Genomic DNA, 57,671 nt, shown 5'->3' with positions numbered 1-57,671 from the left:
ACTGATCTGTATATTTGGGAAGGAATTGTTTTAGCTGGTCATCTATATTCTTTCCATTAAATAAACTTACTTCCATTCCTGCTTTTAATCCTGATTTCTCTGCACCGGACCCTTTTCTCACATCAGCTATTATATATTTATTTTGTTCTTTTTCAACATATAGATCTTGCCCGGAAGGGACTAGCTTATTTGAAATATCAAGGTTAGTATTCAGAGACGAATGACCATTGTGAAGTTCATTAAGAACCTTTTCCAATAACTGAACAAAAGCATAGGTATTATTGATTTCCGCTACTTTCGGGCTGTAGATTTCTTTTACCTTCTGCCAATTAATTTGTTGTTCATTCAGATAAGCGTATTTCTGATCTATATCATTCCAAAATTCGTTAAAATCTTTCTGATACTTAGTTTGCGACCATATTGTATTTAAAGAAAATAAAAATCCAAAAAGTAAAATTCGTTTAATCATTCTATACTATTATACATTATTTTTCAAAAACCATATATTCAAAAGGCTGCATTACAAAAGCTTTTTGATTGGTAAAATCATGCTCCGCATCAGAAAACAAACTTCTGAAATTACCCGAAACATAAGAATCCGTAAGGTTGAATTTAAGTTCTGTTTCTCCGGACATATTAAGAATTACCAGAACCTCATTATCTCCATTTTTGCGCAGATAAGAAAATACTTTATCCGGTGCTGTATTCTGAAGCAGAATTGTTACAACATTGTCATCAGCACCTCTTAAAGCCGGATTATTAGATTTTAAAGTCAGCAGTTTTTTATAAAATGCTGCCATCTCATAAGTTCCGTTCCATGTAATAGGATCTTTCTCAAAAAATTCCAGTCTTTTAGTTCTCAAAGGTAATTCCTGACCACTATAAATTAAAGGAATTCCGTCCCATGTAACGCTGAACACAGCTAATGCTTTGGCCATTTTACCATATTTCTCATACTCGGTACCATTCCAGCTATTTTCATCGTGGTTAGACGTAAACCAAGCACGCATACTGGAATATGGAATAGCTGAATATTGCTTTAACAGATCTATAAGATTCGAAAGTGGCAAATTATTTTTATAAAAATCTTCCGTAAGGTGCATCCATTTCCATGAATAGCTGGCATCAAATGTCTTTCCATATTCAGAATTTTCCAGTTCATCGTATTCACCAATAAAGAATAAAGGCTTTATTTTTTCTGTTTCGGGGCGTGCCTGCTCCCAGAAATCAGCTCCTACCCAGGATGCCAAATCACATCTGAAACCATCTATATCGGCTTCTCTTACCCAGAATTTCATTGCTTCAATCATTTCCCTACGCATTTCCTGATTGGTATAGTCAAGCTCTATAATGTCGTCCATACCAGACGCTTTGTGAAAGTTTCCGTCTGCATCATGCAGATAATATTCAGGGTGTGTTTTAGTCCAAATATGATCCCAACCTGTATGGTTGGCTACCCAGTCTATAATTACTTTAAAACCCTGCTCATGTGCAGTATTCACAAGATCTTTAAAATCCTGTAATGTTCCGAATTCCGGATTAACAGATATATAATCCTGTGCAGCATAAGGGCTTCCCATACTCCCTTTCTTCTGTTCCTGAGCAATGGGCGTAATAGGCATAAACCATAATACTTTTATCCCCATATCCTTTAGCCGCGGTAATTCTTTTTCAAAAGCTTTGAAAGTTCCTTCTTCTGTATATTGTCTTACATTAACCTCATAAATATTGGCTGTATGCTTCCAATCCGTTGGTAATTGTCCAATCATAGTTTTTCAGGAATTATATTTACATGAAATTATAGCGATATCAACAAAGCCGTTTTTTTCATATTCAGTTGTCCGGTTGAAACTTCAAGATAATAAAAAAACCGGTTAAAAACCGGTTTAATATTTTTTAGATTTTGTCTAAATCTTCTTCGTCGTAAAGGTCATCTCCATATCCTCCTTCTTCTTCCTCATCATCATCGTCAAAGTCATCAAAATCATCTCCTTTAAAATCCGAAGAGATATCTCCAAACTCATCATCGACCATAGGCATTACAATTTTACCATTTCCGTTACCAGATTTAGATGGAGCCTTTAATGGCATATTTCCAAATCTAAATGCTGTGATAGGGTAATTAACGGCAGGCTTTTCTTCAGTTATTTCCTGTAATTCGCAGAAGAATTCCCATAAATCCAGAAGGCCATACTTGAAAAGCATTTTTGCTCCTTTCTCAGGAAATGCTTCATTTAAATAAATATCCGACATGGTTTCCCCATCTCCTTCATCTGACATATCTTCTAATGGGATTGCATTTCCTTCTGTCCATTCTTCATCTGAAAAATAAAAAGAAGAAAGTTCTTCTCCCTGCAGGCTGAAAGCACTTTTAATTCCTAAGTGCAAATTCCATAGAGTTTGTTTGTCCTTGATTTCTATATCACGGAAAACACTGTCTTTAGCATCTAAAATTACTCTTACTTTGTAAATCATTTTGGATTACTTGTCTATTTTACTTTACTGTTTAAATTAAGGTCTAAATTCAGCTACAAATATAAAACAGCGTTTGTATAAAAGAAGACTTTTTTTCAAAAATAATTTTGCCTATTTTCCAGCCCGGTTATTTCACTAAATCGAGTCTGAAACTAAAGCTGGTTCCTTCCAAATAGACACTTTTTACATCTATATTCTTCTTATGAGCCTCCAGAATATGCTTTACAATAGCAAGTCCCAGTCCGGATCCACCATCTTTACGGCTACGGCTGGACTCCACACGATAAAAACGTTCAAAAATACGCGGAAGGCTTTCTGGTTTTATTCCCATCCCGTTGTCCTTTACCTCAACAAGTACTTCGTTACCGGCAATAATAGTGTTTACAACAATCTGTGCTTTTTCACGGTTTGCATAATGTATAGCATTGGCCAATAGATTTATAAGTACCTGTGAAATTTTATTACGGTCCGCATTTACCATCATAACACTTTGTGATGTTGTAAGTAAAAACTTAGCTCCTGTTTTGTGGGCTTCCAAATCCAAAAGATCGAAGATATCGCGGACAAGAATATTAATATCAAATTTGGATAAAGAAAGGCTTATCTGTCCGGATTCTAGTCGGCTGATCATATCAAGATCCTGAACAATGTTCAGGATTCTCTCAACAGATTTATCAATCCGCTCCAGATATTTATCACGGATATTCATATCGTCCACACCACCATCCATTAGTGTTTCTACATATCCCTGAATGGAAAACAATGGTGTTTTTAGTTCATGAGCCACATTACCCAGATATTCTTTACGGTAGTTTTCCATTTCTTTCATAGTTACCATTCTGGCATCCGCCTCTTCCCTCATCCCGGTAATTTTCTCTCCGAGCTCGGTAAAGGTGGTAGGATTTTCTTCCTGAATAAAGTACTCCGGAAATGTCTGGGATATTTTACGTATCTGTCTCTGATCGTAGTTTCTGAAAAGGAAAACCAGAACCACATAATTGATTCCGGTAATTATAAGTAAAGCTATTATTACAAGTAATAGTGTAATATTTCTGCTGTCGTAAAGGTGATGAAATTTCTCATACAGCATGGCTATTGCCGCCATACAGAGCGTGAGAAATATTGCAGAAATAATTTTAACGGGGCTTACATTCATAGTGACAAATTACACTACCAATTTATATCCGATACCTTTAAGCGTCTGAATGGTATCTATCCCCAATTTTTCTCTGAGTCTACGAATATGTACGTCGATGGTTCTTTCTCCGACAATAACATCATTACCCCAAACTTTTTCTAATATTTCGTCTCTTTTAAAAACTTTCTGAGTGTTGGATGCTAACAGATAAAGCAAATCGAACTCTTTTTTTGGTAATAAAAACTGTTGGGTTCCTTTTGTTACTCTGAAATTATCCTTGTCTATTGTAAGACTTCCGATTTTCAATTGTTGTGCCTGTGTTGCTACACGTGTAGTAAGCTCCATCAATGCATTAACTTTCGAAATAAGTACTTTTGGCTTTATTACCTTTGTAATATAATCATTAGCACCAGCCTGGAAACCTGCTAGTTGAGAAAATTCTTCACCACGTGCTGAAAGGAAAATAATTAAAGTTTTTTCAAGCTCTTTAATGTTACGGAGATCCTGACATGTCTCTATTCCGTCTTTCTCAGGCATCATTACATCCAGAAGTATCATATCCGGAATAATCTCTTTTGCTTTCTCAATTCCTTCTACACCGTTTTTAGCGGTTTCAACCAAATATCCTTCTTTGGTTAGATTATAGGATAATAATTCTAAAATATCCGGTTCATCATCAATTAAAAGGATTTTTTTAGTGCTCATGTTTACTTTTTTAAAACCCAAAATTAACAAATTTTAATACATCAATCCTTCATTAACGATAATTTAATATTAACAATATTCTGTTAACACAAACTTAAAAATTACTTAAATATGGCTTAAAAAAAACTTAAGTTATTCTTGGTTTCTTTGCCCCAATAAAATAAATGAAAAGTAAAATGAGAATAACTAAACTCTCAATTGGTGTTTTATTCGCTTTTATTTCTACCACTTCTTTAATGGCTCAGGCTACGCAGGATACCATTAAAAAGAATGAGGCTAAAAATATTGAAGGCGTAAAATTACAGGGCCAAAGGAACAAAAAAACCGAAACGGCTATTTTACAGGATCAAAAAAAAGCGGTTATCCAAAAACAAGCCATGGGAGCTGAAGAAATTTCCAGGAAAGGGATTTCTAATATAGAGCAGGGCTTGACCAAAATAACAGGGATAAATACCGTTGAGGGAAGAGGGCTTTTCGTACGGGGGCTGGAGGAACGTTATAACTATCTTTTAATTAACGGCCTTGGCTCTCCTTCTAATAATCCTTTCCAGAAGATTATTGCATTAAAGCAATTTCCGACAGACGTCGTTGGTAAGCTTAATATCTACAAAACCTTCAACTCTAATCTTTACGCAGATTTTGCAGGAGCTACATTTGATGTAGAAACATTAAATTTTGAAAAAGCATTTACAAAAATAGAGTTTAGTGTCGGATTCAATACTTTAAGCAGCTTTAGGAATAACTTCAAAATTAGCGAAAACGCTAATACAATGAATGGCTACATTGGTCTGAATTCTAGAGATCGACAATTACCTGATGAAGTAAATGGTAAGCGTCCTAGTGGATATAAATTTACAGCAAAAGAATCTATAGCCTCTTTTAAAGACAGCTGGAATGTAGACAATGTAAAGTCTATGCCAAATACTTCTATTGGATTCACAACTGCACAAAAAATAAAATTATCAGATAAGGGTGACGATTTAGGATTCTTATTTTCCTTGAATCATGGCCAGAGATATGAGTATAAAGATGGTAAAAAGAATCAGTTCCTGAACATTGGAAACAATGCTGTTTTAAATAATAATTTGAACAAAACTTCTTATGATTATGAACTTGAATCTTCTGCTTTATTAGGACTAGGCTATAAAAATAAAAAAGGGACAAATATTTCTTTTAATGCTTTCTTCCTTCAAAACTCAACAAATTCTATTGACGACTTTTTAGGGTATAGAAATCAGGCCGTACAAGGTACCCAATTCTTCAGAGTCAATCAACAGGATATATCAAGATTTACAGACCTGCAATTATTGGCCTCTCAAAAAATAAATGAAAGACATCAGTTAAGTGGTGGAATCAGCTGGGTAAATAATTCATATCAGCAACCTGACAGAAAAATATATTATGGTACCCCAACCGGAAATAATGAGGTTCTTTTAAACTTTGGAGGTAATAATCTTATACGTCAGTATTTGGATATTAGTGGTAAAAATTATCTTTCAGCTTTTGCAGAATATAAAGCTTTTCTTGGTGAAAAGTTTGACAATAATGAATATCCTTTTACCTTAAATGTAGGCTATAATGGTTACTTTGACAAAAGAAGTACTTCTTATCGATTTATATTCGGTGGATTAGGTCAGAACACAGGAAATAATTCTGCAGTTGTTAATATCGATAAACCACAGGCTATTTTTAATCAAAAGATTGAACAAGGTATATATTCATATTATGAAGGTTCTACCAGCCAATACAAAAATAATATCTATCAGTTTGTCAATGCAGGTTTCATTAGTATAGATTATAAACCAGACCAATCATGGAATATCTTATTAGGAGGTCGTGTTGAAAATAACATGAATGTTATAAGATATAAACAATTATCTACTGGTATTAATGATAAATTCATCAATATTACACAAAACAAATACTATATACTTCCTTCATTATCTGTAAAAAAGACACTGGATAACAAATCTAACATCAGATTTGCGGCAAGTAAAACGATAACCAGACCAATACTTATCGAGTATATGCCGATTGAATATATCAATCCTGATAATGAAACCATTCTGGGAAATCCTTATGCAATATTAGGAGAAATAGGGGGCAGAGAAAGTCTTGAAAACAGTGAGAATTACAATTTTGACTTAAAATATGAGATCTTCCCTACCTCAAAAGAAATGTTTGCTATAAATCTTTTTGCAAAAAGGATTAACAATGCCATCGAGAGATCATTTATTGCATCTGGGAATTCAAACGGGCAAACAATAACCTTTTATAATTCAAAATACGCAACAGTCGCAGGAGCTGAGATAGAAGGTATACTCAATCTTGGAAGAATAAATGATGGGTTAAATAAATGGACGCTTGGTGCAAATGCAACAGTAATGTATTCTAACGTAGAACGAAGTGTAGAGCAAAAAGGAGAAACAGATTATGAAGCTGGTAGAAAAAGACCTTTGCAAGGAGCTGCTCCATGGACTGTGAATGCTGATTTAAAATATGAAACTAAAACAATGTCCAATCTTACACATGGTATCTCACTTATATATAATGTATCTGGAAAGAAAATTTATGGTGTAGGATTTGCCAAGCTGGATAATATCTACGAAAAACCATTTCATCAATTAGACCTTGTATATAATGGCCAGTTAACCAAGAACTGGAATTTAAAATTTGCTATCCAAAATATATTAAACTCTACATACAAACTTGAGCTAGGTAAAGACAATCTTGTACCTGTAAGTGCTAATACTTACACAATGGAAAATTATAAAAGAGGAACTTCATTCAATTTAACACTTGGTTACACATTCTAATAAAAAAAATAAAAATCTATAAAAATGAAAAAAAACATTTTCACCTTACTTTCATTAATCACAATATTTTCTGTTACATCTTGTACTGTAGAAATACGTGAAGACAATGATGCTCCTGTTGTAGATGGAGGAACAGGTACCACAGGTACTGTTCTTGAAGGTTCAGGAACGCTTACTGGTACAATTACTAAAAACACTGTTGTAAAAAAAGGAAATTATAGTCTTAAAGGAATTGTAAAAGTTGTTTCTGGTGTAACACTAACAATAGAGCCTGGGGCAAACTTCACAGCATCTTCCAGCGAAGTATCAGGTCTGGTAATTCTTCAGGGAGGTTTAATTAAGGCTGAGGGAACCGCAGATCAACCAATCGTATTTACATCTGATAGAAAAACACCTGGTGACTGGAATGGTATTACATTATACGGAGACGCTCCTATTCTTGCATTAAACGGGGCCGACACAGCTATCTCTGAAGATGGAAATGCTATAAGATATGGTGGTAAGAACAGCAATTCAAACTCTGGAGTAATGAGGTATATAAGAGTTGAGTATGCAGGAAGGAAAATCGGTGATGGAAATAAAGAATCCAATACATTTACCTTTTACTCTGTTGGTGACGGAACGATTCTTGAAAATCTTGTTGCTTATAAAGGGACTGATGATGGTTTTGAATTCTTCGGAGGGACAGCAAGTGCTAAAAATCTTGTTTCTTATGGTAACTACGATGATTCCTTCGACTGGCAGGATGCATGGTCCGGACAAAGCAATTCCAACTGGTATGCTTTCCAAACTGGTATAGCAAACTTTGGTATGGAAATAGAATCGTCAGGTAATATCAACAACACTGCACCTGTAATTGATGGAATTACATTAATTAGAGACAAAAACGTACAAACAGAAGATCCTTCTGCTCCTGAAATCTCAGCAATACAATTTAAAAAACAAGGTTCAGGATTATTTAAAAATGTATATATAGAAGGTTATAAAGATGGATATAATACAAAGGCTTATTCAGTTCTTATTCAAGATGCAGCTACTGAGAAAGAGCAATTAGATAAAAATAAAATTAAGGTTACTCCGATAAATTACTTAAACTCCGATAATCCAGGTGTTTATGGTTATGCATTTGCTACAACCAAACCTGTATCATTTACAAACGGAGATGTTAAAAAATCTCAATTTGTATCAGGGGCATGGGCTACTGTAGATGGTGTAGACTTATTAGCACCTCTAAAAAAATAATCAATTTTTTATTCATAAGTTCAAATTCAAAAAATCCCGAAGTTATATGACTTCGGGATTTTATATTATTTAATTTGGAGATTTATTTTTTGAATCTCATAAAACTACAATAGTTTAATCTTCATCTTCGAATTGCTCCAGAAAATAAGAGAAAGTAAAACCTTCAACATTTTCTTCAGCATCTTCCATCGTCTCCAACAAATCTTCAAAAGTCTCCAGCTGGTCTACACTAAGATTAACGAACTCTATATGCAAAGGCATTTCCAGATCACCTGTTAATACATCGTACAGACCATCTAAATTATCTCCGAAATAATCAGGTAACGGAAGTTTTTCCTTTAGCTGTTCGTAAAATTCTTCATAGTCACCTATCTGACTAAAATCTATGAATACTTCTTTCATTTGTTTCTATTCGTTATTTCTGTTCAAAACTTTTATAATGATCTTTACTTATAAACACCAATCCGTCGTTACTAAATACCATACGTTCAGCATCTCTTCTTCCGCAATCGTAGTTTACATCGGCTTCAAAGTATTTTCTGCCATTTTCTTTGGGCAACTTTCCCTCTCTGTTCCCAAAATAATCTCCACCAATTGCCTTACCTGGTAAAGCATCGCAAAGATTTCCTTTGGATGGTTCCCAGCCTTTTTCTCTGGCTTCTTTTTTAGTGATATAATAATCAGGCAGTCTTTTATTTTTTTTCACATAATCTACTACAACTTTTTCATTTGTTAGCGTAGCTATATCTGTCTGCGTATTTTTGGAAGTTACAGGATCATAGTTTACTACCTCATCGGTAGTAGGCATTCTCTTCCCTGTATTTTTGTTGATCAGAGACATTACTCCTATTCCTGCTGTAAAAGCAACAACAAAAAGAAGCATAATCTTTAAAAACTTAGAGTTCATTCTTTTATAGTTTATAGTTGCAGGTTGCCAGAATCTGGTTTTTATTCTGAATCCTGAATCTCAATTTCTATTTATTACTTTAATAGAGTTTCCGGAATTTCACAGACTGGTATCGGATTTATCTTATGCAGCGTTGCTCTGTGTAATCTATCATAAATCTGAAAAACCTCTTTTTCTCTCCCCGAAAAATCATCAGCCTTATGAGTATTATAAACACTCATTGCCCATTCCAGCTCAGGATAAGAAGCTCCCATTTGTTGTTCATCAGTTCTTTCTTCATCCCATAATCCATCTGTAGGAATTGCTTTTTGGATACTTTCTACGATATCCAGATGTCTTGCAACTTCATATACCTGTGTTTTTACCAAATCTGCAATCGGACTGATATCTACCCCACCATCACCGTATTTAGTAAAAAAGCCTACACCAAAATCTTCAATTTTATTTCCGGTACCGGTAACTAAAAGATTATGAATCTGTCCGTAATAGTATAATGTAATCATGCGCAAACGGGATCTTGAATTAGCTAAAGCCAGCTGTTCATTTGGAAAATCTGTATCATTTACATCTACCTGGCTCTGAAAAGTATCGAATGTAGGAGTAAGATCTACTCTAAAACCATCTACATTAGGAAATTTATTTTTCAGAAAATCAATATGCTCCTGAGCACGGCTCACCTGATCTTCTTTCTGACGGATAGGCATTTCTAAAACCAAAGTTTTCATACCTGTCATTGCTGCTAATGTAGAAACTACTGCTGAATCAATTCCACCGGATACCCCTACTACAAAGCCTTTCATGCCCGCTTTTCCCGCATAGTTTTTCAGCCATGCTACAATATGTTCTATAACTTTTTCTGATTGCATATTTTATCTAGTTCTGTTTGTAATTTTCTTTCTTTAACCTATACCAGTAACACAAATCACCATCGTCTAAAAAAGTTCCAAGCTCCTCAAAACCTAACTTTTGTAAAACGCGATTGGATCCTGTATTTTCGGTGACAGCCATGGCGTATACCACGTCAGTCTTTATTTCATTAAAAGCATAATTCAGCGTTGCTCTTGCTGTCTCTGTAGCATAGCCCTTTCCCCAATACTCCGGTAAAAAACGATATCCGAGTTCATAAACATTCTTCATACCATTTATCTCACTCGTCAAATATTTTAGTCCGCTCCATCCGATCAGCTTATTAGTGCTTTTTTCGACTACAGCAAGTCTTCCAACACCATTTTCTTTATACTGTTTTTGTATAAATTCAATCATTTGCTGGCTCTGTTCAATTTTTGTCGAAACCACACCACCAACGTACTTCATTACTTCGGGGTTAGAGTCTAAAAGAAAGAGACTTTCTGCATCTGCCTCTTCAAATGGTCTCATTATTAATCGGTTGGTTTCTAACTGCACTTTGTCCTTAGAATTTATTATTTTTGCACATTAAAATATATTGTAAAAGTAAAGAAGTTTTTCGAAAACTTTTATATCTGTTTTTCCTTTTAGTAAGGTTTTATTTTCCCTATCGGTAACAGAAACAGATGACAAGTTCAATTTCGGAAATTAATCAGATTAAACAGACTGTAGAAATTATGAGACAAACACAGATATCTATCAATGTAGAACTAGACGAAAATCACGTACCGGAAAAACTGACATGGAATGCTCAGGACGGAGGTATAGACAATCAGGAAACTAAAGCAGCCATGATTTCTGTATGGGATGAAAAGAAGCATGAAGCACTACGTATAGATCTATGGACTAAAGAAATGCCTGTTGATCAGATGAAGATGTTCTTTCATCAGATTCTTGTTTCATTAGGGCATACTTATCAAAGAGCGACCGGAGAAGAAGATGTTGCTGAAAAGGTAATAGAATTTGCTGAGGAATTTGCTGCTCTTGCAAAAATTAAAGGATAAAAAATACAAACCAACACCAAATATTAATATGAAAAAAACATTTTTAGTACTAAGCATACTCTCTTTATTTGCCTGTAAGAAAAAGACAGAAGCTAAAGAAATAAACGTTAAAGATAGTATCACTATAAAAAAAGATACTGTAAAGACAGATAAAGTAACTGAAGTTTCAGCCGCACACTTAAACATAGTGGACTTTAAACCAGATGAGATTCCTGCTGAAATGCTAAAAGGCAGTACACATCCATATGATATGGAAGGAGAATCTATAATGGAGTTGGTACCAAGTATGAAAGATTTTATCAAAGGGACTCCTTTAAATGTTGTTTATATTGACCTGTCTCTGAAAAAAGCTTTTATAAAAGCAGATGGTAAGATTGTTGCTCTTAAAGAAACAGGAGAAGATCAGTATTCTAATAACGAGTATAAACTGTCTTTTACTTCTAAGACTCCTGAAAAACTACCTCAGGAAATAGATGTTGTGACGTATGCTTACGAGGGAAAAATAACAATTATCAGAAATTCTGACCAAAGTACAGTAGTAAGAGACTATTTTGCCGCAGGTCTGTAAATACAAATAAAAAATGAAATTCAATACTAAAGTCATTCATGGAAACCAACATGCAGAGCCCCATACAGGTTCGGTAAATGTACCGGTATTCCTTACTTCAACTTTTGCACAAAAAAGCCCTGGACAATTACGTGCAGGATACGAATATTCCCGTGGCGCAAACCCAACACGTCAGGCATTGGAAGATGCTTTGGCAAGCATAGAAAACGGAGCCAGAGGTTTAGCTTTCGGTTCAGGCCTTGCAGCCATCGACTGTGTACTTAAGTTATTAAATCCGGGTGATGAAGTAATTGCTGTTGACGATCTTTATGGTGGTACTTACAGAATGTTTACCCGTCTTTTCGAAAAATATCAGTTAAAGTTTACTTTCGTTAACTTCGATGACGTTTCAAAAATAGCTGAACTTATTAATGATAAAACAAAGCTAATCTGGTTAGAAACGCCTACCAACCCGTTGATGAAGTTGGTAGATATTAAGGCTGTTGCAGACCTTATCCAGGGGAAAGATATTCTTTTAGCGGTGGATAATACTTTTGCATCACCATACCTTCAGCAGCCATTGGATTTAGGTGCAGATATCATTATGCATTCTGCTACTAAATATCTTGGAGGACACTCCGATGTTGTTGCCGGAGCATTAGTTGCCAAAACTGAAGAGCTTGGAGAAAAGTTGCACTTTATCCAATTTGCATCCGGAGGTATTTTAGGGCCACACGATTCTTACTTAGTACTAAGAGGTATCAAAACACTAGCTCTAAGAATGCAGAGACATTCTGAAAACGGAATCAGAGTAGCACAATTCCTTGAGAAGCATCCGGCTATTGAGCAGGTATTCTATCCGGGATTAGAAAGTCATCCACAACATGATTTAGCGAAAAAGCAAATGAAAGATTTTGGTGGAATGGTTTCTTTCACTTTCAAATCTGGTAAAAAAGAAGATTCTGTGAAATTTTTGGAAAGCCTTCGTGTTTTCACATTAGCGGAATCTCTTGGAGGTGTAGAGTCTTTAGCAAATCACCCTGCTATGATGACACATGCTTCTATCCCTGCTGAAAAACGCGCAGAACTAGGTATTACTGACGATCTTGTACGTCTGAGCGCTGGTATTGAAGATATCGAAGATCTTTTACAAGACTTGGAGCAGGCTTTGAATACTCTATAAGCCCATTGGCAAAAAATTATAATTAAATATCATTAGAGGCGGACTAAACTCCGTCTCTGCTATAAAAATAAATGGAACAGATAATCGACATACTGAAATCCGGAGGCACTATTGTGTACCCAACCGATACGATTTGGGGAATTGGCTGTGATGCTACGAATACCGAAGCTATAAAAAAGATCTACGATATAAAGCACCGCGACGCTAATAAATCTATGATCATCCTTGTAGAAAACGAACGCCGCCTTCAGGAACTGGTAGAGGTACCTGAACTGGCATGGGAAATGATGGATCTTAGCGAAAAGCCTATTACCTTTATCTATGATAATCCTAAAGGGTTACCAAAAGAGCTTTTGGCAGAGGATGGCAGTATAGGGATTCGTCTGGTAAAAAATGATTTTTGTAAGAAACTTATCTCCAAACTCAACAAACCACTGGTATCAACTTCTGCTAACCTTAGTGGTAGCAAAAGTCCGCTAAAATTTGCAGATATAGATTCTGAGATCCTGAAAAAGGTTGACTATGTTGTAGAAGAATTTCATGATGTTGTTTCTGAGTATTCCGGGTCATCTGTGATTAAAATAGATCAGGATGGTAAAATAAAAATCATTAGAGAATAACGAAAAGATATATTTTGAAGATCAATCTTAACCAAAATAAACACTTAAAAATATTCAAACTGGTCTCTGAGGCTGCAGAAAAAAATGCGCAATCCGCTTATATTGTAGGGGGATACGTTCGTGATTTGCTTATGCAACGCAAGGAACCAACAGATATTGACTTTGTAACGGAAAGCAGCGGAATTAAACTTGCAGAAACCGTAGCAGAAAATATCAATCCCAAACCTAAGGTTTCCATATTCAAAACCTATGGTACAGCTATGATCAAGCATCAGAATCTCGATCTGGAATTTGTTGGGGCACGTAAAGAAAGTTATACTGAAAACAGCCGTAATCCGGAAGTAGAAATCGGGACTTTAGAAGATGACCAGAAACGTCGGGACTTTACCATTAATGCAATGGCAATATCTCTGGGAAAGGAAAATTTCGGAGAGCTGATTGATCCTTTCAACGGAATGCAGGACATAAGCGATAAAATTCTGCGTACTCCTTTGGAGCCTGTACAAACTTATTCCGATGATCCTTTGCGTATGATGCGTGCTGTAAGATTTGCATCTACACTTAATTTCAAGATCGAAGAAAAGTCATTAAAAGCTATTAAGCAGGAGGCTAAGCGTATAGAAATTGTATCTATGGAACGCATTATGACGGAGTTCAATAAAATAATGTTATCTGAAAAGCCATCTACTGGGCTAAGTATTCTGGAAAAAACAGGGCTTTTTGATATTATTCTTCCTGAAATTACGGCTCTTAAAGGAATTGAAGAAAAAGAAGGTCAAACCCATAAAGACAATTTCTACCATACATTAGAAGTTGTAGACAATATTTCTGTAAATACAGACAATCTATGGCTGCGTTGGGCTGCTTTACTTCACGATGTAGGGAAAGCACCTACCAAGAAATTTACGCCTGAACAGGGATGGTCTTTCCATGGTCATGAGTTTTTAGGTTCTAAAATGGTAAAAACACTATTCCAGAGACTGAAACTTCCGTTAGGTCCTGAAATGAAATATGTGCAGAAAATGGTAAAATTATCCTCCCGCCCTATTGCCCTTATTACAGATGATACATCGGATAGTGCATTAAGAAGGCTTCTCTTTGATGCAGGAAAAGATCTTGAAGATCTTTTCACCTTATGTAAAGCTGATATTACGACTAAAAATTCGAGCAAACAGAAACGTTTCAAGAAAAATTTTGAGTATGTAGAACAAAAAATAAAGGAAGTTGAGGAGAAAGATCATGTACGTAATTTTCAGCCTCCTATCTCCGGAGAAGAAATTATGGAAATGTTTTCTTTAAAACCCGGTAAGGAAATTGGTATTCTGAAAGAAAAAGTAAAAGAAGCTATTCTGGAGGGTGAAATTCCGAACGAAAAAGAAGCTGCCAGAAATTTTGTTATAGAGCAAGCCTCACTGATAGGTGTTGAAATAAAAAAGTAAACAGATAAAGCGTTTCAGAAATTTGAAACGCTTTATTTTGTTGATATTTTAGGAAAACTAATTATCATACATAGATTATCCTAATTAAAAGATACTCTCAATGAATCATATTCAAAACTTAATAGCAGATACACATCACAGACCCTGGAAACTGCCAATGGGAAAATGGCAATATTATCAGGAGTGGAATGATGCTTTATTCTTACATTTTGAAGTGGACTTCAATATACTTAGGAAACTTGTTCCTGAAAATTTAAATATTGACAGTTTCGAAGGCAAATATTATATCTCAGTTGTGGCTTTTAAGATGGAAAAAATACGTCCAAGAAATCTTCCTTCAGTGGGTTTTATTTCAGATTTCTATGAAATAAATGTCCGGACTTATATCAACAATAATGATAAGCAGGGTGTATATTTCCTTAATATTGAAGCAGAAAAACAAATTTCCGCCTTTGTCGCAAAAACATTATCAGGATTACCCTATGAAAAATCCGAGATCAAACGCAGTACTATAAGTTATAGCAATATAAATACAAAAAAGAAATTCGCTCTCGTAGCAAACTTTGAGCCTCGTGAAAAAATAGAGAACAAAACAGCTTTCGATTTATGGTTAACTGAGAGATATTGTTTATATCTTATCAAAGATCAGAAAACCTTAAGGTACGAGATACATCATGCAGAATGGCCATTGCATTATGTTAATTATTCAGATTTATCTTTAAATTATGGTTTTGAGGCAATTAATTTAAATGCCGAAAATGTTACAGCCTGCCATTACTCACCCGGAGTAAGAGTACTTTCCTGGAAAGCAGAAATCCTGGATTAGATTTAAAATAAAACCCGCATCAGCATCTGATGCAGGTTTTTAATGTATCAATTAGAAATTAAAATTAAGTCTTGTAAACACATAGCGTCCGTTCATTCCGAACTGCGATGTGGATCTGGTATATACAAACTGATCGTTGTTAGATGATACCGGAAGGTTTCTGGAAGGATAAACATCAAATACATTGTTAGCTCCCAATGTCAAACTAATATTTTTACTAAATCCATAAGCTACTGACAGATCTGTAATTACTCTATCAGACATAATCTGGTGAGTATTTGGTTGTACAATTACATCTGCTCCTGTAACCTTACCATAATAAGTATTTCTTACATACACATCTAGCTTACCAAATTGTAAAGTATGTGCAAGACTAGCTTTTACTCTTGGCACCGCTTCTTCCAGATAAATTCTGGAGTTTTCAGAAAAATACACATTATCTAATCCTGCATTATGCAATAAATCTGATGAATGAATATCTCCGACTCTTTTTGTTTTATTAAGATTTATAGCAAAATCATTTTTCAAAGAGAAACCTGCTGTTTTATAGTTATGACTGATTACAACATCTACCCCACGGGTTTCTGTATCAATAGCATTAGCAAAGAACTGTGCTGCATTTACACCTGCAGCATCAAAAGCTTGTTGTAATTCAATCTGGGCAGGAGTGGATGGGTTAGCAGGCCTAGTGAATTGTCCTGTTAATACAATTCTGTTCTTTACTTTAATCCAGTAACCATCAGCTGTAATATTCAGGTTTAAGGCCGGAATTTTATAAGTAAATCCTGCGCTTACTGACTGTGATGTTTCCTGCTTTAACTTTGGAATACCTACAAGTCCTGCAACTTTTGAATCATTGCTAAATGTTCCTACCTCCAATAATTGTCCATTAGTATATAAGGTAGATGTTGTATTATAGTAGATCTGGTGAATAGATGGTGCACGGAATCCTGTAGATCCTGCAAATCTGAAATTAAGATCCTTTGTTAATTTTATACGGGAAGCTAATTTGAAATTAACTGTATTCCCAAAATCTGAATAATTTTCATAACGTACAGCTCCGTCCACCAACAACCAATTGGTAAAGTTAACTTCCGCATCTGCATAAGCCGCATAAGAATTTCGACTCTTTTTTACAGCATTCACATCCCTGAATCCTGCAAATACCTGTGACCCTCCAGGCAATGCATTTCCAAAGAAATCTGTTGGTCTTACCTGATTTGCAAAATCAGTAACCGGATTTCCATTAACATCATAAGTTAGATAAGAAGTAGGATCTCCCGGAGTAATCTGGAAGTTTTCATGTCTCTGCTCACCTCCAAAAGCAAAGTTTAATCCGTCAAAAACATCAAACTTTTTACTAAAGTCCAGATTAATTGTATTCTGCAAAAATCTAAGGCCTCCGGCATTAAAAGTACTTGGGGAATTAAATCTTAAACTGGTATTACCCGTATTATTAATGGTATAATTGAAAGCATTTTGCCCGAATGTATTACTAAAATCTACATTCCAACCATCCCATGTTCCCTTTACACCTGCAGAAAGTGATACATCATGAATATCTGTATTAATCTTAGGCAGATAACCATCTAAATAAAGTCCTGTGAATGTTCTGGACTGATTAGGCCTTCTGTAAAAACCACCAGAGGTTCCATATCTGTAACCGTAACCGCCAAATGTATATACTTTCCAGGTATCATTTAACGGGATTTCAGCATTCACAAAAATCTGATTATTATTCAGTTTGGACTGACCTACCCACATATTAAAATCACGTCTATCCTGCCCTCTGTATGCTAATTCCTGATCGGTGTAATTACCTCCCAATAAACCTTGAAGTGCAGTAATAGTATTAGCGTTTTGAATTTGCTGTTGATAGGCATTATCAAAATAACCTACCTTTTGTGCATATTGGTGAACTAGTCCTACAAACTGTTGTTCATTCGGTGTACCTTTAATCTGGTTGATATTGGAAAAATATGAAGAGAGATTGACACCACCTTCAGCAGCTCTCTTTTCAATAGCATTATAAGCATTGTAGATATTCCCGCTTTCAACTCCTGCTCTGAAGGTTGGGTTACGGTATTGGGAAGAAAAAGTAACATTAACAAATCCTCCTTTTTTACCTACTTTAGCACCATAGTTTAAATCTACCTGGATCTGGTCTCCGTCCCAGTTACCTGTATGATTCTTTGCTGCATCTGTTAGATATCCACCATAGCTAACCTGGCCTGTAAGTTTCCCTGTATCTCTTTTTAACTGTAAGTTCATAACCCCTGCGATAGCATCGGATCCATATTGTGCAGAAGCACCATCACGCAATACCTCGATTCTGCTTAAAGCAAAAGACGGAATAGCATTAAGGTCAGTACCTACAGTACCTCTTCCGGGAGAACCATTTACGTTGATTAAGGCTGAAGTATGTCTTCTCTTACCATTTACCAGTACTAAAACCTGATCTGGCCCTAAGCCTCTTAACTGTGCAGGATCCAAATGATCTGTACCGTCCGCATTGGTTTGTACTGTAGATGTAAAAGATGGCGCTACAGCATTAAGAATCTGGTTAATATTGGTTTGTGGTAGTACTAAAGATGTTTCTTTAAGATTGAAAACATCCACCGGAACCGGGCTATCTGCCTTAGAGCGCCCTCCGGAACGTGAACCTACAATAACAACCTCGTCAATATTTTTATCTTTAAGGCTGTCTTTTTTTGTTTCCTGTCCATATACTTGTCCAAAACCGGCAAAAAACAGAACAGAAGCTGTAAGTACAACTCTGGATTTTTTTTCAATCAAAATGTTTTTCTTTATCATATTCTAATATTTTTGGATTAAAAAACCTCATTAGTAAAGCTAATGAGGCATTGCATTATATCTTTACTTATTTTCCCTTTCGGCTGAATGTAACACCTTACCTTTCAGCAGGTTGTTAAGACTTCATCGGTTCAGTTCCCTCTGTCTTTCTTAATAAGCTATTAATTCTGTGAAATAATTTCGGTACAAAGATATAAAAAATCTAAAATACTACAAATCTGATAGGAGTTATTTTATTCTTTTATTTTTGATTTAAACTTTGACTGAAATTTATCCCATTCATCTCTCGTCTTTATCGTTTTATAAGCTTCTGTAGAAATAAGGCTCAGATATGGTTCCATTTCTTTCGGAGTAAAGAACCCCATAAGATTTGTAATCTGCATATAATCTTCGTCCATAAAAACTGTAGATGGGTAAGAGTATATATTCATGAATCTTGCAAACTCATGTTGCACTCCTCTACCCGGCGTTTTTTTAAAGTTAGGATTGTCAAAATCTCTACCATTAAAAAACAGTTTCTCCTTTCCCTCTGCATTGAATTTTACCGGATAAAAGTTATCGTTGATAAATTTAGAAATAATCGGATTTGTATAAGTCTGATTGTCCATCATTTTACAAGGCCCGCACCAGTCAGCATAAAAGTCAATCAAAATCTTCTTAGGCTTTTTCTTCATAGCATCCATAGCATCTGTCATAGTCATCCATTTAACCTGACTATATCCAAAGCTTATAAAAAGTACACTGAAAAATAAAATTATTCTCTTCATCTTATTCAAATTTAGGCATTGTTATGAATATATTAACGCACTTCCTGCATTAATTTTTTCACCACAGGCGATATCAAAATCAATACCACTCCGGCTATTAATGCATAGATCCCCAACATTTTATAACCTTCTGTATAAGTCAACATTGATTCAGCCGGTGCTGCATTCTCTTTAGCCTGCGCCAATCCTGCACCAATAAGTCCAGCTACATACTGTCCATAGGCAGAGGCCAAAAACCACATTCCCATCATAATCCCCTGTAGTCTTGCCGGAGACAATTTCGTCATAATAGACAGTCCAATCGGTGACAAACAAAGCTCTCCGAAGGTAATAACCAGCATTGCCAAAGTAAAAATATTAAGTGACGAAATACCATTTACAGAAAAGAATCTTGTCGCAAATAATACGTAGTATCCTAATCCTAAAAATATAAAACCTAAACCAAATTTAATAATTGTATTAGGTTCAAATTTCTTTTTCCCTAACCATAGCCATAATAATCCGAACAAAGGTGCTAACAGAATAATAAAGAAAGCTCCCCCCGAATTATTTACCCCATTAGGGTCAACAGTAACACCTAATAACGAATCGTTCAGATTCTTCGCTGCAAAAATACTTAGTGAACCTCCACTCTGCTCATAGATACCCCAGAATATAATAGAGAACAGAATAAATACTAAAGCTGCGATTAGTTTCATTCTTTCTTTAGCAGTTACTTTTGTCATTTCATAGAAAAGATAAAGTAATGTCAATGGTCCGATTGTATACATAAAATAATCAGTATACTCAGTTTTGGAAACCATGATCTGAATCAAAGGAATAAACAATAATGTACCAGCGTACACAGCGTATTCAGACCACTTAGGTAATGGTTTTGATTTTACTATTGCGTCAGGGTGTCCCGGTTGTAATCCAATGGGACCTAAACGGCGTTTTGTAAAATTAAAGTTAATAAGACTGACCAACATTCCTACTGCTGCCAGTCCGAAGGCTACATTCCAACGGTGTGGTTCTTCGATTACGGAGGATAGCATATAGCCTTTTCCAATAGCTACACATATATAGCCTCCAAGAAAAGCACCAAGATTAATTCCTGCATAAAACAAAGAGAAACCGGCGTCAGTACGATGGTCTCCCTCTTTATAAAGTTCTCCTACCATTGTGGAGATATTCGGTTTGAAAAATCCTGTACCAATAATAATAAAGGCCAGACCGAAAAAGAAAAATTTGTGAGGATCTATTGCCAGAAGGACGCTTCCTACAATCATTAAAGAACCTCCCCAGAATAAAGATTTGCGGAAACCTAATATTTTATCCGCAAAAAGTCCGCCTACAAATGTAAACGCATATACAAAAGCCTGTGTAGCTCCATATTGAAGGTTAGCCTGCACCTCTGCAAAATTTAACTGGTGAATCATAAAAAACACCAACATTCCCCTCATTCCGTAGAAACAAAAACGTTCCCACATTTCAGAAAAGAAAAGACTCCAGATCTGTCTTGGATATTTGCCTTTAAAATCCTGAATTTGCTCTAATGTTAAACTCATTAATCATTACATATTTAATTAATCTCCGTGAAATTGTTTTTTTGAGAAAAAACAATCTGACTAAATTACGAAAAAACCTCTGACATAGCAGAGGTTTTATTATTGTATTTTTTTATTTTAACTAGTTGATTCCGTGCATCATTTTCTTCAGCTTTGGAGAAATAAGTGCTAAAAGAATACCTGCGATACCACATAATACAACGAATACCATAAAGAATTCGTAAAGATTATGGATCTCAAATCCTGCAAAAACATGATTTGCCAAAGGAATTTGATTTTTAGTCAACAGCTCTGCTTGTTGTGTTGTAAGAGTTACTTTTTTATCCAGAACATCCTGAAGATTAATTCCTAATTCTTGTGCTTTTTTAAATTTATCTCCTGTTGCTGGCATAATAGAACCTAGTGTTCCTGCTAATGCATAACCTGCAGCATTGGAAATGAAGAATACACCATATAGTAATGAAGAAAATCTCTTAGGTGCCAATTTTCCTACCAAAGAAAGACCAATTGGTGACAAACAAAGCTCCCCACAAGTCTGTAAGAAATATAATAAAATAAGCCACTTAATTGCTAAAAGACCGCTATTACCAAGATCTTTAACATTATGAGCGATAATAAAATAACTTAATGCAATAACAACTAATCCTATCGCCTGCTTAAATGGAGAAACAGGTTCTTTACCAGCACCTCTTAATTTATCCCATAACAAACTGAAAGGAACTGCTAATACCACTATAAATAGACCATTAAAGATTTGTACCATAGATGGTGGCATATTCCAGCCAAAGAAGTTACGATCAGTCTGGTTATCTGCAATAAAGGTCAATGAAGATCCAGCTTGCTCAAACGCAGCCCAGAAAAATATAATAAAGAAAGAAACTACGTAAATTACAAGTATACGGTCTCTTTCAATCTTTGTAATTGAAGTATCAGAAATAATAAGTCCCGCCAAAGTAAGACCCGCTGCATAAACCAATGAATATACTGCATTTTGTCCTGCTAAGAAATGGAATACTAATCCTAATGCTATAAATGCTATAACAGCACCTACAATAGCTTTAGAAGAAAATTTAGCTGATTGAGCCTCTCCTTCTTCAAAATCTTCTGCAGTATTATTTTTAGGTAATCCTCCGATAGCTCTTCCTTCAGGTGTTACAACATATTTATTTTTAAGAAAGAAAAACAATACTGTTCCTAACATCATAGCAACCGACGCAGCTAAAAAGCCCCATTTGAAAGCATGAATATCTCTTACTCCGTCTACACTTTTAACATCACCTAATAATGGACAGATTAACTGACCAAGGAAAGCTCCTAAGTTGATCCCCATATAGAAAATAGTAAAGGCTGAATCTAATTTACTTTTCTCCTGTTTTGGATAAAGACTTCCTACCATTGAAGAAATATTCGGTTTAAAGAAACCATTTCCAAATATGATAATTCCTAAAGCTACCCAAAGTAAAGCTTTAGCGGTTTCAAGGCTACTTCCAAATAATGATGCACTGCTAAACAATACAAATTGACCAATAGCCATTAAAGATCCTCCAAGAATAATACAGTTTCGGTTTCCAAGATATCTGTCTGCAATAAAACCTCCCAACATCGGAGTTAAGTAGCATAATGCCAAGAAACCACCATAGATAATAGAAGTATCAGATTCGATAATTCCAAGTGAATTGATCATAAAAAGCGTTAGTAACGCACGCATTCCGTAGAAGTTAAAACGTTCCCACATTTCTGTGCCGAACAATACCCACAACCCTTTAGGATGCTTCGACTGAGATTGAACTGTCTCCATATTTTATTTAATGTTAACTTTTGTTAAGATGAGCAAATATAGTTTTTTTTAGTATGTAAGCCGGAATAATATTCAATATTACACCTTGTTGTAACATATTTTCAGTTAATTATATTCCGAAAAAAACTATAAAAAAAGAAAAACCATCCTATGTATCGGATGGTTTTTATCCGGACAACTTTTAGTTTAGTCCTTTCTCTTTCATTACTTTATTTAAGAATTTCAGCATTAATAAGCCTATGAAGAAGGCAAAAATTAACAATCCGAAATTCACTAAGAAATAGTATTCTTTATTCTCGTAGTTGTACCATGTACTTGCCAGGATACCGGAAAGCTTGTTTCCTACAGAGTTAGCCAGGAAGAAACCTCCCATCATTAATGCTGTAATCCTTGGCGGAGAGAGCTTTGATACTACTGAAAGTCCCATTGGCGAAAGGCACAACTCTCCTACTGTTACTACTCCGTAACTGGCAACCAGCCATAATGCGGAAACTTTCACAGCGCCATTACTTCCTACATAAGCAGCTCCTACCATTACAAAACATGATAATGCCGTAATGAATAGTCCCAGTACAATTTTAGTTGGCGTTGATGGCTCTTTCCCCTTTCGGCGTAATAATGTCCAGAAACCAACTACAACAGGCGTCAGTACAATAACCCAAAATGGATTAATCGACTGGAACAATTCTGTATTATAGAGGAAAACATTCTGTTTATCCGCAGGTGCAGCTTCAAGTTCAGCCCGCGCTTCAGAGGAAATATTTTTAAAGTAAACATCTTTCCCTTGCTCTTTTACAGTCTTTCCATCTGCATCTTTCTTTGCCCGAAACTGATCATCGTATGCTGTAACTTCTTTGGTTTCATAGCTTTTAGTTTCAACCAAATAAATATTTTCTAATGGTTTTTCAGCAGCAGCAGGAACTGTTCTGTCGGTATAGTAATTAGCCCAACGGGTAAGTGCTGTACCATTCTGTTTGAAGATTGCCCAGAAGAACATTGAAACCATAAAGATTAACAACAATGCTCCTATAGGTCTTTTTTCATCTGGCTTCGCTTTGAAGTACAATGAAATATAAAAATAGATTACAGGTAAACATGCAAAAATAAATGCATCTGTATTGTCACTTCCAAAGATATTTCCAGGAATAACCCAGCCTATAACACCAGCAATAATTGCAGGCACAAAAACTTTAATCAGCACGTCGGATATTTTGGTATCTCCTTTTTCTGCAGGCTTCATTTGAACAGCGTGACGAATATGCTTTCTTCCTAAACTGAAAATTACCAAACCGAGTAACATCCCTACACCTGCAGTAATGAAAGCCTCTCCCCATCCGAATTTGTTTCGCATAAAGGCAGCAATAATATTACAGATAAATGCTCCGATATTAATCCCCATATAGAAGATATTATAACCCGAATCTTTATTTGCTTTGTAAGGTTCTTCGCTATAAAGGTTCCCTAATACAGTAGAAATTGTTGGCTTAAAGAAACCATTTCCTACAATAATTAATGCCAGAGAGGTGTAAAATAATCCTGGTTCTTTAAAGAGTCCCAGTCCTATATATCCTGCAGCCATTAAAATTCCGCCCAGATAGATAGATTTTATATATCCTAAAACACGGTCAGCCAGAAAACCTCCCAGAAACGGCGTAAGATATGTTAGTGCAATATAAGTCCCGAAAATATCGTCGGCCATTTTATCAGGAAAACCTAGTCCTCCTTTTGCCCCTTCCGGGTCAATCATGTATAGTACGAAAATTCCAAGGATCAGGTAATAACCGAAACGTTCCCACATTTCGGTAAAAAATAAGTAGGGTAAGCCTTTAGGATGCTTGCTCTTCATTCTTTTAATTTTTAGTTTACAGTAAATAGTTTACATTGGACAATATGCAGCCAACAATGTATTGTTTCCAAATCAGAACATACGATAAGAAATATAGAATATACTCTATATGCTACCGCACGTTTATTTTGTACTTTTAAAGATTTTCCAGAATATAGTTGGTCATCTTTTCATACAATTGCGGACGTGTATTACCTCCGTAAATGCCATGGTTCTTATCTGGATAAGCCATGAAGTCGAATTGCTTCTTATTCTGAATCAATGCCTCGGAGAATTCCATAGAATTCTGGAAATGTACATTATCATCAGCTGTACCATGAATTAATAAGAACTTACCTTTTAATAGTTTTGCATATGTTGTAGGAGAATTCAGGTCGTAACCATCTTTGTTCTCTTGTGGTGTCTGTAAGAATCTCTCGGTATACACACTATCATAGAATCTCCAGTTGGTTACTGGTGCTACTGCGATTCCCATTTTGAAGACATCTGCACCTTTCGTCATTGCCAAAGAAGCCATATAGCCACCAAAGCTCCATCCAAAGATACCGATTCTGGATTTGTCTACATAAGACTGATTACCTAACCATTTTGCAGCGGTAATCTGATCTTCTATTTCGTATTTACCAAGATTTTTATAAGTAACTTTTTTGTATTTCGTTCCACGGAAACCTGTTCCACGTCCGTCTACACAGACTACAATATAGCCTTTTTGTGCCAGCATATCGAACCAGATACCATTACCTCCATCCCAGCTGTTGGATACCTGCTGAGAGCCTGGCCCTGAATATTGGAACATAAATACAGGATATTTTTTAGCAGGATTGAAATCTTTAGGCTTAATAACCCATGCATTCATCTGGTCTCCCGCAGTATTTGGTATTGAGATAAATTCCTTGTTCAGGAAATTATCTGCTTTTAACTTACCCAGTAAGTCGTTATTGTTTTGTAATTCTTTTATGTCTTTTCCGTTAGCATCCTTTAGTACATAACTGGTAGGAACTTTTGCTGTAGAAGATGTATTGATAAAGTAATCAAATGTTTTGCTGAAAGCAGCACTGTTATTTCCTTCCGCATTGGAAAGTAATTGTGTTTTTCCAGTATTAATATTTAGTTTGGAAACTACTTTGTTTGTGCTTCCCTTTTCAGTTGTCTGAATGTAAGCTTCTTTTGTTTTAGGATTGTAACCATAGTAATTGATGATCTCCCAATCTCCTTTAGATACTTGTTTTTTTAATTTTCCGTTAGCATCATACAAGTAAAGGTGTCTGTGTCCGTCTCTTTCAGAAGCCCAAAGGAAAGAATTATCATCCAGAAACTCCATTGTTAGATTATCCGTTTCTATCCAGGCAGCATCGGTTTCAGTAAACAACTTATTTACAGAAGCTGTTTTTGTATTTACTTTCAGAAGATCTACTTTATTCTGATGTCTGTTGGATGTTGCTACAACGATTTCATCACCAGCATTTGTCTGGAATATTTGCGGAATATAATAGTTCTCGAAGCTGCCTAAGTTCAGCTGAGAAGTTTTTCCTGCAGCCAACTGATATAAATGAGCCGTTACCGCTGAGTTTTCCTCCCCTGCTTTCGGATATTTATAAGTCATCATCTTTGGATAAAGATTCTGGTAATAGATAGGTATATTAATTTCGGGAACCTTACGCTCATCGAATCTTACAAATACGATAGCATCTCCTGCTTTATTCCACTGGTAGTAATCCGGATGTCCGAATTCCTCTTCATATACCCAATCTCCAAGACCATTAATGATTTCATTTTTCTTACCATCGTTGGTAATCTGAGTGATCTTTCCACTATTCAGATCCTGATAGTAAAGGTTGTTTTCAGCAATAAAAGCTACTTTGCTTCCATCCGGAGAAAACTTCGGTTCCTGAATCCACTTACCATCATTTAGGCTTATCACCTTATCTGATTTCAGATCTTTAACATCAAATTTCCCAAGGAAAGAATGTCTGTAGATGGGTTCACTGCTTTTTTGCAATAATATTTTAGATTCATCACTAGAGAAAGTATAACCCTCAAACTTGCCATCTACAATATTCTTCTCCTTCTGAGAGGTTTTATAAGAATATTTGGCAATTCCTGCAGGTTCAATTGTTGCATAGTTTTCTCCGTCATTTAGTGATGCTATTCCTGTAATACCTTTTGCACGGTAATATCCGGAATAGATTTTGTCCAGAGTAATTTCCTGCGCCGACACCCCATGAAAGGCAACAACCGCAATACTTAGCAAACCAAAAATCTTCTTCTTCATATTATTTATTGATTTTTTTAACTAAAAGTTCGTAAATATAAGCTTTTTAGTAAATATGCTAAAACACTGAATAAAGCTCTTTTAAACATTCATATAATCACAAAATATGACAAGAATAATTGCTTTGTTTTTAACAAAAAAATATATTTGTAGATAAAGACTTTACTAACCATGAAAAAAATTATTCTATCACTCTTACTATGCTCTTCTCTGGGAGCAGCCGCTCAGGACTATATTCCGCCTAAAGAGCAGGAAGTACAGCAGAAGCTAAAACAATGGCAGGACAAAAAATTTGGTATTATAATTCATTGGGGACTTTACAGTATTCCCGGAATTGTAGAATCTTGGAATCTTAGTTCTGAGGAAGAAGACTGGATTCCCCGACCAAAAGACACCAACTACGACGATTATAAGAAATGGTATTGGGGGCTCAGCAAGCAATTCAATCCGGTAAAATTCAATCCGGAAGCCTGGGCAAAAATGGCTAAAGATGCGGGTATGCAATATGTGGTATTTTCCACCAAGCATCATGATGGCTTCAATATGTTTGACACCAAACAAACTGACTTTAAAATAACCAATCCCGAGGTTCCATTTTCTAAAAATCCTAAAAGCAATATTGCTAAAGAGGTATTCAATGCTTTCAGAAAAGAAGGTTTATGGGTTGGTGCTTATTTCTCTAAGCCCGACTGGCATTCGGAAAACTATTGGTGGCCATATTATGCTACATCCAACAGAAATAACAATTACAGTATAGACAAAAACCCTGAACGTTGGAATGCCTTTAAACAATACACCTATAATCAGTTGGAAGAACTTGCTTCTCAGTATGGCAAACTCGACTTGTTCTGGCTGGATGGTGGCTGGGTAAGACCTTCTAACCCGGAAAAATATAAAGGAGACAAAAGCTATAAAGGAAGTCAGGATATTGACATGGATAAGATAGCAGGTATGCTGCGTGGCCACCAAAAGGATCTTATTATTGTAGACCGTTCGGTACATGGCATCTATGAAAACTATACGACTCCCGAAAGAGAAATTCCGGAAAAACCATTAAACTATCCGTGGGAAGCTTGCGATCCTCTTGGAGATAACTGGGGATACGTTCCCAATGATCCTATGAAGTCGACGAATAAGGTTATTCATACATTAGCTGAGATTATTTCTAAAGGTGGGAATTATCTTTTGGGAATTGGACCGGATGGAAATGGTGAATTTGATCCAAGAGTAACCAAGACATTAAAGGAAATAGGCAGCTGGATGAAAACAAATGGTGAGGCTGTCTACGGAACAAAACCAGTTGCGCCTTATGCCGATGGCAATTTCCGATTTACTCAAAAAGGAAATGCTGTTTATGCTTTTTATCTTGTTCCGGAAAATAATCTTCAACTACCACAAAATTTACAATTCTCTTTCCCAAAGAAGTTTAAGAAGATTTCTGTTTTAGGAAGTAACAAAGCTGTAAAATTTGAACAAAAGGGTAATGATATCAGTATCCAAACTTCCGATATCAAGCAACAAGCACACGCTGTAGTTTTCAAAATGGAATAAATTAAAAGCCCTGTCAAGGTTTAAAACCTTGACAGGGCTATTTAAAAAAAAATTCTTTATTTATACAAACCTCATAGGTTTTCGAAACCTATGAGGTTTATTCTAATAACATTCGACTACGTTCAGATTTACAGCAAGTGATAAACTCCCTAGATTTTTATTATTTTTTTACTTATCCGGTAGTATTTACACCTCGCACTTCTAACTTCTAACTTCTAACTTAGAAAAGGTATTCTACAACCCCAAACCACAAGAGTATTGAGAAGAAACCTACTACAATACTAATCCCGATAATCAGATTGGTAAGTTTTGTATTGAGCTTGAATTGTTCAGCAATAATACTGGAAGAGATTAATGTCGGCATAGCAGATTCCAGAATACTAACTTTCGCTACATTCCCTTTTATTCCGAAAAGTAATGCCAGCCCTAATACAACAGCTGGCGCCAGTAAAAGTTTGTAAAACATAGAAGTGGAAATCTGCGGAATAAGTTTTTTCCATCCATTAAATTTTAATTGCAGACCTACTGAAAATAAAGCCAATGGACCTACAGTAGCTGCCAGTTTATCAAAGAAAGGCTCTACCGGCTCCAGATTCACAACCTGTGAAAGAATAAGAGCACTAATACAACCTAAAAATGGAGGAAAAGTAAATAAACGTTTGAGTATAAATTTGGCACTTATAGTCCCGGATGAGCTTCCGCCTCTTAAAGCTGCTATAATCCCTAGAGTAGAAAGCGCCAGAAACATAGTCTGATCACAGATAATGGCAATACTAAGCAATCCTTCCCCATATAATGCACTAATAAGAGGAAAACCTATAAAGGACGTATTACTATAGCCACTTGCCAATTCCAGAGTACTTCTGGATCTTGCTGAGTAACCTTTTTTCTTACTGTACAACAGCATAAAAAACCAACTGCCTATAGCGATAAGAAAAGTAGAAACTATAGGAAATAGCATTTCCTGTGACCACTGAACTTTTGGAAGGTATTTAAAAGAAACTGCCGGAAGGGCAATATAAAGAATCCAGGTATTGATTCCTTTGTGCGCATCAGGATGAATGGACTTGGTAGCTTTAAAAATCATCCCCGCTACAATACAAACCACAATCAGCACAAAATTAATCATCACGTATTTTTAAAGTACAAAGGTACTTCAGACATTTAAATAATTCCCAGAAACAGTATCGATATTTTATAAAAAACACATTACCTATTTCAATCATTTTCCTGCCTGATTTTATATTTTAATGTTCGTCACAAACGGGTTTAATATTAACCCACTGAAACATAATACTTCATGAATATCGACTGTGCTTTTTTGAAAAAATCAACCGTATAAAATCCAGAAGCCAATATTGGGTTTATTTATCAGTGTACATTAGTACTACAATTTTTAAAGAAAATGCCTCACCAATCTACAGATCAGTGAGGCATTATTTCTTGTGTTTTTTTTATTTTAAGCTTTTACGGCAATTTACTTTTTAGTATCCCAAAGGCTCATTATTTCTATTTTTTCTAAAGGCTTACTTAGTGTAATTCTCTTCTTTGTATTTGGCATCAGGTCAAAGAAATTATCACTAAACTGAGTATCACCCATCAGGTAAATGTCTTTCGCCAGGACATCTGTTGAAACCTCAATTTCGGTAGCCGAAATCTTTTTAACAAGCAAATTAGGTTTTGAAAGTTTCAGATCTTTAGGATATACAAAATAGAAATTATTCTCTGCCAGTATACTACCATTCTCATCTTTCAGCGTGTAATGTAACACTACCTGATCCTGAAGATCTTTAGCAACTATATCAGTAGCTTTTAAAGGATGGTATTCAATGATTGAATTGGCACCCAATTTCTGATCTGTCTCATCAAACTGCTCTACAACCTCACCATTTAACTTCTGAACAGAAACACTTAATCTTACATATTTAAAGTCTTTCAACCCGTCATTAATCACCCGTGTTTTTAATACACCATCTTTGTTTTCTATGGCAATCAGGTATTGCTCAAAGCTTCTTTTGGCCTGGTAATGGGCTGCTTTCCAATTTCCAAGATAATCTATTGACGACCACGATACCACTGGCCAACAATCATTAATCTGCCAGTATAACGATCCCATATTATAAGGCATTGCACGGCGGTGTGCTTCTATAGCAACTTGCATTGCACGTGCCTGTAATAGCTGAGAAAGATAGTTGTATTTTACAAGATCAGTTTGTGGAGTATAATATCTTGCCATATAACCATCAATAATCTGCCAGCCTCTTGCATGCTTTTCATGTGCTTTAATTACCGGATTCTGCAAACTCAAATCCGCTTTACCTGAGAACATCGATTTTACAGCTTCCATGCTTGGCATTCCCTGTACTCCGTATTCTGAGGCAAAACGTGGAACTTTTTCTTCATACATTTCGAAAGGCTGTTCTCCCCACCATACACCCCAGTAATGGGAATCTCCTTCGGTAAGGCTTTCTTTATGCCCCCAACCTATTGATGGAGAGCTTGGCCAATAGATATTATTTCCCGGAGCCAATGTTTCGTTTAATGTCTGTGGAATAACTTCATGAAAAACTTTGCGGTAATCTTTCCACACTTGCAAAGAATCTTCTTTGGTATATTTAAACTGCTTCTGGTAACCCCAGTTTACAATAGCCTCATCTACTTCGTTATTTCCGCACCACAAAGCAATAGATGGGTGATTTTGCAAACGTCTTACCTGGTATTTCACCTCTTCTTTTACATTTTCTGTAAAGGCATCATCCGAAGGATAAAAACTTCCGGCAAACATAAAGTCCTGCCATACCAATATTCCGTTTTCATCACAAGCCTTATAAAACGCTTCATCTTCATAAACTCCACCACCCCAGATACGAATCATATTCATATTAGCATCTTTGGCATCCTTTATCAGTTTATAATATTTCTCTTTAGTTATTCTTGGCAAAAAGCTATCTGCCGGGATCCAATTGGTTCCTTTTGCATAAAGCGGTTTTCCGTTTACAAGGAAATAGAATGATTTTCCTTTAGCATCTTTTTCCTGAACCAGTTTTACCGTACGGAAACCATGCCTTAAGCTTTCTTCATCCAGTTTTTTCCCCTTCTCTGTCAATATAACTTTAAAGTCGTATAACTCAGCTTTCCCCCATCCACTAGGTTGCCATAATTTTGGATTCTTAACTTCATATGGTACAGAAACCTTGTTCAACCCTTTCTGTAATGTAAACGCTTTTGGATTAAGACCATTTATAGCCAACTGATAACCTCCTGGTTTATCTGCAAAAACTTCTATATTAAACGATAATTGCCCTTTAGCGGTAGTCAGAGACTTTTGTTCCAGCTGGATATTCTGAATTTTAGCATTGTTCCAGAAGTTAAGTTTTACATCCTTCCATATCCCTGCTGTTACCAGGCGTGGGCCCCAGTCCCATCCAAATTGATACTGAGCCTTACGAACCATACTTCTTGGGCTTTCCGGCAATTTAAATGCTACTTTCTTAGCCAGTTCGTTTCCAACATTCACGCTGGATTTAAATTTTATTTGTAAAACATTATCTCCCTTTACCAGAATACTTTTTACAGGGACAATCCATTGACGGAACATATTATCCGTCTTCTGAATCTGCTTCCCGTTCAGAAAAACCTCAGCATAAGTATCCAGACCATCGAAGATAAGCTCTGCCTGCTCATTTTTAAGTTCAGCATCGGAAACCTTGAAAGTTGTCTGATAGTCCCAATTTTCTGTTTCTATCCACTGTACTTCCTTCTCATTTTCATCCAGATACGGATCCGGAATTTTGTTATTTGACATAAGATCGGTGTGCACAGTTCCGGGCACCGAGGCAGTAAGCCAGTTCACTTCCTTTGCATTTTTGAACTTCCAGCTCTCCCCGGAAAGACTTCTTGTTGTCTCTTGTCCAAATCCCTTTGACATCAATCCCAATGTCATTAACAAGTAAATACGCTTCATAATTGATGGATGAAGCACGAAAATAAGGAGTTTTACTGTAAAATAAAAGGACTACAACAGAATGAAGGATAATTAGAAAATATATTCCATTATTTTATTCCAATCTTTTAGTTTTGAGTTTAACACCCGTAGAAATAATAGTAAGGTCATATTTCTGATTCTGAGTATTTAAGGAGAAATTATAACTATCCTGAGAAGAAGAATTGTCAAAAAAAGTAGTCTCAGTATCAGGATATAGAATTGTTTTTTCATTGTCCTTGTCTGTGATCACCAATTTATGGTTTACTAAAGAGAAAATAAAAATTTGTGAAGGATCTGCCTCTAAAGCATATTTCCCTGTATAACGTTGTAAAATATTTTCCGGCAATGCAATTGCATTACGCTCCATCTTTTCAGGAACCTTATAAGGCTTATTTTCCATCAGATTTATAATATCCGTAGTAATTTGCTGAAAAGGAATATCTGTATAATTTGATGTAAAAATAAAGGTTATACCTGATGATAGATTTTGATAATAATATGCTCTATATCCAGGTCTTCCTCCTGCCTGAGTTAGCGTATTTTCTTTTTCATACATTTTCAGCGCCAGTTCTTTTTTTAGAAATTTTCCTGAAAGTACCTGTTTACTAAAATTATATAAATCGGTAACGGTTGAAAAATAATTACCCGTCTCAAAACGATTGATACTTTCTTTAGAAACAGGGGTTATTTTTCCATTCTCCAAATTATAACCATACGCGAAATGATCAATTTTATTTACAGCATTGAACTCTCCGGTATTTTTCATCTGATATTTCTGCAAGATATTTTTATTCATAAAATCCCAATAATTACCAGATACTTTATCGATTATATAATGAAGTAATAGATATCCTATATTCGAATAAAGAGTCTGTGTACCTGGTTCAAATTGTAATTTTTCTTTTCGGGCAAATTCTATAGTTTGTGCCATTGAAATATTTTCATATTTTTCATAATCTTTCAGCTCCCTTGGCAGACCAGATTGATGATACATAAGCTGCTCGATGGTAATTTTATTTCCATATTCAAATCCGGGAATATACTTATCCAGCTTATCCGATAACTTTAGTTTATTTAGCTCTGCCAGCTTTAGTATAGCATATTTCACAAATATTTTAGAGACTGAAGCTATAATAAATTTGCTATCCCTATCTATTTTCAATCCATTTACATTCTCCGTAATATTATAAGATTTATTCAAAAGGATATTAGCTTTTCTGGCAACAATAACATTTCCATTAAAGTTTTTTATTGCTGTTAAAGCTTTGAAATATTCATCCAACTTCTCACTGTCGGTTTTTGATTGTGCAATGATATTATTGATGTATACTCCAATAAAAAGCATCAATAAGAAAAGGGGCTTTTTCATACTAATATTATGTATTTGTTTTTAACTCTACCATTATGCTTACAAATAAATCAACCCACATTAAACTACTGATTATCAAAGTTATTATTTAATTTCAAATCCAAATATTATTTTTAGAACTATGATGAATTTTATAGAGGGAATGAACCATAGCAAAACAAAAAAAGCTGCTTTCAAAATATTGAAAACAGCCTTTTATATTTTAGAAACTTCCTACAGAAACTTTTCTATAAGAGGTTTTATATGCTCTGAAATAAACTGATAGCCTTTATCGTTCGGATGGACACCATCACCTGATAAAAAGATATCTTTCTCTGCAAAAAACAGATTATATAAGTCTACAAATACAATTCCGTTCTGAGCAGCAAACTCCTGAAGCAGCTCATTGTATTCTGCGATTGCCTGATTAGATCTTTGTTTTCCTGAAGGAACTGTAATACCGTCTATAGCGGAAGCAACCGGCAGAATACTTATGATGTATAAGTTTGAAGTAATCTTCTTTGCTTGCTCTATAACTTCCTGGAGATTGACTCTGAGTTTTTCGGGATCTACCATTCTGTAACCTTCTTTCAGGGCAACATCGTTAGCTCCGTAAGCAAAGAAAATAAGATTCTGATCCGGAGATGTACGTGCAGCAGCTTCTGTGCTGAATCTTTTCACAAGTCCGTTTGTTGTTTCACCACCTATACCCAAATTGAAGACGTTCAGCTCCTCAATATTTTCATTAATAAACCTGGAGTGAAAATAACGTTTCAGTATATCCGTCCAACCTCCTAAGACACCATCATATTCGCCATAAGTAATACTATCTCCAAAGAACAGACAATTGATCATTGCTTATTGTATTACTGTTTTAATAGCTTTTAATTCTGCGGCATCTATATTCTCAGTACCATCTGTGATACAAGCAGAGTGTATAAAGCCAAAATACTTTTTAAGTTCGCCAGCATTAGATGAACGTACTCCGCCTCCTACAAGAATAGTAATTCTGCCATCAGCTTGTTCCTGGATAAGTTTAAGTTTGGATAATCCTTCCATTGCAGGATGTTCTCCTCCGGAAGTCAAAATTGTAGCAAAACCACAATCGATTACATCTTCCAAAGCTTCTTCTTTATCTTGTATTCTGTCGAAAGCCCGGTGAAAAGTACAAGGTAAACCATCTGCTAATTGCACTAAAGCCGAATTTTTTTCTTTATCTACTTTATTATCTTCTGTAAGAAATCCAAATACAAAACCATCTGCACCAGCTTCTTTTAAATTAAGCAACTCCGATTTCATTACTTCAAATTCCTCATCGGTATAAAGAAAACCTCCGCCTACCGGACGAATCATTGTAAAAACCGGTGTTGAAAAACCTGCTTTAAGCTGCTCTAATGTTTCACGATTAGGTGTAAGACCTCCCTCTTCATAGTTCTCACATAATTCAATTCTGTCTGCTCCCTCCTTCGCCGCAATAAGAGCGGACTGCTCGTTGAAACAAGCTACTTCTATTTTTGTCATGAATATTTTTATAGTTTTTATGGTTGGATATCTTCCTGCAATACATCTGCAATCAGGAAGTCATTGTTTTCCTTTATTACTTTCACTTTTATAGGATAACTAAGCTGATGGGAAGCATCGGAAAGAATTACATCAAATAGAAATCCCTCTCCCTTCTGCGAAATCAGCTGACACTTTACAACTTTTATAGAATCCCAATCCTGCCCGGTAATTAAAAAACCAGTACCAACACCAGCTTTACTGGTATCAAATTTGGCTTTCCATTTTTGTTCAAATTCTTTTTTGGTAAGACTTCCATCGACGTCCATATCTACATTCATTGCATCACTTTTGTAGTCATAGTAGTCTTTGGTAGTCATATCCTTCATCATCTTATCCAAATTACCCAAATCTCCGGCAAAATAGTTTTCTATATGTGTCTCCAGCCAATTATGTGCTTCGTCAGTTTCTTTTTTCTCATCATCATATACCGCACTTCCCGATTGCTGTACACTAATTTCTGCAGTCTCTTTTTTAGGCCTTTCTTTGCAGGAAAGGATAGCAAGAGCCCCGATAATAAATATTTTTTTCGTCATATTATGTTTTTATAATGGTATACTACTTCAGAGCAAATCCAGGCTTTTCCAGACGGTTTCCTTTCTGGTCGTATACTGCAAAATTAAACCCGTCCTGGATACAGTAAGCTCCGTATTCTCCTTTTTTATTCAGCGCAATAAAACCTACCTGGATATCTTTAAGATTTTTGCCTCTTCTGTTTACAATCTTTACGATTCTCTCAACAGCCTCTTTACATGCTTGCTGAGGCGTTCTTCCCTGATTCATTAGTTCTACAACCAGGTGAGTTCCTACTGTACGAATAACTTCCTCTCCATGTCCGGTTGCTGTAGCAGCTCCGATTTCATTATCTACAAAAAGTCCGGCTCCGATAATTGGAGAATCTCCTACTCTGCCGTGCATTTTATAAGCCATTCCGCTTGTTGTACAGGCTCCGGAAAGATTCCCCTGTGCATCCAAAGCAATCATCCCGATAGTATCGTGATTTTCAATATTTACAATAGGTTTATACTGACTTGTTTTCAGCCATTCCTTCCATTCTTTTTCAGATTCGGCCGTAAGAAGATTTTCTTTTTTAAATCCCTGAGATAACGCAAATTCTAAAGCTCCATCTCCAACCAGCATTACATGTGGTGTTTTTTCCATTACAGCACGGGCTACAGAAATTGGGTTTTTAATATGTTCCATACATGCAACAGAACCTATATTATAGTTTTCATCCATAATACAAGCGTCCAGCGTTACTCTGCCATCTCTGTCCGGACGTCCGCCATACCCTACACTTCTTTCTGTAGGATCATCTTCTACCAATCTTACTCCTTTTTCCACAGCATCTAATGCTTTACCACCTTTAGATAAAACTTTCCAGGCCTCTACATTAGCATGAAGACCAAAATTCCAGGTAGAAAGGACAATTGGTTTGTTAGTCGTTTTTGGCTCGGAAGTATCTAATAAGTTTTTAGCTTCTAACGGATTAATAGCGATTGCAGCTGTTGCAATTCCCAGTTTTTTGATGAAATTTCTTCGGTTATTGTTCATAGTTTATTGCTTATCTCTTAATACGCTTAACAAATATCTAAAAAAAAATGCTCTGATAAAATTATCAAAGCTATTTAATGAAGTTTATGCTGCATTTTTATTTATCTTTACTCTCATAATGGACATGCTTACTACTTTCAGGAACATTAGCTTCTTCCAGGAAATATCCGACGAAGAAATTAATATTTTAGTGAACATAGCTACCCCAAAACTGCTTCGTAAAAAAGAAAAATTAATTGCTCCGGGGCAATCTTTTAATTATTTTTTTATTCTTTCCAACGGTCTACTCAGATTTTTCTTTGATGATGAAAACGGTGTTGAAAACAATCTTTTCTTACCATCTGAAAAAGAAGCTGCATTAATAGAAAATCCCGAAGCTTATTCTTTTGAGAGCACAACAAAGTACACAATTGAAGCTGTTGTTGATACTCAGATTTTTCTATTCAACAAAAACGAATTTGAAGAAGCTGCTTTCAAGTACAGAGGAATCCATAATCTGTATATAAAATCTCTGAAACAAATCATCAGCATCCTAAAAACGCGCACAGAGCAATTATGTTCTTCATCCCCTCATTCGAGGTACGAAGACTTTTTAAGAGAGCGCCCCTTTACTTCTCAGAATGCCAGCAGAAAGCATATTGCTAACTTTTTGGGCATTACTCCAAATTCACTTTCACGTATGACAGCAAGAATTCACCAGAAGAGAAATCAAAGAAAAAAATAACTTAAGAATATTTTTTCTCATTTTGTTCAATCTATTTTTGCTTACTGAAAACATAAATAAAAATGAGAAGAAAACTGTTTACCAATATTTTAACTGATCAAGTTCATTAGAATTAGCGGAAACAGATCAGGAATTGATTAATTCCATTCTTGTTTACTACAACCTTATCAATATTATTATTTCACTATGCAAAGAATATCCATTTTTCTCTGCCTGCTACTATCATGCAATTTTGTACAGGCAGCATCAGGCAACATTGAAGATAACATAGCTGATTTTACGTCATGGCTAATCCTACTGCTATTGCCAGTTGCAGGAATTTATCTTTTCTGGAAAGTTCATATTTATCCGGAAAAAGTAGCAGAAAAAAAGAACCATCCTCAGCTAAATGCCATTAAAAGCATGTGCCTGTTATCCCTCATATTCGGAGGATTGCTATGGCCGATTGCATTAATATGGGCTAACTATAATTACAAGGATCAAAAAGATAACACAAACACTACTGAAGAAAATTAATTATGCTAGAATTACTTGTTGCTATATACGCCGGAATATGCTGGTTACTTATAAAAAAACTAAAACTTATTCCATGGACTTTTACTACACAGGTAGTTGTTTATTCTCTTCCAATATTTGGAAGCATTGCTTTGATACTCAGTCTTAACTATTACTGTCCCATAACATCTGATGTTAAAGTAGGAAACAGAAGTGTAGATATTACAACCCAAATACTGGGAAAAGTAAAAAAGGTATATGTAAGCACCAATCAGGAAGTAAAAAAGGGCGATACCTTATTTGTATTGGACAGAGAGCCTTTTATACAAGAAATTAAATCTCTTGAGGCTAAATTAAGCAATACAAAGGCTACAGTTAACTCATATAATGCTGACATCCAAGCTTCCCTCAAAAATGTTACAGGATTACAATCTCAGCTGGAACTGGCTAATAAAAGAGTAACCCAATATCAGGAACTCGTTGCCGCCGGAGCAGCTAATAAATTTGATCTGGAGCAGGCTATTACAAATGCTCGTGATTTGCAATCCCGTATAAGTGCCGCACAATCCCAACAACAATCATTAGAAACCAAATATAATGCATCTTATAATGGAGAAAATTCTTCGATATCTGAAATTCAGGCAAAACTGGAGCAGGCAAAATGGAATCTTTCTCAAACCGTTGTTTTAGCACCTACAGATGGGATAATCCCTAACGTTCAGCTAAACGAAGGTGCAATTATGGCACCTTTCAAATCTGCTTTTGTTCTCATCCAGAAGCAACAATCTGTAATTGGATTTTTTGCTCAGAATGAATTAGAAACAGTAAAAAAAGGAGATGAAGTCGAACTGGCTCTCAAAACCGAACCGGGAAAAGTTGTCAAAGCCAGATTAGAATATGTAATTGATGCTACCAGTCAGGGTATTATGAATAATGCAGGAGGAATGCTGGGAGGAAATGGTTCTACTGCAGGGCTGCCAGACACTGCCAGAGTACTACCTGAAACAGATGGAAAACTTATTGCAAAATTTGTTTTAGAAGATAGTCAAAAACAGCTAACTGTTGGTGCAAGAGGAACAGCCGTAATATATTCCGATCATATAAAACCCTTGCATCTTATCCGAAAAGTAATGGTCCGTGTGAACAGTAAAATAAACTTCCTGATTCCTAAACTACACTAACATGTATAAAAAGTTAATTATATCGGGGATAATTTCCGTGAGCTTAACGTCTTGTATAGGATACAAAGAAGCAACGAAAGAAACAACAGACCATTTAAAAGAAAAAAATCAAATAATCTCCAATATTAAAATTCCTGATGATTGGATTTTCAACAGAAATGTGATGTCTGATTCATTTTCTTATGAATGGATTAACGACCTTAAATCTCCGCAATTAGAAGCACTGATTAATGAAGGAATGCTGTATAATGCAGATATTATCATTGCAAAAGAAAGACTTAATCAGGTCGAATTAGCAATGGAAATTGCAGGAACCGACCTTTATCCAAGCATTAATGCCGTTGCTAACACATCTAATAACCTTATCAGTGGCAGCCAGATTAGAAGTCTGGCTCTGAAAGCCAATTGGGAATTAGACATTTGGGGAAAAAGAAAATCTTCACAAATGGCTAGTACAAGTGATTATTTTTCAGCAGTACATCAAAATATTCTGCTACGCCAGTCCATTGCCGGTATGATAGCCAAAGCTTATTTTCTGAATATTGCAGGTAATATTCAGGAAGATATAATTGAAAGTCATATTCAGCAATCACAGCAATTGGAAAAATTATATAGCATACAGAAAAAGGTAGGTACAGCTAATGCGCTGGATTTATCAAATATATCGGCTGAGATTATTTCTTTGAAAGGATATCTGGAAAAGGTAAAAAATGCCAATATACAATCCAGAAGAACTCTTGAATTGCTTACAGGAAAATACCCTGAAGGAAAACTAACAACACAGGATTCTTTTAATCCTGTAAAAAATAAAATTCCAGAATCTATCCCATTAAGTCTTTTAGAAAAAAGGCCTGATATACTGGTTCAGCATTTCAAAATAGAGAAAGCCTTCTATGAAGTACAGCAAGCCAATGCAGCAAGACTTCCTTCTCTTAATATAAATGCGTCTTTTGGGACTGCAGGAAGTAATGTAGATGCTATAAATTCTTTGTTTTCCAATCCATTATTAAAAGTGGGTGGCGGGTTGGCTTCTCCGTTATTTAACAATGGTAAACTAAAAAAGAATGTAGAGATAAAAAATTCCCAGCAAAAGCAGACCGTAGAAGAATATTCAAAAACAGTTCTGAGTGCTTTGAATGAAACAGAATCAGCTTTAGCAAATTTACATTCTGTCGAAAAACAAATTGGCTATAGTCAAAACGCTATTGACGAACTTAAAAACAATATTACATTAACTCATAAACAAATAAAAGTGGGTACCAGCAATAGTTTTGTACTAATCCGAAAACAACGGGATCTTCTTAAAAATGAAATGAGTCTCATTAATCTGGAACTGCAAAACAGAATAGAACGCATCAATCTGTACATGGCTTTAGGCGCAGAAAACCTCATATCATTATAATTTTTTCAAAAAAAAGAGTCAGATAATCTGACTCCTTTTCTATATAAATTGCTATATAAATAATTAATTCACTGCAATTTCATCCACAAATAACCAAGCATTGTTACCTGCTCCCGCTTTTCCGTCAGGAACTTTTCCCATGTTTTTAATTTCCACTTTTATAAACTGTGCTGTTTGTTTTGGGAAACTCATGGTAATAACTCCGTTACTCTGCTGGATAGTAGCAGCATCTACTGCTTTTACTTCTCTAAAGTCTGTCCCGTTATCAGAAACATAAACTTTAGCAGCTGATGGCCAGTAGATCCAGCTTCCCGGTCGTTCCAATGTAGAAAACTGAACACTAGTAAAATCTGTTTTAGCACCAAAATCTATAGTTGCTACAACATCTTTACCGGAAAAACCTAACCACGATTTACCATGATTCTTCATATTTCCACGGATCCCATCCACAAGAGAAGCCGCTCCACCTGTTGAATAAGCTTCACTAGGTTGTTTCTCCAACGTGATTTTCTTTCCTGTAGATTTAGTGATCAGAAAGTCCTGACTTGTTACTGCGCTTGCCTTTTTTCCATTCTCGAAATATGCAGACTTTACAGTCATTGTTTTATCTACCTGAATTGGCTTACTGTATACATTAGATTGCAAAGTAGGCTCTGATCCGTCTGTTGTATAACGGATATTCTCTGGCTGATTTGCAGAAGTAAGATTATAAAAAACTTTTCCGTCTTTAGATGTCGATTTACCATCTACTTCATAAATCGCTTTACTATAATCAATTCCTTTTCTGTCCAGAATTTTAAAGTGCTGAATAACTCTGCTTTCAAAATTTTTGTATTCATTCGGATTAGATGTTCCCCAGGCTACTTCAGAAAGAGCCATCATTCTTGGGAAGATCATGTGTTGTACATGTTTGAAATCCAGAATATATTCTGTCCATAGATTTCCTTGTGTTCCCCAGATATATTTTGCCTGCTCTGGAGTCAGTTCTTTCGGGATTGGATTATAAGCATATACTTTAGGCAGTCTCAGGTCACCACCAATAGCAATTGGTTCTGTATCCGGACTTCCCTGATAGTAGTCAAAATAATTAGTAGACGTAGGCGTCATAATAGCTTTATGACCAGTCTTAGCAGCATGTATTCCACCTTCAATACCTGTCCAGCTCATTACTGTTGCATTTGGAGCAAGACCTCCTTCCAGGATTTCATCCCAACCAATAATTTGTTTTCCCTTGGAGTTAATGCATTTCTCCATACGGGTCACAAAATAACTTTGAAGATGAAGTTCATCTTTAAGATCCAGTTTCTTGATCAGATCCTGAGCAAACTTACTTTCTTTCCAACGTTTTTTCGGAGCTTCGTCTCCGCCAATATGAATATATTTGTATGGGAATAATGGAATAACCTCATCCAGTACGCCTTCTAAAAATTTAAATGTTTCCTCTTTAGGACAGAAAATATCTTCCATCACTCCCCAGGTTTTTCCAACTTTAAATGGACCTTCTGTACATGCTAAGTTAGGATAAGCGGCTAAAGCTGCCTGAGCATGTCCTGGCATTTCTATTTCCGGAATAACATCGATATGAAGCTTCTTTGCATAAGCTACAACATCTTTAACCTGCTCTTGTGTGTAGAAACCTCCATATCTTTTATCATCGAACTTCATGTCAATATAACGGCCAACCTGTGAGCCGTCTCTCCACGCGCCAATTTCTGTAAGTTTAGGATATTTTTTTATCTCGATTCTCCAACCTTGGTCATCGGTAAGATGCCAGTGGAATTTATTGTATTTATAAGCTGCAAGATAGTCCAGATAATTTTTAACTTCTTCTGCATTGAAGAAATGACGGCTTACATCAAGCATCATCCCTCTGTAAGCAAATTTTGGATAATCTTCAATCTCTAAATAAGGAATTTTCAGATCATCTTTATGCTCTTCTACAAGTTGCAAAAGAGTCTGTACACCATAAAATAATCCCTGATTATCGTATCCGGCGATATTAATCCCTTTGTCATTAATAGTTAATGTATAGTATCCCTCCTTCTGTTTTGCATCTTTTTTCAGAAGTGTAAAGGTCACATTAGCTTTTGGAGATAGTTTATAGTCCTGTCCGGTAATACTTTTCAGTTGCTTCTGTAAGTACACTGCCTCCGGAACAGCTTTGGAAGACTGTATAGAAATATTACTAAAATTATAGGCAGATTGCTGAACTGTTATTTTCTGGGGTTTAGGAATAATTGAGTTTTGCCCGTATGCTGCTGTCCCCATAGATAAAGCAGCCAACAGGACCATGGAATTTAGTTTTTTCATATTACAGATTTTAACCAAAGATAGTTTAATTTTTTTTTATTCTTAGTAACGATTGACTCAAGAGGCCAATTACTTCACAAAACGGCTTGTTATTTTATTAGAACCCAACAATATTGTTACCCCGTAACTCGTCAGGAAGCTTACAATAGCAATACCCAAAATCTTGGCTGTTGCAGGAAGAAAATCCAGATGAAGAAACACATCTGTAAATGCCTGTACCAAGATAAAATGACAAAGAAAAATACCAAATGTCTCCGATGATATATTCTTCAGTATTTTGGATTCTTTGATATTGATTTTTTGAAAAACAATGAACATTGCAAACGTCATCATTGCGACGTTAATATTGCAGAAGTACCATACAATTTCCAGATTGGCATAACTAGCCGGAAAATACTTCTGGGTAATCAGAAAGCCTGCAAAAGTAATTGCAAACCCTATAATAAACAAAGGTATGGCAACCGAAAGTGTTTTACTCCATGTCCAGTTCAGTGGATACTTTACCAGATAATATGCCAGAATAATATAACCTAAAAATCCGGAAAAGTAGTAAAAAGTTCCAAATTCATTCCAATTACAAACACCCCAAATACCTGAATTATCATAATTACCTGTATATCCCAGCAAAGGAGCAGCCATCTTGATATATGGTGCCATAAGAGATACACCCCAGAAGGCCAGAAAAATACGGATATCTTTAGCCGAAGCAGTATTTAGCCATACGCCTATAATCGGAATAAAAAGATAAACACCTATTAGCATATAAAGATACCACAAGGGTGTTGTGTCATAATTAAAATTAAAGACTGATGTTCCTATCTTTTTTAGCGTAGCCTGCCATGTAAAATTAGAAAGATCAATAACCGCGCTGTTACTTGCCTTTATATAATTAAGATACAGGAAAAACAGCAAAGGCAAAACAATGGACCAGAAGATTAAAGGGATTACAATGCGTCCGATTCTTTTTTTGTAGAATGTAGATAAATCTGTTGTTACAGGAAATAATAGAATTCCGGACATCATTGCAAAAAGCGGAACACATGGTCTTACAAGACTGCCCCAGAAAACTCCGGTATGAAAGCTGAAACTATTATCAAAAGATCCGACAAAGGCATCGCAACTGTGTGAAATAATTACCATAAAGCACGCAACAATGCGCAGCAAGTCTATCCAGGGAATATAGGCTCGTCCTGTCTGAGTTTTCATATCGATTAAATTAGTTTTAACCCCACTAAAATAGTGCTTAAAAATGAAACTACAACGCTAAATATCTGCCTTCACCCAAACTAATGAGCAAGTCATTTTGTCCTGAACAATATTCAAACCCAATTAGCGCCCTCCATTTGCTCTTAAATCAGCCTTGCAATTATCATCTAACTGCGGAATATTCCCTGCATTAAGAAAGCCTAAAACGTCTGTAGTTTCCGATGCATAGTACATCAGGCAGCTTTTATTATCACAATGGTTTCCATTATTCGCATCTTTATGGTTTATCTGCATTTTTGATCCTAAATCTACCAACCCCAGTAGATGACCTATTTCATGCTCCAATACTGTAGCTTCCAGTTTTGATCGGCTTACCTGACCAAACCCTCCGGAATTATCACGAATTGTTTTCCCCATCAATGCTACTGAAGTATTCCGGTAAGCAATTCCGAGTGTATTGGCACCACCAGAGTATTGCCCGTTAGTATAAATAATATTTACAGCCAGTGTACTTCCGGTTGTAAAAACTGTACGGTTACTATTTTCAATTTGTCGGATTTCTTCTGCAGATAAATTTCCTGATGATGCTGCAGAAATTTCCTTTTGCCGGATTGTAATACCACCGTCTTTTTTCAGTGTGGCCGATAAAAAACTCTTAAGGCTCTCTACTGCCTGAGCATCGGGTGCGTATCCCGGCATATATTGTATTTCTATCTGCAACGAGTTATACCTGTTATTACTTAAAAAATCATTAGAAGAAGCTCCAACAGAGCGGGTATGATTATAGTCCGATGATCCGTTACTAAACCCATCATTACTATTACTACAGGATACAATAAAAATCATAATTACGGATAATGCAATAAATTTTCTCATCATTTCAGTTATTTTACAGGTTATATTTTATTTCAATAAAAGATTAATCATACAACTTCAAAATTAATTAAAAAGTATACAAATTGAATAAATTATCAGAGGTTGAACTGAAACTTTATAATTTAGAATCTTCATTTAACTATAAAACAATTTGTTATATAAGGCGGTTTTCTATAATTTTATCCGACTAAACCATGACCATTTAATTAATTATGAATGAGATAAGATTGTATGCACTTTTTTGTCTAAGTGCTCTTGCAGGATTTCCCAGTATGACACCTGCCCAACAGACAGCATGGAACAAAGGCCAGACCTTTACAGAAGCTTCTATGAAAACAAAGAATGCCGAAGAAACATGGAAAGGTATTTCCCCGGGCTTACACAGTTCTTTTGTGAGTATTGATAAACGTTATAGTAAAGATCAGGCACCTGTCATTATAAAGAACAATACTATATACTTAAAAGGATGGAAAGGAGAACGTTTGTCTGCTCAGGTATTACTTTGGACAACTGATCCCATTTCGGATGTCAAAGTACAGGTATCCGATTTCTCCTCTAAAAACGGAAAGAAAACAGCACCTTCAGGTTATGCCAGATTCGAACGTTATGTTATAACAGATGAATTTGGTCCCGGATGCGGATGGAGAAAACCTCAGGATTTCAGTGCATCTTTATCTCCGGATATGCTGGATGACCTTACGTCATTTAACATAGAAAAAAAAGAAGTAAGACCTGTATGGATTACAATAACAATCCCAAAAAATGCAGAAAAAGGCACTTATAATGCTAACGTACAGATCACTTCTCCTACGACAAAACAGCAGGAACTCAATATATCTCTGGATGTTATCGACATGGTTCTTCCGGAACCTTCTAAATGGACATTCCATCTCGACCAATGGCAACATCCCTCAGCTGTAGCCCGCGTTAATAATGTACCAGTCTGGAGCGATGAACACTTCAAAGCCCTAAAACCACAAATGCAGATGTTAGCCAATTTAGGCCAGAAAGTAATCACTACTACACTAAATAAAGATCCATGGCATGTTCAGACCCAGGATCCTTATGAAGATATGATTATCTGGACAAAAGAAAAAGACGGAAGCTGGTCTTATGATTATACGGTATTTGATAAATGGGTTTCCTTCATGATGGATCTGGGTGTCAAAAAGATGATCAACTGCTACTCTATTGTTCCGTGGAATAACGAAATCCATTATAAAGATGCTGCCACAGGTAAATTTGTTGACGTTGTAGCCAAACCGGGTACAGATGAATTTGTAAAGATTTGGGAGCCTTTCCTTAAAGATTTCGTAAAGCACCAAAAGAAAAAAGGTTGGTTGGAAATCACCAATATAGCTTTAGACGAAAGAGACAAGAATGAAATGGGTGCAGCCTTTGCCCTTATAAAAAAAGTAGCACCTGCTTTGGGAGTTTCTTATGCAGACAACCAACAAACTTTTAAACGTTATCCTGACAGCAGAGATGTGAGTACAGCTGTACAGCATCCGTTATCATCTCAGGATTTAAAAGACCGTAATTCCAGAGGACTGAATACAACCTTCTATGTTTATTGCGGCAATAATTTCCCTAATCAGTTTACCTTCTCGGATCCTGCAGAATCTACATATATGGGTTGGTATGCAATGGCCGCAGGATATAATGGCTCATTGCGTTGGGCATTCAATTCCTGGGTAGAAAATCCATTGGTAGACTCAAGATTCAGAACATGGCCAGCCGGAGATACTTATATTGTCTATCCACAAGCCAGAGGATCTATTCGCTACGAGCGATTACTAGAAGGTATACAGGATTATGAGAAAATATCGATTGTAAAAAAACTTTTAAAAGCAAAAAAAGATACAGGAAATCTCAATGCTCTGGATTTAGCTATCAGTAAACTCAATAATGACAAGCGACATGCCGGCTGGAATCAGGATCTGAATGCAGCTAAAGAACTACTGAACAAGATATCTGAATCGTTGACTAAATAAACTACTAACCGCAAAAGGTTCAAATGTTTTTTCTGAAAATGCAGAACTTTTTTGAGCCTTTTGCGGTTTATAAAATTTTATACTCAAGTCTATTTTTATTTCTTGGAAAGCCAGGAACAAAAAACAGATTAAACTATCTAAGTAATACTGAATAACGAGGTATTAGTCCGTATGATGTAGTTTGTTTGAAAACAATAGTATCTTCCCCGTCTACATTTAGCTTTCCTTCTGCTACAACAGAACCTTTCTTGTCTTTGAATTTGATATACGCCACACCTCCTTTCACATACCCATTAACAGTCCATGTTAGCTTTTTTGCTTTTTTTCCAAAAGTACTGTAATTAGCTACCCCCTCTATATTAGTTCCTTTTTGTAAAATATCAAAAGCCAGAACTCCTGTTTTTTCTCCCTCGCTGGAGTATTTTCCTGCAAAACGATCAATCTCCTGCTTAGTACCTGTACCCGATTGCAGATCTCCGGAAAAGATATGTACCGGTTGTATTTGTGCTTGCGATGTAAAACTAAATGAAAGAATGGTAGCAATAGCAAAAAAACTTTTTTTCATATTATATATTTATGTAATTAAAAATAGATGTTTACAATTATAAAATTACAAATTAATTATTAAGTTCTATACTGTACCAAAATAGTATTTTTTAATATCCAGTAAAGATCATTATTCAGTAATTGGATTAATTACATCACACAAAAATTCTTTATCAAAAGATAATTTTTCATTCAGAATACCTATCCGTTTTTATCCACAACTTCATTTTTATTTTGTTTTTTCGAGTTAACTTGCACAAAAATTTTCATGTTTGCTCTGGTCGACTGCAACAATTTTTTTGTAAGCTGCGAACGGGCGCTGGATAGCGATCTGATCGACAAACCCGTTGTTGTACTTTCCAACAATGATGGGTGTATTATATCCAGAAGCGAAGAGGCTAAAGCTATGGGAATTCCTATGGGAGCCCCTACTTTTAAATATGAAAAGTTTTTTCAGGAAAATAATGTAGTAAGCCTCTCTGCGAAGTTCGAATTGTACAATTTCAGAAGCCAGCATGTAATGGATGTCATAAAAAGATATGCTCCTGACGTAGAAGTTTACAGTATAGACGAGGCGTTCCTAAATCTTTCAGGTTTTAAATACATCAATATTGCAGACCACTGCATAAAACTAAAACAGGATTTAATGGACACCGAAGGCATCCCCGTAAGTGTAGGAATTGCTCCAACCAAGACTTTAGCTAAACTTGCCAACAGAATAGCCAAGAAAAATCCGGCAAAATTTGAAGGACTTTTTATTCTGGAAAAACCGGAAGATATAGAAAAAGCTCTTAAATGGTTGAACATAGAAGATGTATGGGGAATCGGCCGCAGATTGGGTGCCCGAATGAAAGATGCCGGTATCTATAAAGCTTATGATCTTTTGAGCAAACCGGAACCATGGATACGCAAGGAAATGGGTATAAATGGTATTCGCCTTGTAAACGAACTAAAAGGTATTCCACAGTTGGAAACCTCTAATACTTCTGGCAAAAAATCTATTGCCGTTACCCGAAGCTTTATGGAAATGGTGACCACCAAAGAAGAATTGCAGGAACGTATCTGCTCATTCGCTTTTTCTGCAGGCGAGAAACTCCGCAAACAAAAAAGCTGCTGCAAGACACTTACTGTATTTGTAGGTACCAACCGATTCCGGAAGGATCTTCCGGAATATAAAAATGCTATTTCATTTCATTTCCAAAATCCCGTAAGTTCTTCAATAGATCTTGCTAAAATCGCGGCAAAGCTCCTGGACAAAATATTTATTGAAGGCTATCATTACAAAAGAGCCGGTGTATGGATTAACGATTTTGTTCCGGAGGATGAAAGACTTATAAGCCTTTTTGAAGAAGATCATTTCGACAGACACAAAAATATTATGGAAGCAATGGACAAGCTTAACCGTCGCTACGGAAAAGACAAAATTCGTCTTGGAAATCTGGATTTCAAAAGTAATTACGGCAGAAAAAAGCTTTCAGCCAACTATGAAGATTTCTTAAAAAACAATACTCTACCCGAGGCAGATTACAGGTTTCAATAAAAACAAATGTTAAATTTTACACAATACCCCTAAAAAAAACAGGGGTATTGTTATTTTATTTCAAAAAATATCTAAATTTGCATCACTTAACCAACACAACAATGTCAACATTAAGATTTAAAGCCTTAGCTGAACTTCCTTTCCGAAATTACAGACAAGACAATTTCGTAGAAGTTCCCGGAAAACTTTCAGAATTATTCTGCTCCAATGTATTCTCTGAATACACGATGAGAGAATACCTTACCAAAGAAGCATTCAGCTCTATTATGGATGCTATAAAAAAAGGATCACAAATACAGCGCCATATCGCAGATCAGGTTGCTGTTGCAATGAAAGACTGGGCTATGTCTAAGGGGGTTACCCACTACACTCACTGGTTTCAGCCATTAACAGGTTCTACAGCTGAAAAGCACGATTCTTTCTTTACTCCGATTGAAGGAGACAGAGCTATCGAACGTTTCAACGGTGGAATGCTGATTCAACAGGAACCAGATGCTTCTTCTTTCCCTAACGGTGGAATCAGAAACACTTTCGAAGCAAGAGGATATACTGCATGGGATCCAACATCACCTGCATTTATTATGGGAACGACCCTTTGTATTCCTTCTATCTTTATCTCTTATACAGGAGAAACACTGGATTACAAGACTCCTTTATTAAGAGCCTTGAATGCTGTTGACGAAGCTGCTACAGATGTTTGTAAAGCTTACTTTGATAAAAACGTAACGAAAGTTATGCCTACTTTAGGCTGGGAACAGGAATACTTTCTTGTAGACTCAGCTTTATATATTTCCCGTCCAGACCTTGTACTAACTGGAAAAACACTTCTAGGGCACTCTCCGGCAAAAGGACAGCAACTGGATGATCACTATTTCGGTTCTATTCCTACAAGAGTAATGAACTTCATGAAAGAGTTGGAAATAGAATGTATGAAACTGGGAATTCCTGTAACTACTCGTCACAACGAAGTTGCGCCAAACCAGTTTGAGCTTGCTCCAATGTTCGAAGAAGTAAACGTAGCGGTAGACCATAACTCTCTACTAATGGATGTTATGGCAAGGGTTGCACACAAGCACCATTTCCACATTTTATTCCATGAAAAGCCATTTGCCGGTGTAAACGGAAGCGGAAAACATAATAACTGGAGCCTTGCTACGGATACAGGAGAAAACTTACTAAGCCCAGGTAAAAACCCTAAAAAAAACTTACAGTTCTTAACGTTCTTTGTAAATACTCTAAAGGCTGTACATGATTATGCAGACTTATTAAGAGCGAGTATTGCTTCCGCAAGCAACGATCACAGGCTAGGTGCAAACGAGGCTCCACCAGCTATTATCTCTGCATTTATCGGAAGCCAACTGTTCTCTGTTCTTGAAGAATTGGAAAAAGTAACTGATGGAAAATTATCTCCGGAAGAAAAAACCGAATTAAAATTAAATGTTGTAGGAAAAATTCCTGAAATCCTTCTGGATAATACTGACAGAAACAGAACTTCACCATTTGCTTTTACCGGAAACAAATTTGAAATTCGTGCTGTAGGATCTTCTGCAAACTGTGCAGAGCCTATGACTGTAATGAATGCAATCGCAGCTAAGCAGCTAAAAGTATTCAAAGCAGAAGTAGATGCTTTAATTGAAAAAGGACTGAAGAAAGACGAAGCGATCTTCAACGTTCTTAGAGAATATATCAAGCAATTGAAAAATATCCTTTTCGAAGGTGACGGTTATTCTGATGATTGGGCTAAAGAAGCAAAAAAGAGAGGTCTAAACAACTTGAAGACTACTCCTGAAGCTCTTAAACAAGAAATGGATAAGAAATTTGCTGATCTTTATGAAGAGCTAGGTATTTTCTCTCACAGAGAATTTGAAGCAAGAAACGAAATTAAATTCGAAAAATACTCTACAGTTATCGATATCGAAGCAAGAGTATTGGCCGATATTGCAAGAAACCACATTATCCCTGCTGCTCTTAATTATCAGAACAGATTAATTGAGAATGTTAAAGGATTAAAGGAAATATTTGGAGACAAAGAATTCCAGAATTTAGCAAAAGAACAAATCAGTCTTATTACTCAGATTTCTGCAAATGTTTCTAACATCAAAATTGGTGTAGACAACTTATTAGCAGAAAAAGAGAAAGCTAAGAACACAAAAGACAGCCATAAGCAGGCAGAAGCATACTGCAACAAAGTAAAACCTTTATTCGATACTATCAGAGAAGCTTCTGATTCATTGGAAATGATGGTTGACGATGAGCTTTGGCCGTTGACTAAATACAGAGAACTTTTGTTCACCCGTTAATACACCAATTAACATCTATATAGAGGAAACAGACTGCTACCGGCAGTCTGTTTTTTGTTTACATTGATTATTTTCATACGCTTTACAGGCTTGGCAACCTATAAAGTCTGATATCTTAATTATACATTTCCTTGTAATATTCGTCTGCCATACGGTCACTTGCAAAAGCGTAACGTACATCTTCCATCCCCCGCTGAGCAATTTTCCGCCATTCATCCGGACGATCATAATAGGTTGGCAGAATTTCATTTTCCAGCAGATCATAAAGCGTGTTCAGATCATACAAATCCTGATCGTAAGTACTCATATTATTATAATCAGCTTTAGGAACTACAAAAGAGTTTTCTCCGGGTTTTGCAAACTCCGGAACCCAACCGTCATCTGTAGAAAAGTTCACCGATCCGTTCATTGCAGCCGTCATACCACTGGTACCAGACGCTTCACGCGGCACACGTGGATTATTCAGCCATACATCAGACATTCTCTTTAATGACTTACTCAGATAGATTTCATAACCTGTAAGCACCGCCATATTTTTATATTTCTTACTTTCTTCCACCAGACGATTGAAAGTAGAAACAGCCGGATAATCCAACGGATAAGGCTTCCCTGCCCAGATAATCTGAATCGGATATTGTGTATTTTCCATTAGTCTACGGAAACGTTCCTGATCCTCCAATAGCAAGTCTGCTCTTTTGTATCCTGCAAAACGTCTCGCCCATACCATCGTAAAAACATTGGGATTGAATATATTTCCGGTTTGGTCGGATACAATTTTGAAACCTCTGTACTTCATTATTTTCTTACGCTCATCAAAGCCCGCAATATCCCCGTTATCTTTTGCAGCATAAAGCTTCTCATCTGCCCAGAAATTATAATCCTGAGCATTGGTAATGGATTTAATATCACAAATCCCTGAATATTTACCCCACATCTCGCGGGAAACTTCACCATGCAGCTTAGAAACCCCATTCGCAATATGTGCCATTCGCAATGCACACAAGGAGTGGTTAAATACCTCACCATCCGTTCCGGAGACTCTACGTACTTCCTCTTCACTGATTCCTGAAAAGTAAGACATATTATAACACAAATGAAAATCATGTTTTTCATTCCCGGCTTCTTCGGGTGTATGTGTAGTAAATACCAACTTTTTCTTTACTTCATTCAGATCTTTATACTTCTGCAACAGATAAAAAGCCGCTGGTAATCCATGCGCTTCATTCAGGTGGTAGATATCCCTTCCGAGATTCATCTCATCCAAAAGCTTTGCGCCACCTTTTCCTAATAAAATATATTGGGCCACTTTAGTTGCCTGATTGGCATCATAAAGTCTGTGTGTAATCGTTTGTGATATATAATCGTTCTCCGGAATATCTGTAGACAAAAGGAAAATAGGAGCCGTTCCAAAAGTTTCCGGAGCCAGATACCATACTTTTACCCAAACCGGGGCACTGTGGATATCTATCTGAAATTTTATTCCGGTATCCTGAAGAAAATTATTACTCTTCTCTGTCCAGGTTACATTAAGGGTCTGATCCTGATTTCTCGCCTGATCATAATATCCGTATTTCCATAGAATTCCAATACCCACCAAATCTTGTTTCAGTGTATAAGCACTTCTCATATGCGATCCGGCTAAGAAACCCAACCCGCCACTATAAATCTTCAGGGGCTGGTCTACTGCAAACTCCATGGAAAAGTAAGCTACACGTTTTTTATATTCTGGATTGATTTCAAAAGGAATGGTAAAATTTCTAAAATCCATATTTTTTTTCATTATTCTGTTTACAAATATACAATATGAATTTAATCTTAAATTTTGACACATAGCCCTTTATATGAAAAAAAATGTTTAGCTTTATATCAGTAGAGAATTGAAATTCAGCCAGCTATGATTTCGTTTCAGGATTTACAAAAAAGTTTGGAACTGTGTGTAAACAGCCAAAACATTAACCAAAACAACCTCAACCTTTGGTATCAGCAGATTGAGAGGGCTCGTCTGTCTGAGAGAGAGGAATATCAGAAAAAGCTGGAATTGCTGCTCATCACTTCCCTTTTCCACCACTTTCCGGAAATTGAAATTGAAAACTTAATCTGTGAAAGCCCCGACTTTATTATAAAATACAAGGACAAAAAAATAGGCTTAGAAGTTTCAGAAATCATTAATCATTTTGAACTGAAGAAAAAAGAAACCCAGATTTCTAAAATCTTCCGGAATATTGAAAAATACTTAGAAAAAACTCAACAAAATTTTTCCGGAATCTATTATCTAAGCTTAAATGAACATGATAATGATTTCCACAAAAAACCAGAAATGGTAGAACAGGAAATCATCAGCTGCATTACCGACAATAAGAAGTCTAAATACGTACAAAAAATAAGAAGAACACCCTATAATAAAGGTGTTCTTCTTGTTTTAGATTATAACCTGTCATTGTTTGACGAACTGAATTCCGAAAAAATAGCTCAGGCTATTTATAAAAAAAATAAAAAATTCCGAATCTATAAAAAGGATGTAGATGAATGCTGGCTGGTTCTGGTTTCTAATATGAACAACCTGGCCTCCCGCTATAGCTATATCAATCATAACAAATCGCTTTCCTCAATCAAAAGTCCTTTTAGCCGAATCCTGCATATTGAGAATTTATACAGCCAGATGATGTATATTAAATAATTGACAAACCTCATCAAGATGCAACTCAAGGCTATTTAATGCAAATAAGCCTTGTCAGGACCCATAACCTTGACAAGGCTTTATTTTCATATACACACCTTATAGGTTTTAGAAACCTATAAGGTGTAAATCAAAAAGTTAAATTACATCAATATATACGCAAACCTTGTCAGGGCAAAACTGGATCAATTACTTATTAGATAACTTAAATACCGTTTTAGAAGCAAACTTTTCTCCCGGTTTCAGGATAACCGAAGGAAAATGATCATGGTGAACAGCATCCGGAAAACGTTGTGTTTCCAGGCAAAAAGCTTCTCTTCTTCCATCTGTTTTACCAGACTTTAAAGTATGTGTTTCATCCATAAAATTCCCGGTGTATAAATGCACTCCCGGCTGATCTGTATACACATCCAGAACAATTCCTGTAAGATCTCCGGTTGCTTTTGCAGCATGCAGCAACTCCGAATCAAATGTTTCTTTCAGTACATAAGTATGATCGAAACCACTGCCCAAAATTACCTGATGGTTCTCTGCGTTAATGTCCTGACCGATAGTTTTTGCTTCCCTGAAATCAAATGGTGTATTTTCTACAGATTCCAGTGTCCCATTTGGAACTACATTCTCCGTTACCGGTAAATATTTTTCCGCAAAAATCTGAAGCTGGTGTCCCAACGTATCACCATTCCCTTCTCCATTCAGATTAAAGAAGGCATGGTTGGTAATATTAAAAGGCGTTTCCTCATCCGATTCGGCTTCGAATAAAATCTCCAGAGCATCTTCTTCAGTCAGAGTATAGGTAACCTTTACTTTTACATTACCTGGAAACCCCTCTTCACCATCTTTCGAATAATAAGACATTTTCACAAAGTTGTCTCCTGTACTTTCTACATCGAAAACCTTTGTATGAAAACCATTTTCCCCACCATGCAGAAGATTATTCGGGATATTGGGATTTAGCTGATAATCTTTACCATTTAGTGTAAACTCAGCTCCACCAATCCTGTTACACACTCTACCTATCACACATCCGTAAAAATTGCCTTTAGGCTCCAGATATTCTTCTATACTCGAGTGCCCAAGATTGACATCTACAACATTATCATTCTTGTCTTTAAACAAAAAGCTTACAATTCTTGCCCCGTAATTGGTGAGAAAAACTTCTGTATTGTTTTTATTTTTAAGCTGAAATAGGTCTATACTTTTCCCTTCTTTTTCCTTTTGGAATTTCTGAGATTCAGGTCTATAATTCATAAATATTGCAAATTTTAAAGAACATGTCCGCCTTCAGAAGGTACAACTTCTATAGGAGTTAACTCCAGATTAAACTTAGCTTCATATGCCGGTTTTAGTTTAGCAATAAGTTCCGGTACAAAACTTTTCTTTACCAGATTCAGCGTACAACCACCAAATCCGCCCCCCATCATTCTTGCACCCAATACTTCCGGATATTGTCTTACTTCATCCACCAGAAAATCTAGTTCTTCGCAACTCACTTCGTAGTGTTCACTCAAACCTTCGTGAGACGCATACAGGAATAAACCTGCTGTTGCCAGATCTCCTTTTTCCAAAGCTTTGCAGACCTCCTCTACTCTTTGATTCTCATCGTGAACATAACTTGCTTTAACATAAAGCTCCGGATAATCAGAATATAAATATTCCCGAAGCATCAGGCTATTTACATCCCGCAATGATTTTACATCAGGAAAATCCTTACTGATAATCTCCACAGCTTTTTCACAAGCTTCTCTTCTCTCATTATAAGCCGAAGAAGCCAATGAGTGCTTCACATTGGTATTAAGTAAAAGCAAGGTATAATCACCCAACTCTAAAGGGAAATATTCGAATTCCAAGCTTCTGCAGTCTAATTTTGCTACCTTATTTTCTTTACTGAAAACGGAAGCAAACTGATCCATAATCCCACATTTTACGCCGGCAAAGGTATGCTCTGCAGTTTGTGCAATTTTAGTCATATCCCATTTGGACAAACCTAAATTGAATATCTTATCCAAAGCGACTGCCACAGCACTTTCCAAAGAAGCAGATGAAGAAACTCCTGCTCCTAAAGGAACATCTCCGTCAATCAGCATATTAAAACCTTTTAACTGATGTCCATTCTTTTGAATATGGTACACCACACCCAAAATATAATTGGCCCAGGAATTTTCCAATGCCTCAATCTCTGATAATTTAAAGCTTAGTTTTTCATTAAACAACTGAGAAAACAAATGAATTTCATCATCATTACGATGACCTATTGCTACATAACTGTATTTATCAATTGCTGCAGGAAGAACAAATCCATCATTGTAATCTGTATGTTCTCCTATAATATTAATTCTTCCGGGGGACTTGGAAACAACATCTGGCGCCTGGCCAAATACTTCTTCAAATTTCTCCGTTATATATTGTTTTGAAATTGTTGTCATGTCTAAACAGATAAATAGTGTGTTAAAGATTGTTCTCTTAATTGCTGAGCTGCCTGCTCTGGTGTAATATCACGCTGTGGATTAGCCAGCATTTCGTAGCCCACCATAAATTTTTTTACCGTAGCTGATCTTAATAATGGCGGATAAAAATGCATATGCCAGTGCCATTCCGGGAAATCTCCGGAGTTAACAGGCGCCTGATGAATTCCCGCTGAATAAGGAAAAGAAGTTTTGAACAGATTATCATATTTTACCGTTAAAACTTTAAGAGCCTTTGCCAGATCCTTTTTTTCTGATTCGCTAAACTCTGATATATTCTGTACAGCGCGCTTGCTTATAACTATTGTTTCGAAAGGCCATGCCGCCCAGAACGGAACCAAAACAACAAAAGAATCGTTTTCATAAATAATCCGTTCCTGTTTTTTTAGTTCAGCTTCCAGATAAGCTTTTAGTAATGTATTCTGATGTTTTTCAAAATATTTCTTCTGCTGTACAGACTCTTTCTCCAACTCCACAGGTATTGTATTCTGAGCCCAAATCTGTCCATGCGGATGTGGATTACTGCAACCCATAACAGCTCCTTTATTTTCGAAAATCTGGATGTACTTAATCCAATCGTTTGACCGAAGTTCTTCAAACTCTTTTTGCCACAAACCTACAACAGATTCAATAGAAGTTTCATCCATCGTAGCAAGGGTAAGATCATGTCTTGGGGTAAATGCAAGTACCTTGCAGATTCCTTTAATATTTTCGGTCAGAAAAAGTCCTTCTTCATCTGACTGATGATCGGGAGTATCTTTTAATAAAGCAGAAAAATCGTTGACAAATGAAAAATGATCTGAATAATCGGGATTAATAGTGCCGTCAGATCTTTTATTCCCCGGACACAGATAGCATTCCGGTTCGTATTCATTTCTCCGTTCAGAAGATATCGCCTCCGTCTGCCCCTGCCAGGGTCTTTTATTACGATGCGGCGACACTAATACTTTTTCACCCGTTAGTATGTTGACACGGGTATGTGGGACGTTAGAGTCAAAGTTCATGTTTTGGTTAATAGTTTTAACAAATGTAATAAATTAATTAAAGCGAATTTAAGTTAAGCACAAAAGGTAAAATTATATACTCTAAGATAATGTTTTTATCA

Annotated in this window: 47 protein-coding genes and 1 riboswitch (1 of these 48 only partly in view); of the genes, 17 read left to right on the top strand and 30 right to left on the bottom strand. The window is 36.0% G+C overall.

The genetic code is table 11. From position 1 onward, the window contains the following. The 5 genes from BAZ10_RS00815 to BAZ10_RS00795 all read right to left on the bottom strand — a co-directional run. A protein-coding gene (locus tag BAZ10_RS00815) for a S41 family peptidase (RefSeq protein ID WP_078770411.1) crosses the window boundary here: on the bottom strand, window positions 1–469 show its start. Its footprint begins 722 nt before the window's first position; 469 of the gene's 1,191 nt are visible here — the first part of the coding sequence; it begins with the start codon at window positions 467–469; its stop codon lies off the left edge, out of view. 16 nt (window positions 470–485) lie between these two features. Then, window positions 486–1,769, bottom strand: coding sequence for an alpha-amylase family glycosyl hydrolase (locus BAZ10_RS00810; RefSeq protein ID WP_078770410.1), 1,284 nt, complete (start codon window positions 1,767–1,769; stop codon window positions 486–488). A 127-nt stretch (window positions 1,770–1,896) separates the two neighbouring features. Beyond that, window positions 1,897–2,475: an IS1096 element passenger TnpR family protein gene (locus BAZ10_RS00805; protein WP_078770409.1), complete on the bottom strand. Its 579-nt coding sequence runs from the start codon at window positions 2,473–2,475 to the stop codon at window positions 1,897–1,899. Window positions 2,476–2,602: 127 nt separating this feature from the next. Then, window positions 2,603–3,631 (bottom strand): sensor histidine kinase, encoded by a 1,029-nt coding sequence (locus BAZ10_RS00800; RefSeq protein WP_078770408.1) that lies wholly within the window; start codon window positions 3,629–3,631, stop codon window positions 2,603–2,605. Window positions 3,632–3,640: 9 nt separating this feature from the next. Next, window positions 3,641–4,318, bottom strand: a complete 678-nt coding sequence (locus BAZ10_RS00795; protein ID WP_078770407.1) for a response regulator transcription factor — start codon at window positions 4,316–4,318, stop codon at window positions 3,641–3,643. Between the two features lie 176 nt (window positions 4,319–4,494). Here BAZ10_RS00795 and BAZ10_RS00790 point away from each other — a divergent pair, with 176 nt between their 5' ends. After that, the gene (locus tag BAZ10_RS00790; RefSeq protein WP_165689637.1) at window positions 4,495–7,134 is read left to right on the top strand and encodes a TonB-dependent receptor plug domain-containing protein; all 2,640 of its coding nucleotides are present in this window, start codon (window positions 4,495–4,497) and stop codon (window positions 7,132–7,134) included. 24 nt (window positions 7,135–7,158) lie between these two features. Beyond that, window positions 7,159–8,376 carry a hypothetical protein gene (locus tag BAZ10_RS00785; RefSeq protein ID WP_078770406.1) on the top strand — a complete coding sequence of 406 codons (1,218 nt, stop codon included), beginning with the start codon at window positions 7,159–7,161 and terminating at the stop codon, window positions 8,374–8,376. A gap of 114 nt (window positions 8,377–8,490) precedes the next feature. Here BAZ10_RS00785 and BAZ10_RS00780 read toward each other — a convergent pair whose 3' ends face one another. The 4 genes from BAZ10_RS00780 to BAZ10_RS00765 all read right to left on the bottom strand — a co-directional run bounded on the left by BAZ10_RS00780 (window position 8,491) and on the right by BAZ10_RS00765 (window position 10,660). Then, complete coding sequence (locus BAZ10_RS00780; protein ID WP_034871055.1) at window positions 8,491–8,778, bottom strand: barstar family protein; 288 nt, start codon at window positions 8,776–8,778, stop codon at window positions 8,491–8,493. Window positions 8,779–8,791: 13 nt separating this feature from the next. Next, window positions 8,792–9,283: a ribonuclease domain-containing protein gene (locus tag BAZ10_RS00775; RefSeq protein ID WP_078770405.1), complete on the bottom strand. Its 492-nt coding sequence runs from the start codon at window positions 9,281–9,283 to the stop codon at window positions 8,792–8,794. Window positions 9,284–9,357: 74 nt separating this feature from the next. Beyond that, window positions 9,358–10,149 (bottom strand): NAD(+) synthase, encoded by a 792-nt coding sequence (gene nadE / locus BAZ10_RS00770; RefSeq protein WP_078770404.1) that lies wholly within the window; start codon window positions 10,147–10,149, stop codon window positions 9,358–9,360. A 7-nt stretch (window positions 10,150–10,156) separates the two neighbouring features. Further along, window positions 10,157–10,660 (bottom strand): GNAT family N-acetyltransferase, encoded by a 504-nt coding sequence (locus BAZ10_RS00765; RefSeq protein WP_078770403.1) that lies wholly within the window; start codon window positions 10,658–10,660, stop codon window positions 10,157–10,159. 206 nt (window positions 10,661–10,866) lie between these two features. Here BAZ10_RS00765 and gldC point away from each other — a divergent pair, with 206 nt between their 5' ends. From gldC to BAZ10_RS00735, 6 genes are all read left to right on the top strand, one after another. Further along, window positions 10,867–11,193, top strand: a complete 327-nt coding sequence (gldC, locus tag BAZ10_RS00760) for a gliding motility protein GldC (protein WP_078770535.1) — start codon at window positions 10,867–10,869, stop codon at window positions 11,191–11,193. A 28-nt stretch (window positions 11,194–11,221) separates the two neighbouring features. After that, on the top strand, window positions 11,222–11,761 hold the full coding sequence (locus BAZ10_RS00755) for a hypothetical protein (protein ID WP_078770534.1): 540 nt from the start codon (window positions 11,222–11,224) through the stop codon (window positions 11,759–11,761). Window positions 11,762–11,774: 13 nt separating this feature from the next. After that, a complete protein-coding gene (locus tag BAZ10_RS00750; RefSeq protein ID WP_078770402.1) occupies window positions 11,775–12,923 on the top strand; it encodes a cystathionine gamma-synthase in 1,149 nt (382 codons plus the stop codon). 71 nt (window positions 12,924–12,994) lie between these two features. Beyond that, window positions 12,995–13,543, top strand: coding sequence for an L-threonylcarbamoyladenylate synthase (locus tag BAZ10_RS00745; RefSeq protein WP_078770401.1), 549 nt, complete (start codon window positions 12,995–12,997; stop codon window positions 13,541–13,543). Between the two features lie 14 nt (window positions 13,544–13,557). After that, complete coding sequence (locus BAZ10_RS00740; RefSeq protein WP_078770400.1) at window positions 13,558–14,982, top strand: CCA tRNA nucleotidyltransferase; 1,425 nt, start codon at window positions 13,558–13,560, stop codon at window positions 14,980–14,982. 100 nt (window positions 14,983–15,082) lie between these two features. Continuing rightward, window positions 15,083–15,808, top strand: a complete 726-nt coding sequence (locus tag BAZ10_RS00735; RefSeq protein ID WP_078770399.1) for a YqjF family protein — start codon at window positions 15,083–15,085, stop codon at window positions 15,806–15,808. A 51-nt stretch (window positions 15,809–15,859) separates the two neighbouring features. Here BAZ10_RS00735 and BAZ10_RS00730 read toward each other — a convergent pair whose 3' ends face one another. The 6 genes from BAZ10_RS00730 to BAZ10_RS00705 all read right to left on the bottom strand — a co-directional run bounded on the left by BAZ10_RS00730 (window position 15,860) and on the right by BAZ10_RS00705 (window position 26,852). After that, on the bottom strand, window positions 15,860–18,622 hold the full coding sequence (locus tag BAZ10_RS00730; RefSeq protein ID WP_078770398.1) for a TonB-dependent receptor plug domain-containing protein: 2,763 nt from the start codon (window positions 18,620–18,622) through the stop codon (window positions 15,860–15,862). Between the two features lie 64 nt (window positions 18,623–18,686). Beyond that, window positions 18,687–18,782, bottom strand: a riboswitch (SAM riboswitch). Between the two features lie 73 nt (window positions 18,783–18,855). Beyond that, window positions 18,856–19,389 carry a thioredoxin family protein gene (locus BAZ10_RS00725; protein WP_059322607.1) on the bottom strand — a complete coding sequence of 178 codons (534 nt, stop codon included), beginning with the start codon at window positions 19,387–19,389 and terminating at the stop codon, window positions 18,856–18,858. 32 nt (window positions 19,390–19,421) lie between these two features. After that, on the bottom strand, window positions 19,422–20,936 hold the full coding sequence (locus BAZ10_RS00720; protein ID WP_078770397.1) for a peptide MFS transporter: 1,515 nt from the start codon (window positions 20,934–20,936) through the stop codon (window positions 19,422–19,424). Between the two features lie 121 nt (window positions 20,937–21,057). Continuing rightward, window positions 21,058–22,734 (bottom strand): peptide MFS transporter, encoded by a 1,677-nt coding sequence (locus BAZ10_RS00715; RefSeq protein ID WP_078770396.1) that lies wholly within the window; start codon window positions 22,732–22,734, stop codon window positions 21,058–21,060. 181 nt (window positions 22,735–22,915) lie between these two features. After that, window positions 22,916–24,580, bottom strand: a complete 1,665-nt coding sequence (locus tag BAZ10_RS00710) for a peptide MFS transporter (RefSeq protein WP_078770395.1) — start codon at window positions 24,578–24,580, stop codon at window positions 22,916–22,918. A 136-nt stretch (window positions 24,581–24,716) separates the two neighbouring features. Then, the gene (locus BAZ10_RS00705; RefSeq protein ID WP_078770394.1) at window positions 24,717–26,852 is read right to left on the bottom strand and encodes a S9 family peptidase; all 2,136 of its coding nucleotides are present in this window, start codon (window positions 26,850–26,852) and stop codon (window positions 24,717–24,719) included. Window positions 26,853–27,023: 171 nt separating this feature from the next. On the opposite strand from BAZ10_RS00705, the gene BAZ10_RS00700 reads away from it, so the two are divergent. After that, entirely contained in the window at window positions 27,024–28,403 is a 1,380-nt protein-coding gene (locus BAZ10_RS00700) for an alpha-L-fucosidase (RefSeq protein WP_078770393.1), read from the top strand. A gap of 220 nt (window positions 28,404–28,623) precedes the next feature. Here BAZ10_RS00700 and BAZ10_RS00695 read toward each other — a convergent pair whose 3' ends face one another. The 7 genes from BAZ10_RS00695 to BAZ10_RS00665 all read right to left on the bottom strand — a co-directional run bounded on the left by BAZ10_RS00695 (window position 28,624) and on the right by BAZ10_RS00665 (window position 36,850). Then, on the bottom strand, window positions 28,624–29,532 hold the full coding sequence (locus BAZ10_RS00695; protein ID WP_059322613.1) for an AEC family transporter: 909 nt from the start codon (window positions 29,530–29,532) through the stop codon (window positions 28,624–28,626). A 348-nt stretch (window positions 29,533–29,880) separates the two neighbouring features. Beyond that, window positions 29,881–32,367: a beta-mannosidase gene (locus tag BAZ10_RS00690; RefSeq protein WP_245803709.1), complete on the bottom strand. Its 2,487-nt coding sequence runs from the start codon at window positions 32,365–32,367 to the stop codon at window positions 29,881–29,883. A 94-nt stretch (window positions 32,368–32,461) separates the two neighbouring features. Beyond that, the gene (locus BAZ10_RS00685) at window positions 32,462–33,757 is read right to left on the bottom strand and encodes a serine hydrolase domain-containing protein (protein WP_078770391.1); all 1,296 of its coding nucleotides are present in this window, start codon (window positions 33,755–33,757) and stop codon (window positions 32,462–32,464) included. Window positions 33,758–33,970: 213 nt separating this feature from the next. Then, window positions 33,971–34,591, bottom strand: coding sequence for an SGNH/GDSL hydrolase family protein (locus BAZ10_RS00680; protein ID WP_078770390.1), 621 nt, complete (start codon window positions 34,589–34,591; stop codon window positions 33,971–33,973). A gap of 3 nt (window positions 34,592–34,594) precedes the next feature. Then, window positions 34,595–35,257: a copper homeostasis protein CutC gene (locus tag BAZ10_RS00675; RefSeq protein ID WP_078770389.1), complete on the bottom strand. Its 663-nt coding sequence runs from the start codon at window positions 35,255–35,257 to the stop codon at window positions 34,595–34,597. A gap of 17 nt (window positions 35,258–35,274) precedes the next feature. Continuing rightward, window positions 35,275–35,832: a hypothetical protein gene (locus BAZ10_RS00670; protein ID WP_078770388.1), complete on the bottom strand. Its 558-nt coding sequence runs from the start codon at window positions 35,830–35,832 to the stop codon at window positions 35,275–35,277. Window positions 35,833–35,854: 22 nt separating this feature from the next. After that, the gene (locus BAZ10_RS00665) at window positions 35,855–36,850 is read right to left on the bottom strand and encodes an isoaspartyl peptidase/L-asparaginase family protein (RefSeq protein ID WP_078770387.1); all 996 of its coding nucleotides are present in this window, start codon (window positions 36,848–36,850) and stop codon (window positions 35,855–35,857) included. Window positions 36,851–36,968: 118 nt separating this feature from the next. On the opposite strand from BAZ10_RS00665, the gene BAZ10_RS00660 reads away from it, so the two are divergent. The 4 genes from BAZ10_RS00660 to BAZ10_RS00645 all read left to right on the top strand — a co-directional run bounded on the left by BAZ10_RS00660 (window position 36,969) and on the right by BAZ10_RS00645 (window position 40,652). Continuing rightward, the gene (locus tag BAZ10_RS00660) at window positions 36,969–37,574 is read left to right on the top strand and encodes a Crp/Fnr family transcriptional regulator (protein ID WP_245803708.1); all 606 of its coding nucleotides are present in this window, start codon (window positions 36,969–36,971) and stop codon (window positions 37,572–37,574) included. A gap of 186 nt (window positions 37,575–37,760) precedes the next feature. Then, window positions 37,761–38,090: a DUF3302 domain-containing protein gene (locus BAZ10_RS00655; protein WP_078770385.1), complete on the top strand. Its 330-nt coding sequence runs from the start codon at window positions 37,761–37,763 to the stop codon at window positions 38,088–38,090. A 2-nt stretch (window positions 38,091–38,092) separates the two neighbouring features. After that, window positions 38,093–39,250 (top strand): HlyD family secretion protein, encoded by a 1,158-nt coding sequence (locus tag BAZ10_RS00650; RefSeq protein ID WP_078770384.1) that lies wholly within the window; start codon window positions 38,093–38,095, stop codon window positions 39,248–39,250. A gap of 1 nt (window position 39,251) precedes the next feature. Beyond that, entirely contained in the window at window positions 39,252–40,652 is a 1,401-nt protein-coding gene (locus BAZ10_RS00645) for a TolC family protein (RefSeq protein ID WP_078770383.1), read from the top strand. Window positions 40,653–40,715: 63 nt separating this feature from the next. Here the strand turns inward: BAZ10_RS00645 and BAZ10_RS00640 are convergent, their stop codons facing one another. The 3 genes from BAZ10_RS00640 to BAZ10_RS00630 all read right to left on the bottom strand — a co-directional run bounded on the left by BAZ10_RS00640 (window position 40,716) and on the right by BAZ10_RS00630 (window position 45,047). Next, window positions 40,716–42,962: a glycoside hydrolase family 20 protein gene (locus tag BAZ10_RS00640; RefSeq protein ID WP_078770382.1), complete on the bottom strand. Its 2,247-nt coding sequence runs from the start codon at window positions 42,960–42,962 to the stop codon at window positions 40,716–40,718. A gap of 69 nt (window positions 42,963–43,031) precedes the next feature. Then, on the bottom strand, window positions 43,032–44,168 hold the full coding sequence (locus BAZ10_RS00635; RefSeq protein WP_078770381.1) for an acyltransferase: 1,137 nt from the start codon (window positions 44,166–44,168) through the stop codon (window positions 43,032–43,034). 123 nt (window positions 44,169–44,291) lie between these two features. Then, window positions 44,292–45,047: a zinc metalloprotease gene (locus tag BAZ10_RS00630; protein ID WP_078770380.1), complete on the bottom strand. Its 756-nt coding sequence runs from the start codon at window positions 45,045–45,047 to the stop codon at window positions 44,292–44,294. A 209-nt stretch (window positions 45,048–45,256) separates the two neighbouring features. Here BAZ10_RS00630 and BAZ10_RS00625 point away from each other — a divergent pair, with 209 nt between their 5' ends. Next, complete coding sequence (locus BAZ10_RS00625; protein WP_078770379.1) at window positions 45,257–47,038, top strand: DUF4091 domain-containing protein; 1,782 nt, start codon at window positions 45,257–45,259, stop codon at window positions 47,036–47,038. Between the two features lie 133 nt (window positions 47,039–47,171). Here BAZ10_RS00625 and BAZ10_RS00620 read toward each other — a convergent pair whose 3' ends face one another. Then, on the bottom strand, window positions 47,172–47,603 hold the full coding sequence (locus BAZ10_RS00620; RefSeq protein WP_078770378.1) for a hypothetical protein: 432 nt from the start codon (window positions 47,601–47,603) through the stop codon (window positions 47,172–47,174). A 249-nt stretch (window positions 47,604–47,852) separates the two neighbouring features. Between BAZ10_RS00620 and BAZ10_RS00615 the strand changes: the two genes are divergently transcribed. Further along, window positions 47,853–49,124 (top strand): Y-family DNA polymerase, encoded by a 1,272-nt coding sequence (locus BAZ10_RS00615; protein WP_078770377.1) that lies wholly within the window; start codon window positions 47,853–47,855, stop codon window positions 49,122–49,124. A 101-nt stretch (window positions 49,125–49,225) separates the two neighbouring features. Beyond that, a complete protein-coding gene (locus BAZ10_RS00610) occupies window positions 49,226–51,424 on the top strand; it encodes a glutamine synthetase III family protein (RefSeq protein ID WP_078770376.1) in 2,199 nt (732 codons plus the stop codon). Window positions 51,425–51,539: 115 nt separating this feature from the next. Here the strand turns inward: BAZ10_RS00610 and glgP are convergent, their stop codons facing one another. Further along, window positions 51,540–53,192 (bottom strand): alpha-glucan family phosphorylase, encoded by a 1,653-nt coding sequence (glgP, locus tag BAZ10_RS00605; RefSeq protein WP_185116491.1) that lies wholly within the window; start codon window positions 53,190–53,192, stop codon window positions 51,540–51,542. A gap of 126 nt (window positions 53,193–53,318) precedes the next feature. Here glgP and BAZ10_RS00600 point away from each other — a divergent pair, with 126 nt between their 5' ends. Further along, window positions 53,319–54,101 carry a hypothetical protein gene (locus tag BAZ10_RS00600; RefSeq protein WP_059322628.1) on the top strand — a complete coding sequence of 261 codons (783 nt, stop codon included), beginning with the start codon at window positions 53,319–53,321 and terminating at the stop codon, window positions 54,099–54,101. 189 nt (window positions 54,102–54,290) lie between these two features. Here BAZ10_RS00600 and BAZ10_RS00595 read toward each other — a convergent pair whose 3' ends face one another. Genes BAZ10_RS00595 through BAZ10_RS00585 form a run of 3 tightly spaced genes read right to left on the bottom strand, consistent with a single transcriptional unit; the run spans window position 54,291 to window position 57,570 of the window. Next, on the bottom strand, window positions 54,291–55,352 hold the full coding sequence (locus tag BAZ10_RS00595; RefSeq protein WP_078770374.1) for an aldose epimerase family protein: 1,062 nt from the start codon (window positions 55,350–55,352) through the stop codon (window positions 54,291–54,293). Window positions 55,353–55,366: 14 nt separating this feature from the next. Next, on the bottom strand, window positions 55,367–56,527 hold the full coding sequence (gene galK / locus BAZ10_RS00590) for a galactokinase (protein WP_078770373.1): 1,161 nt from the start codon (window positions 56,525–56,527) through the stop codon (window positions 55,367–55,369). Window positions 56,528–56,529: 2 nt separating this feature from the next. Continuing rightward, a complete protein-coding gene (locus tag BAZ10_RS00585; RefSeq protein ID WP_078770372.1) occupies window positions 56,530–57,570 on the bottom strand; it encodes a UDP-glucose--hexose-1-phosphate uridylyltransferase in 1,041 nt (346 codons plus the stop codon). Between the last annotated feature and the right edge of the window lie 101 nt (window positions 57,571–57,671).

It is taken from the genome of Elizabethkingia occulta (genome assembly GCF_002023715.1).
Lineage (GTDB): Bacteria > Bacteroidota > Bacteroidia > Flavobacteriales > Weeksellaceae > Elizabethkingia > Elizabethkingia occulta.
The sequence above is the reverse complement of the archived record's forward strand: the minus strand, read 5'-3'. Positions and strand labels throughout refer to the sequence as shown.

Excerpts from the sequence above, each read along its gene's own strand:
- BAZ10_RS00810 (WP_078770410.1), bottom strand. The coding sequence starts at position 1,769 with ATGATTGGACAATTACCAACGGATTGGAAGCATACAGCCAATATTTAT.
- BAZ10_RS00805 (WP_078770409.1), bottom strand. The coding sequence starts at position 2,475 with ATGATTTACAAAGTAAGAGTAATTTTAGATGCTAAAGACAGTGTTTTC.
- BAZ10_RS00800 (WP_078770408.1), bottom strand. The coding sequence starts at position 3,631 with ATGAATGTAAGCCCCGTTAAAATTATTTCTGCAATATTTCTCACGCTC.
- BAZ10_RS00795 (WP_078770407.1), bottom strand. The coding sequence starts at position 4,318 with ATGAGCACTAAAAAAATCCTTTTAATTGATGATGAACCGGATATTTTA.
- BAZ10_RS00790 (WP_165689637.1), top strand. The coding sequence starts at position 4,495 with ATGAGAATAACTAAACTCTCAATTGGTGTTTTATTCGCTTTTATTTCT.
- BAZ10_RS00785 (WP_078770406.1), top strand. The coding sequence starts at position 7,159 with ATGAAAAAAAACATTTTCACCTTACTTTCATTAATCACAATATTTTCT.
- BAZ10_RS00780 (WP_034871055.1), bottom strand. The coding sequence starts at position 8,778 with ATGAAAGAAGTATTCATAGATTTTAGTCAGATAGGTGACTATGAAGAA.
- BAZ10_RS00775 (WP_078770405.1), bottom strand. The coding sequence starts at position 9,283 with ATGAACTCTAAGTTTTTAAAGATTATGCTTCTTTTTGTTGTTGCTTTT.
- nadE (WP_078770404.1), bottom strand. The coding sequence starts at position 10,149 with ATGCAATCAGAAAAAGTTATAGAACATATTGTAGCATGGCTGAAAAAC.
- BAZ10_RS00765 (WP_078770403.1), bottom strand. The coding sequence starts at position 10,660 with ATGAGACCATTTGAAGAGGCAGATGCAGAAAGTCTCTTTCTTTTAGAC.
- gldC (WP_078770535.1), top strand. The coding sequence starts at position 10,867 with ATGAGACAAACACAGATATCTATCAATGTAGAACTAGACGAAAATCAC.
- BAZ10_RS00755 (WP_078770534.1), top strand. The coding sequence starts at position 11,222 with ATGAAAAAAACATTTTTAGTACTAAGCATACTCTCTTTATTTGCCTGT.
- BAZ10_RS00750 (WP_078770402.1), top strand. The coding sequence starts at position 11,775 with ATGAAATTCAATACTAAAGTCATTCATGGAAACCAACATGCAGAGCCC.
- BAZ10_RS00745 (WP_078770401.1), top strand. The coding sequence starts at position 12,995 with ATGGAACAGATAATCGACATACTGAAATCCGGAGGCACTATTGTGTAC.
- BAZ10_RS00735 (WP_078770399.1), top strand. The coding sequence starts at position 15,083 with ATGAATCATATTCAAAACTTAATAGCAGATACACATCACAGACCCTGG.
- BAZ10_RS00730 (WP_078770398.1), bottom strand. The coding sequence starts at position 18,622 with ATGATAAAGAAAAACATTTTGATTGAAAAAAAATCCAGAGTTGTACTT.
- BAZ10_RS00725 (WP_059322607.1), bottom strand. The coding sequence starts at position 19,389 with ATGAAGAGAATAATTTTATTTTTCAGTGTACTTTTTATAAGCTTTGGA.
- BAZ10_RS00720 (WP_078770397.1), bottom strand. The coding sequence starts at position 20,936 with ATGAGTTTAACATTAGAGCAAATTCAGGATTTTAAAGGCAAATATCCA.
- BAZ10_RS00715 (WP_078770396.1), bottom strand. The coding sequence starts at position 22,734 with ATGGAGACAGTTCAATCTCAGTCGAAGCATCCTAAAGGGTTGTGGGTA.
- BAZ10_RS00710 (WP_078770395.1), bottom strand. The coding sequence starts at position 24,580 with ATGAAGAGCAAGCATCCTAAAGGCTTACCCTACTTATTTTTTACCGAA.
- BAZ10_RS00705 (WP_078770394.1), bottom strand. The coding sequence starts at position 26,852 with ATGAAGAAGAAGATTTTTGGTTTGCTAAGTATTGCGGTTGTTGCCTTT.
- BAZ10_RS00700 (WP_078770393.1), top strand. The coding sequence starts at position 27,024 with ATGAAAAAAATTATTCTATCACTCTTACTATGCTCTTCTCTGGGAGCA.
- BAZ10_RS00695 (WP_059322613.1), bottom strand. The coding sequence starts at position 29,532 with ATGATTAATTTTGTGCTGATTGTGGTTTGTATTGTAGCGGGGATGATT.
- BAZ10_RS00690 (WP_245803709.1), bottom strand. The coding sequence starts at position 32,367 with ATGAAGCGTATTTACTTGTTAATGACATTGGGATTGATGTCAAAGGGA.
- BAZ10_RS00685 (WP_078770391.1), bottom strand. The coding sequence starts at position 33,757 with ATGAAAAAGCCCCTTTTCTTATTGATGCTTTTTATTGGAGTATACATC.
- BAZ10_RS00680 (WP_078770390.1), bottom strand. The coding sequence starts at position 34,591 with ATGATCAATTGTCTGTTCTTTGGAGATAGTATTACTTATGGCGAATAT.
- BAZ10_RS00675 (WP_078770389.1), bottom strand. The coding sequence starts at position 35,257 with ATGACAAAAATAGAAGTAGCTTGTTTCAACGAGCAGTCCGCTCTTATT.
- BAZ10_RS00670 (WP_078770388.1), bottom strand. The coding sequence starts at position 35,832 with ATGACGAAAAAAATATTTATTATCGGGGCTCTTGCTATCCTTTCCTGC.
- BAZ10_RS00665 (WP_078770387.1), bottom strand. The coding sequence starts at position 36,850 with ATGAACAATAACCGAAGAAATTTCATCAAAAAACTGGGAATTGCAACA.
- BAZ10_RS00660 (WP_245803708.1), top strand. The coding sequence starts at position 36,969 with ATGGACATGCTTACTACTTTCAGGAACATTAGCTTCTTCCAGGAAATA.
- BAZ10_RS00655 (WP_078770385.1), top strand. The coding sequence starts at position 37,761 with ATGCAAAGAATATCCATTTTTCTCTGCCTGCTACTATCATGCAATTTT.
- BAZ10_RS00650 (WP_078770384.1), top strand. The coding sequence starts at position 38,093 with ATGCTAGAATTACTTGTTGCTATATACGCCGGAATATGCTGGTTACTT.
- BAZ10_RS00645 (WP_078770383.1), top strand. The coding sequence starts at position 39,252 with ATGTATAAAAAGTTAATTATATCGGGGATAATTTCCGTGAGCTTAACG.
- BAZ10_RS00640 (WP_078770382.1), bottom strand. The coding sequence starts at position 42,962 with ATGAAAAAACTAAATTCCATGGTCCTGTTGGCTGCTTTATCTATGGGG.
- BAZ10_RS00635 (WP_078770381.1), bottom strand. The coding sequence starts at position 44,168 with ATGAAAACTCAGACAGGACGAGCCTATATTCCCTGGATAGACTTGCTG.
- BAZ10_RS00630 (WP_078770380.1), bottom strand. The coding sequence starts at position 45,047 with ATGATGAGAAAATTTATTGCATTATCCGTAATTATGATTTTTATTGTA.
- BAZ10_RS00625 (WP_078770379.1), top strand. The coding sequence starts at position 45,257 with ATGAATGAGATAAGATTGTATGCACTTTTTTGTCTAAGTGCTCTTGCA.
- BAZ10_RS00620 (WP_078770378.1), bottom strand. The coding sequence starts at position 47,603 with ATGAAAAAAAGTTTTTTTGCTATTGCTACCATTCTTTCATTTAGTTTT.
- BAZ10_RS00615 (WP_078770377.1), top strand. The coding sequence starts at position 47,853 with ATGTTTGCTCTGGTCGACTGCAACAATTTTTTTGTAAGCTGCGAACGG.
- BAZ10_RS00610 (WP_078770376.1), top strand. The coding sequence starts at position 49,226 with ATGTCAACATTAAGATTTAAAGCCTTAGCTGAACTTCCTTTCCGAAAT.
- glgP (WP_185116491.1), bottom strand. The coding sequence starts at position 53,192 with ATGGATTTTAGAAATTTTACCATTCCTTTTGAAATCAATCCAGAATAT.
- BAZ10_RS00600 (WP_059322628.1), top strand. The coding sequence starts at position 53,319 with ATGATTTCGTTTCAGGATTTACAAAAAAGTTTGGAACTGTGTGTAAAC.
- BAZ10_RS00595 (WP_078770374.1), bottom strand. The coding sequence starts at position 55,352 with ATGAATTATAGACCTGAATCTCAGAAATTCCAAAAGGAAAAAGAAGGG.
- galK (WP_078770373.1), bottom strand. The coding sequence starts at position 56,527 with ATGACAACAATTTCAAAACAATATATAACGGAGAAATTTGAAGAAGTA.
- BAZ10_RS00585 (WP_078770372.1), bottom strand. The coding sequence starts at position 57,570 with ATGAACTTTGACTCTAACGTCCCACATACCCGTGTCAACATACTAACG.